The sequence below is a fragment of the Ruegeria atlantica genome, assembly GCF_013032005.1.
Lineage (GTDB): Bacteria > Pseudomonadota > Alphaproteobacteria > Rhodobacterales > Rhodobacteraceae > Ruegeria > Ruegeria atlantica_A.
The window spans coordinates 1-57671 of the sequence record NZ_WQBE01000005.1 but is presented as its reverse complement, the minus strand read 5'-3'; the positions used below and the strand labels follow the sequence as shown (position 1 = coordinate 57671).

The 57671-nt window shown below is 57.7% G+C and carries 51 protein-coding genes and 1 tRNA gene (1 of these 52 running past the window's edge); 31 read left to right on the top strand and 21 right to left on the bottom strand.

Annotation, left to right across the window (positions count from 1 at the left end; translation table 11 throughout):
- From GOX21_RS11135 to GOX21_RS11095, 9 genes are all read right to left on the bottom strand, one after another.
- On the bottom strand, window positions 1-458 hold the beginning of the coding sequence (locus GOX21_RS11135; protein ID WP_170377243.1) for a TRAP transporter large permease. The gene continues 943 nt to the left of window position 1, outside the view; only the first 458 of its 1401 coding nucleotides appear in the window; the start codon lies at window positions 456-458; its stop codon lies off the left edge, out of view.
- A gap of 11 nt (window positions 459-469) precedes the next feature.
- Complete coding sequence (locus GOX21_RS11130) at window positions 470-1102, bottom strand: TRAP transporter small permease subunit (RefSeq protein ID WP_170377242.1); 633 nt, start codon at window positions 1100-1102, stop codon at window positions 470-472.
- 68 nt (window positions 1103-1170) lie between these two features.
- The gene (gene dctP / locus GOX21_RS11125) at window positions 1171-2181 is read right to left on the bottom strand and encodes a TRAP transporter substrate-binding protein DctP (protein WP_170377240.1); all 1011 of its coding nucleotides are present in this window, start codon (window positions 2179-2181) and stop codon (window positions 1171-1173) included.
- 125 nt (window positions 2182-2306) lie between these two features.
- Window positions 2307-3647, bottom strand: coding sequence for a sigma-54-dependent transcriptional regulator (locus GOX21_RS11120; RefSeq protein WP_170377238.1), 1341 nt, complete (start codon window positions 3645-3647; stop codon window positions 2307-2309).
- Window positions 3644-5374 (bottom strand): sensor histidine kinase, encoded by a 1731-nt coding sequence (locus tag GOX21_RS11115; protein WP_170377236.1) that lies wholly within the window; start codon window positions 5372-5374, stop codon window positions 3644-3646. The genes GOX21_RS11120 and GOX21_RS11115 overlap by 4 nt, the downstream gene beginning before the upstream one ends.
- Before the next feature lie 358 nt (window positions 5375-5732).
- Window positions 5733-7250 carry an AMP-binding protein gene (locus tag GOX21_RS11110; RefSeq protein ID WP_254428532.1) on the bottom strand — a complete coding sequence of 506 codons (1518 nt, stop codon included), beginning with the start codon at window positions 7248-7250 and terminating at the stop codon, window positions 5733-5735.
- 426 nt (window positions 7251-7676) lie between these two features.
- Window positions 7677-8072: a hypothetical protein gene (locus GOX21_RS11105; RefSeq protein ID WP_170377232.1), complete on the bottom strand. Its 396-nt coding sequence runs from the start codon at window positions 8070-8072 to the stop codon at window positions 7677-7679.
- 941 nt (window positions 8073-9013) lie between these two features.
- Window positions 9014-9583 (bottom strand): chloramphenicol phosphotransferase CPT family protein, encoded by a 570-nt coding sequence (locus GOX21_RS11100; protein ID WP_170377230.1) that lies wholly within the window; start codon window positions 9581-9583, stop codon window positions 9014-9016.
- 35 nt (window positions 9584-9618) lie between these two features.
- Window positions 9619-10380, bottom strand: coding sequence for a TetR/AcrR family transcriptional regulator (locus GOX21_RS11095; RefSeq protein ID WP_170377229.1), 762 nt, complete (start codon window positions 10378-10380; stop codon window positions 9619-9621).
- 312 nt (window positions 10381-10692) lie between these two features.
- Between GOX21_RS11095 and GOX21_RS11090 the strand changes: the two genes are divergently transcribed.
- From GOX21_RS11090 to GOX21_RS11075, 4 genes are all read left to right on the top strand, one after another.
- Window positions 10693-11940 carry an NAD(P)-dependent alcohol dehydrogenase gene (locus GOX21_RS11090; protein ID WP_170377227.1) on the top strand — a complete coding sequence of 416 codons (1248 nt, stop codon included), beginning with the start codon at window positions 10693-10695 and terminating at the stop codon, window positions 11938-11940.
- 113 nt (window positions 11941-12053) lie between these two features.
- Window positions 12054-12434, top strand: a complete 381-nt coding sequence (locus GOX21_RS11085) for a hypothetical protein (protein ID WP_170377225.1) — start codon at window positions 12054-12056, stop codon at window positions 12432-12434.
- Window positions 12435-12577: 143 nt separating this feature from the next.
- Entirely contained in the window at window positions 12578-13081 is a 504-nt protein-coding gene (locus GOX21_RS11080; RefSeq protein ID WP_170377223.1) for an outer membrane protein, read from the top strand.
- Between the two features lie 81 nt (window positions 13082-13162).
- A complete protein-coding gene (locus GOX21_RS11075; protein ID WP_170350180.1) occupies window positions 13163-13660 on the top strand; it encodes a GNAT family N-acetyltransferase in 498 nt (165 codons plus the stop codon).
- A 271-nt stretch (window positions 13661-13931) separates the two neighbouring features.
- Here the strand turns inward: GOX21_RS11075 and GOX21_RS11070 are convergent, their stop codons facing one another.
- The gene (locus GOX21_RS11070) at window positions 13932-14624 is read right to left on the bottom strand and encodes a Crp/Fnr family transcriptional regulator (protein WP_170350179.1); all 693 of its coding nucleotides are present in this window, start codon (window positions 14622-14624) and stop codon (window positions 13932-13934) included.
- A 178-nt stretch (window positions 14625-14802) separates the two neighbouring features.
- Here GOX21_RS11070 and hemA point away from each other — a divergent pair, with 178 nt between their 5' ends.
- Window positions 14803-16026, top strand: a complete 1224-nt coding sequence (gene hemA, locus GOX21_RS11065; RefSeq protein WP_170377221.1) for a 5-aminolevulinate synthase — start codon at window positions 14803-14805, stop codon at window positions 16024-16026.
- Between the two features lie 56 nt (window positions 16027-16082).
- Here the strand turns inward: hemA and GOX21_RS11060 are convergent, their stop codons facing one another.
- The 7 genes from GOX21_RS11060 to GOX21_RS11030 all read right to left on the bottom strand — a co-directional run bounded on the left by GOX21_RS11060 (window position 16083) and on the right by GOX21_RS11030 (window position 22743).
- Window positions 16083-16331, bottom strand: a complete 249-nt coding sequence (locus GOX21_RS11060; RefSeq protein WP_226688857.1) for a cytochrome C oxidase subunit IV family protein — start codon at window positions 16329-16331, stop codon at window positions 16083-16085.
- A 5-nt stretch (window positions 16332-16336) separates the two neighbouring features.
- Window positions 16337-16885 (bottom strand): cytochrome c oxidase subunit 3, encoded by a 549-nt coding sequence (locus tag GOX21_RS11055; protein WP_170350176.1) that lies wholly within the window; start codon window positions 16883-16885, stop codon window positions 16337-16339.
- Window positions 16882-18804: a nitric oxide reductase activation protein NorD gene (locus GOX21_RS11050; RefSeq protein ID WP_170377219.1), complete on the bottom strand. Its 1923-nt coding sequence runs from the start codon at window positions 18802-18804 to the stop codon at window positions 16882-16884. Before GOX21_RS11050 ends, GOX21_RS11055 begins: the two co-directional genes overlap by 4 nt.
- 9 nt (window positions 18805-18813) lie before the next feature.
- Window positions 18814-19623: a CbbQ/NirQ/NorQ/GpvN family protein gene (locus tag GOX21_RS11045; RefSeq protein ID WP_170377217.1), complete on the bottom strand. Its 810-nt coding sequence runs from the start codon at window positions 19621-19623 to the stop codon at window positions 18814-18816.
- Window positions 19624-19628: 5 nt separating this feature from the next.
- Entirely contained in the window at window positions 19629-20996 is a 1368-nt protein-coding gene (locus tag GOX21_RS11040) for a cbb3-type cytochrome c oxidase subunit I (protein ID WP_170350173.1), read from the bottom strand.
- A gap of 16 nt (window positions 20997-21012) precedes the next feature.
- Window positions 21013-21462: a c-type cytochrome gene (locus tag GOX21_RS11035; RefSeq protein ID WP_170350172.1), complete on the bottom strand. Its 450-nt coding sequence runs from the start codon at window positions 21460-21462 to the stop codon at window positions 21013-21015.
- Window positions 21463-21561: 99 nt separating this feature from the next.
- Window positions 21562-22743 (bottom strand): NnrS family protein, encoded by a 1182-nt coding sequence (locus GOX21_RS11030; protein WP_170377215.1) that lies wholly within the window; start codon window positions 22741-22743, stop codon window positions 21562-21564.
- A gap of 236 nt (window positions 22744-22979) precedes the next feature.
- Between GOX21_RS11030 and GOX21_RS11025 the strand changes: the two genes are divergently transcribed.
- The 20 genes from GOX21_RS11025 to GOX21_RS10930 all read left to right on the top strand — a co-directional run bounded on the left by GOX21_RS11025 (window position 22980) and on the right by GOX21_RS10930 (window position 43371).
- Entirely contained in the window at window positions 22980-24656 is a 1677-nt protein-coding gene (locus GOX21_RS11025) for a cytochrome D1 domain-containing protein (protein ID WP_170377212.1), read from the top strand.
- 123 nt (window positions 24657-24779) lie between these two features.
- Window positions 24780-26564, top strand: coding sequence for a NapC/NirT family cytochrome c (locus GOX21_RS11020; protein ID WP_170377210.1), 1785 nt, complete (start codon window positions 24780-24782; stop codon window positions 26562-26564).
- A gap of 56 nt (window positions 26565-26620) precedes the next feature.
- Complete coding sequence (locus GOX21_RS11015) at window positions 26621-27022, top strand: cupredoxin domain-containing protein (RefSeq protein WP_170377208.1); 402 nt, start codon at window positions 26621-26623, stop codon at window positions 27020-27022.
- Window positions 27023-27210: 188 nt separating this feature from the next.
- A complete protein-coding gene (cobA, locus tag GOX21_RS11010) occupies window positions 27211-27972 on the top strand; it encodes a uroporphyrinogen-III C-methyltransferase (RefSeq protein ID WP_170377206.1) in 762 nt (253 codons plus the stop codon).
- Window positions 27973-28018: 46 nt separating this feature from the next.
- The gene (locus tag GOX21_RS11005) at window positions 28019-28327 is read left to right on the top strand and encodes a c-type cytochrome (RefSeq protein WP_254428531.1); all 309 of its coding nucleotides are present in this window, start codon (window positions 28019-28021) and stop codon (window positions 28325-28327) included.
- Window positions 28324-29469 (top strand): cytochrome D1 domain-containing protein, encoded by a 1146-nt coding sequence (locus GOX21_RS11000; RefSeq protein ID WP_170377203.1) that lies wholly within the window; start codon window positions 28324-28326, stop codon window positions 29467-29469. The genes GOX21_RS11005 and GOX21_RS11000 overlap by 4 nt, the downstream gene beginning before the upstream one ends.
- Before the next feature lie 4 nt (window positions 29470-29473).
- Window positions 29474-30463: a siroheme decarboxylase subunit beta gene (gene ahbB / locus GOX21_RS10995; RefSeq protein WP_170377201.1), complete on the top strand. Its 990-nt coding sequence runs from the start codon at window positions 29474-29476 to the stop codon at window positions 30461-30463.
- On the top strand, window positions 30460-30909 hold the full coding sequence (locus tag GOX21_RS10990; protein ID WP_170377198.1) for an Lrp/AsnC family transcriptional regulator: 450 nt from the start codon (window positions 30460-30462) through the stop codon (window positions 30907-30909). The genes ahbB (GOX21_RS10995) and GOX21_RS10990 overlap by 4 nt, the downstream gene beginning before the upstream one ends.
- On the top strand, window positions 30906-31388 hold the full coding sequence (gene ahbB / locus GOX21_RS10985) for a siroheme decarboxylase subunit beta (RefSeq protein ID WP_170377196.1): 483 nt from the start codon (window positions 30906-30908) through the stop codon (window positions 31386-31388). The genes GOX21_RS10990 and ahbB (GOX21_RS10985) overlap by 4 nt, the downstream gene beginning before the upstream one ends.
- Window positions 31389-31391: 3 nt before the next feature.
- Complete coding sequence (gene nirJ / locus GOX21_RS10980) at window positions 31392-32606, top strand: heme d1 biosynthesis radical SAM protein NirJ (RefSeq protein WP_170359403.1); 1215 nt, start codon at window positions 31392-31394, stop codon at window positions 32604-32606.
- Window positions 32581-34134 (top strand): nitrite reductase, encoded by a 1554-nt coding sequence (locus GOX21_RS10975; RefSeq protein ID WP_170377194.1) that lies wholly within the window; start codon window positions 32581-32583, stop codon window positions 34132-34134. Before nirJ ends, GOX21_RS10975 begins: the two co-directional genes overlap by 26 nt.
- Entirely contained in the window at window positions 34091-34354 is a 264-nt protein-coding gene (locus GOX21_RS10970; protein WP_170350160.1) for a hypothetical protein, read from the top strand. Before GOX21_RS10975 ends, GOX21_RS10970 begins: the two co-directional genes overlap by 44 nt.
- 148 nt (window positions 34355-34502) lie before the next feature.
- Window positions 34503-34907 (top strand): DUF2946 family protein, encoded by a 405-nt coding sequence (locus tag GOX21_RS10965; protein ID WP_254428530.1) that lies wholly within the window; start codon window positions 34503-34505, stop codon window positions 34905-34907.
- Window positions 34908-34951: 44 nt separating this feature from the next.
- Window positions 34952-37075: a NosR/NirI family protein gene (locus tag GOX21_RS10960; RefSeq protein WP_174818876.1), complete on the top strand. Its 2124-nt coding sequence runs from the start codon at window positions 34952-34954 to the stop codon at window positions 37073-37075.
- A 16-nt stretch (window positions 37076-37091) separates the two neighbouring features.
- Window positions 37092-38999, top strand: coding sequence for a TAT-dependent nitrous-oxide reductase (gene nosZ / locus GOX21_RS10955; RefSeq protein WP_170350157.1), 1908 nt, complete (start codon window positions 37092-37094; stop codon window positions 38997-38999).
- Between the two features lie 3 nt (window positions 39000-39002).
- On the top strand, window positions 39003-40259 hold the full coding sequence (locus GOX21_RS10950; RefSeq protein ID WP_170377190.1) for a nitrous oxide reductase family maturation protein NosD: 1257 nt from the start codon (window positions 39003-39005) through the stop codon (window positions 40257-40259).
- A complete protein-coding gene (locus GOX21_RS10945) occupies window positions 40249-41142 on the top strand; it encodes an ABC transporter ATP-binding protein (protein ID WP_170350155.1) in 894 nt (297 codons plus the stop codon). The genes GOX21_RS10950 and GOX21_RS10945 overlap by 11 nt, the downstream gene beginning before the upstream one ends.
- On the top strand, window positions 41139-41960 hold the full coding sequence (locus tag GOX21_RS10940) for an ABC transporter permease (RefSeq protein WP_170350154.1): 822 nt from the start codon (window positions 41139-41141) through the stop codon (window positions 41958-41960). Before GOX21_RS10945 ends, GOX21_RS10940 begins: the two co-directional genes overlap by 4 nt.
- Window positions 41957-42472, top strand: a complete 516-nt coding sequence (locus tag GOX21_RS10935) for a nitrous oxide reductase accessory protein NosL (protein ID WP_170350153.1) — start codon at window positions 41957-41959, stop codon at window positions 42470-42472. The genes GOX21_RS10940 and GOX21_RS10935 overlap by 4 nt, the downstream gene beginning before the upstream one ends.
- Window positions 42469-43371, top strand: coding sequence for an FAD:protein FMN transferase (locus GOX21_RS10930; protein WP_170377188.1), 903 nt, complete (start codon window positions 42469-42471; stop codon window positions 43369-43371). Before GOX21_RS10935 ends, GOX21_RS10930 begins: the two co-directional genes overlap by 4 nt.
- Before the next feature lie 121 nt (window positions 43372-43492).
- Here GOX21_RS10930 and GOX21_RS10925 read toward each other — a convergent pair.
- A tRNA-Ser gene (locus GOX21_RS10925) sits at window positions 43493-43582 on the bottom strand.
- A 474-nt stretch (window positions 43583-44056) separates the two neighbouring features.
- Between GOX21_RS10925 and GOX21_RS10920 the strand changes: the two genes are divergently transcribed.
- Both GOX21_RS10920 and GOX21_RS10915 read left to right on the top strand, forming a co-directional pair.
- Entirely contained in the window at window positions 44057-44929 is an 873-nt protein-coding gene (locus tag GOX21_RS10920; protein WP_170359384.1) for a FecR family protein, read from the top strand.
- A gap of 106 nt (window positions 44930-45035) precedes the next feature.
- A complete protein-coding gene (locus GOX21_RS10915; protein ID WP_170377186.1) occupies window positions 45036-47270 on the top strand; it encodes a CHASE2 domain-containing protein in 2235 nt (744 codons plus the stop codon).
- An 18-nt stretch (window positions 47271-47288) separates the two neighbouring features.
- Here the strand turns inward: GOX21_RS10915 and GOX21_RS10910 are convergent, their stop codons facing one another.
- The 3 genes from GOX21_RS10910 to GOX21_RS10900 form a co-directional block, all read right to left on the bottom strand.
- Entirely contained in the window at window positions 47289-50474 is a 3186-nt protein-coding gene (locus GOX21_RS10910) for an ATP-binding protein (RefSeq protein ID WP_170377184.1), read from the bottom strand.
- 136 nt (window positions 50475-50610) lie between these two features.
- Window positions 50611-51381, bottom strand: coding sequence for a pyridoxine 5'-phosphate synthase (locus GOX21_RS10905; protein ID WP_174818867.1), 771 nt, complete (start codon window positions 51379-51381; stop codon window positions 50611-50613).
- A gap of 9 nt (window positions 51382-51390) precedes the next feature.
- On the bottom strand, window positions 51391-52041 hold the full coding sequence (locus tag GOX21_RS10900; RefSeq protein WP_170377180.1) for a pyridoxamine 5'-phosphate oxidase family protein: 651 nt from the start codon (window positions 52039-52041) through the stop codon (window positions 51391-51393).
- Window positions 52042-52101: 60 nt separating this feature from the next.
- Here GOX21_RS10900 and GOX21_RS10895 point away from each other — a divergent pair, with 60 nt between their 5' ends.
- The 4 genes from GOX21_RS10895 to GOX21_RS10880 all read left to right on the top strand — a co-directional run bounded on the left by GOX21_RS10895 (window position 52102) and on the right by GOX21_RS10880 (window position 57544).
- Entirely contained in the window at window positions 52102-53538 is a 1437-nt protein-coding gene (locus GOX21_RS10895; RefSeq protein WP_170377178.1) for a PLP-dependent aminotransferase family protein, read from the top strand.
- A gap of 140 nt (window positions 53539-53678) precedes the next feature.
- The gene (locus tag GOX21_RS10890; RefSeq protein ID WP_170359372.1) at window positions 53679-55598 is read left to right on the top strand and encodes a DUF3604 domain-containing protein; all 1920 of its coding nucleotides are present in this window, start codon (window positions 53679-53681) and stop codon (window positions 55596-55598) included.
- Window positions 55599-55724: 126 nt separating this feature from the next.
- Window positions 55725-56546 (top strand): peptidyl-prolyl cis-trans isomerase, encoded by an 822-nt coding sequence (locus GOX21_RS10885; protein WP_170377176.1) that lies wholly within the window; start codon window positions 55725-55727, stop codon window positions 56544-56546.
- On the top strand, window positions 56543-57544 hold the full coding sequence (locus GOX21_RS10880; RefSeq protein WP_170377174.1) for a HupE/UreJ family protein: 1002 nt from the start codon (window positions 56543-56545) through the stop codon (window positions 57542-57544). The genes GOX21_RS10885 and GOX21_RS10880 overlap by 4 nt, the downstream gene beginning before the upstream one ends.
- The last annotated feature ends 127 nt before the right edge of the window (window positions 57545-57671 follow it).

The window sequence follows — 57671 nt, the reverse complement described above, 5'->3', positions numbered from 1 at the left end:
CGCTTGTCGTATCCGATCTTCAGCATCTCGGGGATGGCGATACGGGCGAACACAGCGGAAGTCGCGACCGAGGCTCCGGATACCGCAGCAAACCCAGCGGTTGCGAAAACGGTCGAAACCGCCAGCCCACCGGGGACCCAAGCCAGCCAACGCTTTGCGGCTTCGAACAGTGCTTTGGTCAGGCCCGCGTAATAGGCGAGGTAACCAATCAGGATGAAAGTCGGGATAAGGCTCAATGCTTGGCTTGAAATCTTGGAGTGCGGCACCTGCCCCGCTGTTTTGACGGCCACAGTCACAGCCTTGCCGAACCGCGCCGGATCGTACCCAAACTTAGCCCAGAAGATCCAGATCAGACCAACCATGCCAGCTGTCGCGGCGGCGAAGGCCACGCGCATCCCCAGCACCACAAGAACAAGCATACCGCCCGAGACGATCAGACCAATATCAATGGGTTCCATCAGATTAAACCTCAGTTATCGTGGCCCGAGACGTGCTCGGCTTCCATTGCAGCTTGAGTGGCTGCGTCAGCTATCAGCGGGACGGCAATAGGTGCCTGATCAGGGTGCCGGATCGCGCGACCGTAGGCCCAGAGCTGTAAAGAAAGCCTTAGGCAAAGCACGCTAAAGGCAACGGGGGCCAACAGCTTTGCGGGCCACAGCGGGATACCTATGTCGATGGAGCTGTCGCGGCTCCAGAGTGGAGAACCAAAGTCAAAGCTGCGTGCGAAATGCGCCCAGCTCCCCCAGATCAGCAAGACGATCAGCGCAAGAATGACAGCGGTTGTAATGAACTCAACGATATAGAGCGTCCGGCCTCTAAGCGCTCCAACAACCATGTCCATTCGTATGTGGCCGCCATCACGCTGCGCATAAGAAATCCCCATGAAGGCGATTAAAGGCATGGCCTGCTCGATCCAGTCCACGTAACCGGGAAGTGGCGCATTGGCGAAATTCCGACCACCAACGGAAACTACGGCCATGACCATCAGCGAGAAAACCGCAAGACCGCTGATCAGGGCCAGAAAGCTTTCCAGTTTGTAGAGATGTTGATCGAGAATGCTGAGACGGCTGTCGTTGGACAGCACCAGGGATGACCCGGCCATCGTTTTGCTCCGCTGTCAGGGAAAAAGGCACCCGACGCCAGCCTGACCGACGCCGGGTTGTGAGTGGACTAGCTTCCGTTTGCGATCTTCCCAGTCACAAGGTCATAAAGCTCTTGTGCTGGTAGGCCACGCTCGGTGTTTTCTGCAATCCAGGCCTCGGCCGCGGGGGCGGCGGCGGCTTCTTTGAACGCTGCGATTTCTTCATCGCTGAAAGTGACCCGTTCGATGCCGCGTTGATCCAGTTCAGGGCCCCACGCTTCCATCGTTTTGGTCTGGTAGTGGCTCACGTAGTGATCCAGTGCCTCTTCCACCGATCCCAGCAGAGCTTCGCGGTGTTCGTCAGACAGATCTTCCAGTGCCAGCGTGTTCACCACGACAGGGCAGTTGACGGTGCCAGGATTTAGGTTCGTCGTCCACCACGTGCCATTCTCAATAGTGCCGAAGGACATATGCGCGTGTGGCGCAAAGCTGACCGCTTTGACAATGCCGCTGTCCATTGCCTGACGCACTTCGGATGCAGACATCGAGGTCGGAACTGCTCCAACCGTCTCCATCGCCTTGCCGATGCCACCTGTCGCCCGAACGCTCAGACCTTCAAAATCGGTTAGGGATTTGGGTGCTTCACCGACACCAACAAGGTTGTACTGCGGCAGCGGAGACGGCATCAGCAGAGTCGCGTCCCAGCGGGCCAGATCTTCGACAACGGCCGGATGTTGATAAACGGTCATCGACAGGTCGACTTCCTGTTCAAGGGATGTCACGCCCAAAAACGGCAGTTCCAAGACAGTGATCGAAGGGTTCTTATCGCGGTGATAGCCAGCGCAGAACTGTGCCATTTCAAACGCACCAATCGAAATCCCATCGAGGTTTTCTTTGTTCTTCGACAGGCCACCATAGCTGATGTTGAGCGTGAACTCACCGCCCGTCTTTTCGTTCACCAACTCCGCAAGTTTCTCGACGTGTTCGGTAAAGGCGCGACGCTTGCCCCACAGGGAAACGTTCCATTCGACAGCCAGTGCTTCGGATGCAACGGTCAGCGACAAAGCTGCAATGGCCGCCCGGTTAAGATGTTTGCGCATAGTGGCTCCTCCCAGATCACGCAATGTGTTTGGGCAGAGTATTCAGGATGCGTAGCAGCCTGCCTATGAAGGAAAATGCGCGAGGAACTCCTGTTTCCCTGCGGATATCCGCAGAGTGGTTTCGCTTACAACAGCGCCTCTTTATCGAGACCGAGTTTGACGATCTTTTCGTTGAGCGTCCGTCGGCCGATCCCAAGCGCTTCGGCGGCGGCATCCATGCGGCCCTTATGCGCCGTGATGGCTTTGCCGATGAGCTCGCGTTCAAAAGCAGCAACCGCTTCGCGTAGGGTATCCGGCACTTCGTCGAAGTGCTGATCGCTTTGGATGGCCTGCGCCACCGACCCTCCTCCGCGTCGGGCCGCCAAAATGCGCCGTTCGCAGACATGGCGCAATTCACGCACATTGCCGGGCCAGCTATGTGAAAGCAGAGCGGCCAAATCGTCCTGATCGAGTTCTGGCGCGTCTATCTCATAAACCTTTGCGTATTCGTTCAAGAAATGCGTTGCCAAAAGAACCAGATCATCCCGTCTTTGACGTAGCGGAGGTAGAGACAGGACAACAGTATTCAATCGAAACAAAAGGTCCTGACGCAGGCGGCCTTCCTCGGCTGCCACTACAACGTCTTCGTTGGTTGCTGACACGACCCTGAAGCTTACCGGCACCGGCGACACAGCCCCCACCGGCAACACCTGCTGATCTTCGATGACCCTTAGTAGCTTGGCCTGCGCCGCTGGTGGGCACGAGCAGATTTCGTCCAGAAACAAGGTCCCTCCCGACGCCGCCGCAAGCCTTCCGTCGGATTCACCCGCGATGCCGAACATTTCCGCTTCAAACGTATCGGCCGACAATGCAGCGCAATTCAGTGCCAGAAACGGTGCCTCCGGCGAGCGGCCCAAATCATGTAAAGCGTGAGCAACCAGCTCTTTCCCGGTGCCCGTATCTCCCTGCAACAAAACCGCAACCGATGTATCAGCAAGATCAAGTACTTCTTGTCGCAAGTCTGTAATGGCGTCTGTTTGGCCCAGCAGGATGCGGTCAAGGCCTGACAGTTTGAACAGCCGGTCTTTGAGGCGGGCATTGCTTCTTCGCATTCTGTTTTGTTCAGCTGCGTGCCTCAGGACCGTAAGCAATCGCCGTGGTTCATATGGCTTTTCGATGAACCCGTACGCCCCGTCCTGTATGGCCTGAACCGCCATCGGGATGTCACCATGTGCCGAAATCAATACAACCGGAGGCGCCACTTGTCTGTCCAGACTGGCCAGCAATTCAAGCCCCGACATACCCGGCATACGCACATCGGACAGAATGACATCGGGCGACGCGCTGGCCAGATACTCCATCACGAGGGTCGCGCGCGACAGGGCGCTAACAGTCCAGCCGGCGGCTTCGAGCAACTCGAAAAGAGACTGTCTCATTGATTTGTCATCATCGACGACCAGAACTTTAAAGGGTTGCCGCTGGGTCATTCGTTCGTTTCTTTAGTAATTGAGGCCATCGGGAAGGTGACACGAAAAACTGTTCCGCCGCCATCACGATTTCGGGCCGTCATCTTGCCATCGTGATCTTTGACAATGCTGGTGGAAATGGCCAGTCCCAAGCCCATGCCTCTCCCGCTCTCTCTTGTGGTTACAAATGGCTCTTGCAACTCAGCCAGCGTTGCCTCACCCAACCCGTGACCGTTGTCCTGAATTTCCAACACCGCTTCATCATCAGTAGCTATGACAGCGATATGGATTTCAGGTGCATCCACTTCGTCCATCGCGTCAATCGCATTGCGCAAAAGATTAGTGATGACTTGTTCGATCCGCAGTGCACTGCCCCGGATAAAAACCGGACCGGTCGGCGCATCGACTGTGATTTTCACCTTGCCCTGCTCGATGTTTGGCGCAACCAGAGCCAACGCGGCATTGACCGAGGTGCATAAGTCTACGTCGTCGAACGCCTCGCTCTCTGAGCGCGCGAAGAACCGCAATTGGCGCGTGATCCCTTCCATCCTGTCGACCAGACTTCCAATTTTTTGTGGTAGCTTAGACCCACTGGAAGATGAGATCTCTTCTGCCACCAGGTGATTGCGCATCGCAGCGATCGGCTGGCCCAGCTCATGCGTGACCGACGCGGATAGTTGCCCCAGAGCCGCCAGTCGGCTTGCGCGCTCCAATTCCCCTTGGGTGCGTTTGAGGCTCCGCTCGGCTGTCTTGCGGTCGTCGATTTCGATAGCGAGCCTTTCATTTGCCACCCGCAGCTTTGCTTCTTCCTCTTCGGACCGCACTAAGGCCGCGCCTACGCGCCTTGCGCGTTGTATCTGGAAAAAGATAAATGCGAGCCCCGCCAAAAGGACAAAAACTGTTGTTACAAGCCAACTGCGCGCAACGGCTTGATCGTCACTTGCAAAATAGTGAAGCGACCAGCCATGGGGTAAATCCGTAGCTGCAAGATGCAGACGCTTCGTCCCCGCAATTCTGGCCTGATCTCCCGGCAACTCAATCCAGTCCAACGCATCTAAGTCTTGCCCCGGAAACTGCCTGGCATCTCGAATCCGTTCTTGCTGAGGTTCTGACAATGGCGCCAACGCGCGATATTGCCAGCTCGAGTTCGAAGAAAGCAAAACGACGCCGTCTTCATTGGCCAAAAGAACCTGTTCGCCCGAGTTTTTCCAACTATCCTGAAGATTGGAGAAATCGATCTTAATCGCTATGACGCCAGTTGCAGCGCCCTGGTCGTCAAGCACTGCGTTGGCGATGAAGTAGCCTGGCAGACCAGTCGTTGCCCCGATGGCATAGAAGCGGCCCTGTTCACCAGAAATGGCAGTTTGGAAATACGGACGGAAAGCGTAGTTCTGGCCAACAAAGCTCCCAGTGTCGCGGTAGTTCGATGCGGAAATCGTGATCCCGTCTTCGTCCATCAAGTAGATCGCATCCAGCCCCGCCTGCTCCGCAAAATCCTCGAGGCGTCGGTTCAAAGTTCCGGTGCCGTCTCCTTCAGCTGTTCCAATTACAAAGGAATCCTGTGACAGCACATATGTGAGGTGGGAAAATCGTTCGAGTTCGCTGTTTACCGAGCTTTGGTAAAGAGAGAGCCGGCCCTGAGCTTTCGAAAGCTCCTCCGAAACGAAGTACTGGTAAGAAACCAAATAAAGGCCAATGCTGGCGGCAATGGCTATCAAAATACCTACAATATACGAAGCTGATCGCATCGAATGCCCATGAACTGCGACGGCATAGGATCACAGTAGGTATTAGCCGTCCATCCCAAGCGTACTAAACTAACATTTGGATGTTTAGACCAAACAAGAATGACCGAGTATTTAGAGAACGCGAAGCAATGAACGAACATGCCGAAACAACTATTTGCATTCCGCAAGCAGATTCGGCCCAGAGCCGACATCCAACCCTTTGTTTCGATGCTGCGGTCGCAGCCCGCATTGCAGACTTTCGCCGCGAACGCAAAATCCCGTTCAAACCGAACTTACACAACGCGGGATAAACCGTCGTTCTCTGCCTGGTCGAATTGGCATGCAGTTGAACGAAGGATCTTGCCTTCGAGAGGCTTGATCACGCACCGCTGACATTCGCTTGGCGAAGCAGAAATCTCTGAATTTTACCGCTGGGTGTCTTCGGCAGTTCTTTGACGAATTCGATAAGCCGAGGATAGGCGTGAGCAGAAAGGCGCTGTTTGACATAGTCCTTCAACTCCGCGGCCAACGCATCATTACCTTCTGTGCCATCCGCCAGTACGACTACCGCTTTCACTATTTCGGTCCGTTCCTTGTCAGGAACGCCTACGACCGCCGTTTCCGTTACAGAGGGATGTTCGATCAGAGCGCTTTCAACGTCAAACGGTCCGATGCGATAACCCGAAGAGGTGATAACGTCGTCGTTCCGACCAACGAACGTTATACATCCGTGTTCATCCCGCTCCACTGTGTCCCCAGTAAGATAGTATCCGTTCTCGATCGATTTGGTGCCCATGTTTAGGTAGCCGCTAAAGAACAAGAGAGGTGAATCCGCAATGTTGACGGCCAATTGACCTGGCTCATTGAAGTCGGCGATGCTGCCGTCCTCAGCCAGAACCTCAACCCTGTATCCTGGCATCACATAGCCAGCCGATCCCGGGCGTACCGGATGTTCGAGCCCGTGATGATTATTCACCAGCATACCCGTTTCCGTCTGCCCATAATGATCCTTAATCGGCGCATTCAGTTCGGTCTCGAACCAACGGATGACTTCGGGGTTCAGTGGCTCGCCTGCGCTGCTGATGCAACGGATCTGATCGCGCAGCTGTGACGCGCGCTCGGTTCCCGCGGCGATGATTAGTCGAAACGCAGTAGGCGCGCCTGCAAAGTTAGTCACGCCCAATTTCGAAATCACGTCATATGTACTGTCCACTGTGAAAGGCCCTTCGACCAGGGTGGTTGCATGTCCCAATAGTAGCGGGCCGATCAATGCATAGTAGAGTCCATAGGCCCAGCCTGGATCGGCTATATTCCAGAAAACATCTTCATGCTGCAGGCCGATCCCTTCGACCATGTAAGATCGAAAGGCAGCCAGAGCCTTTAGGGGCACGGGCACTCCTTTGGCGGGACCTGTAGTTCCAGATGTCGCCATCATGAACATCAGATCATCGCCGTTCCGCAAAACAGGGACGAACTCAGGCGAATGCGCGGCCATCGCCTGGCGGAAATCAATGTCTCCCGCAATACCCCCTTGTCTCGTTTCCACAATTGTCGCGACAGGCGGACAACTTTCCACTCCGTCGAGCTTGATGCGGTTCGCGGCGTCAGTCACAACCAACTTCGCGCCACTCATGGTCAAACGGTCCTGAATGGCCTTGGGTCCAAAGGCTGTAAACAAAGGCTGATAGGCCGCGCCAGCCAGGAGGGTGCCGAGAACAACTGTCACAAGATCCGGGGTGCGAGGTAGCAGACCTGCCACGATGTCACCGGGTTGGATGCCTTGTTCTTCCAGCAAGTTGGCGAAACGCGCAGCTTCTTCGCGCAACTCTGCAAAATTGCGCGTCTCATGGTGCCCATCCAATGCAACCCAGTTCAAAGCACGGGGATTGCCCTGCAAATGGGCGTCACAACATTCTACGCATGCATTTATCCCGTCGCTGAAGTTGCCAAAAAAGGAAGACTTTGCCAGCTCCAGGTCAAATTTCTCCACCGTTTTGGAGTATTCTGGGGAAGTCTCAGTGTCAGAACTCGATTCCATCAAAACGTATTCCTCCAAGTGCAGCCCTTAATTACCCTGCACTTAAACAAGTCGAGTTTCCACGTTGGAAATTACGCGAACATCAGCGCAACGTGAGTGGTCCATTTGTCCCGAACCAAAGCTCGGTTTGTGTTACATAGCAACCATCGGGGGTTGCGCAGCATCTGCATAGTTTCGGCTTCAGTTTGCGACGCCAACGGCCCATTTCAGACATTCGAGTAAAGCATAATTTGAGATGACCGCTTCCGCCGAGTTGACCTCCGAGTATTGCGAAATATCGGACGGCTACGGCCCTTCGCAGATCAGCGGGAAGGCACCGACTTCTGGTATCGTGAGTGTGCCCACGGTGACGAAATCGTCACCTTCGACGGATGTTATCAATCGAACCGAGGCAACGATCCGGCTATATTCAGGATCGGCGAAGTCGATGACAGTGTGCATATCGACATCGGCCCCCTGCGCCACGATGATTGGTATCGCACCATCAACTTCTGTTAAGCTCCAGTGTTTGCTGTCTGCGTGAATGGTCGCACTCACGACTGCGAGTCCAGGGACAGTTCCCAATCCGACAGCAACAACTGCGCCTGATCCATCAGGGGCTTCGCAATACAACTCAACAGTTGCGAATGCCGAGGTTGCCGAGAAGAAAGCAAACAGCGCCAGCGCAGAAGTCCTGATCATGAAGATTTCCCTTCGTTCGCAATCCGACCTAAAATACATTTTGGGTTCACTGTTCTCAACAAGCGTGTCTCAACACGGGTCAAAGACAAGGAAACACCGGCATCCTCAGACCACTACGTTGCCCCAAATCATTGGCATCGAACGGCTAGAAGTTGATTGAATCCGTTAAGAGTTTGAGCATTGTAGCGGACATTCGACTTCAGCACAGCGACCGAAGCAATAATACCCCAGGCTGCGACGTGGCACGACCCAAAAGAGACGTTGGCCAAGGGCTGTGGTGTTGCAGTGCAGCTTCCCGAAAGCAGACATTTCCAGTTCACATCAAACCAACTTCACCTCGGATGGACCAGCATATCTGCGTTTGCTGCGGCCCACTCGTGCATCGCGCGAAGCAACCCGTCACGCATGAAATACTTGTCGGAGAAGCTCTAGAGCGCGGCAGCCTATGCCACGGCTGGTGCGGATGGAATCTTTGTTCCGGGACTGACGATTGTTTTGGTGAGTGCTGAATTCCCTTTACAAACCGACCGCCGGTCTAGATATACAGACCAACGGTCTGTATTGATGGATTCGGAAAACCACTAAAGCCTGCCCGCCCTCTCGCCTCGTGAGTACTTAAAACAAAAACGCCGGTCGCTCCACGACACCCATTTCGTGGACGCATTAGCTGTACCTGAAATAGAAAGCTTGAAACATGCACTATGATTCCCACCGTGCCCCACGAAGTATTTTGGAGTTCTGCGCCCGTCAGTTGCGTCGAATTTGGCAACACTCAGGAGATGTTCGAAAAAGAAATGGCTCAGTAGGAAGCCCCAACACTACAACGCCATTGTCTGACCACATGCGCCGAGACGTTGGGTTGATTGAGCGAGGGCCGGATGATCGTTCGCATTGGTGGTCATATTGACGTGGTCAGCGATGGGATTGTGTATCTTCGCAACCTACAGGTTCAATTTTGCCTTTATCAACTCTGCGCATGCAATTGGCGAGGCATCTTCTGTATTCACCGATAAGTCATATTTCATCCCATCATGAACACGCTCGAATTGCCATCTGGAAAGCCCGAGCGTCCGGTCGCCTCGCTTTCGTTCCCGTGCCTCCAGCACGTCCAGCGAAGCAAACAAACCAACCATGAAAAAATCATACGGCTTCAGTAAGCTTTGATATTCAGCTACCGCGCTCGCAGACCCGGCTTCCGTGTTTCCAAACAACACCTCGTCAACAATCAAATTATTCCCGGCGCGCGCCATTGCAGCAACTGAACGGCGCATTCCGGAAAGTGCGCGACTGGCTGTTGGCCCGACCCGCGCGCAGGTCACTGCTTTCCCGCCCACCACACGCTTTTCAAAACTCAATCCATCTGGATCACCAGCAAGCCGCTCTGGCAACATTGCCAGGAAGGCATCCATTTCGATGTGAAGGAACGGTAGTGTCGTAATGTTCTGAAGCGCTTTTGCGATAGAACTTTTACCAACGCTCCCTACTCCGTTTAGGAGAATTACTGTCGCCATAGGTCTCGTGACTGAATGATCGCTGCCAAGGTCCGTTATTTGGCTGTGGAAGGGGGTGAAGGCACAGTTTCCATCGTAACATCCACCGCTTCCGGCCATCCAAAATCTGTTGTCCCATCCGGCAGACCCAGAATTCGGTCGAGTGTTAGAAATTGCATATCGATCGCCGCCTGTAAATTGCGTGCGGCTTCATCTGCTATGTCAGTTCCCCGGGCGTCGATGGCGCGCAGCAATGCAAAATCAAAGAAGTTCATAAGGAAGAGTATAAGCTCTGCCGCCGTATCGACATCGGCGACAGTGAACGTTCCTTCGTCACAGCCCTTCTGGATGATTTTGGTCAGGACCGGCATGGCACCAGTTCTGACCCTGCGCTTGAATTGTTCGAGCAGGAACAGGTTTTTGTCCTGGTTCATGATCTTGAACATCTCGACCTGGCCTGGGTAGTCATGCTCGCGCAGGTAGTTTGCCCTTAGATGGGTGAAGTTACGCAACAGATCGAGTGCCGAAGATTTCTCGTCAGAAGCAACAACAGACATTTGCGCGAACACGCCTTCTGCCATGCCATCCAATACCCCGAACAAAAGCTCATCCTTGGATTTGAAGTGGTGATAAAAGCCACCTTTCGAAACACCGGCCAGATCCAGCACATCCTGAATGGTCGTATCTTCGAAACCTTTCGAAAAGAACAACATTTGCGCACACCCCAGTAACTGCGCGCGCCGCGCCTCTGGCTGCATATTCTTCCGCTTCGTAGGTTTCATACATTTCCCCCTTGCAAACCGACCGACGGTCTGCAATTACAGACCTGCGGTCGGTTTATATCCCGACTCATCTGGCAGGACAACGAAATTCACCTGCCGCCCCGAATTAAATGATGCGCTGATGCAGCCCAAGACCGCAAGCTACAACGCTTCGCGCGCCCAGTTGAGTTGTGCCTACTACACAGGATCGAATGCCATGAATGCTCTTGTCTGCAGGGATATTTCAATATCCGAGTTACGCCAAACATCTCGGCTGGCTGGTATCCAGGATTTGCTTGAACTTCTGGTCAGGCTTTCCCTCGACTGGGACGAAGCTAGGCGATCTTTGTCTCAAACAAGTCCGCAGACTTGGCTCGTAAATCCGTTCTCCCTCAATTGATCCAAACCTCTCAGGAGAGAAACATGTTGGACAATGTAAGAGCGCTTTCCACGGTTTACCGCGCAGCCAAAAGCATGACGGCAATCGCTTTGACAGAGTTGCCTGAGCCTGGGAATGTCGCGGAAGCATTGCAATTGGTGAACGTGCCCGTGCCAAGACCTTCGCGCCACCAAGTCGCGATTCAGCTGTTCGCTTCATCACTGCATGTCGATGAAATTTATGCGGCTCAGGGCACCGCTCTTGGTCGTTTCTTCGGGCCTAAACGCGCTTCGGCAAATTCCCCCTACGTCATGGGGACTTTGGTGTCAGGGGTCGTTGTCGCAACTGGTCAGGACGCAACCCGGTTCAATGTTGGAGACGAAGTGATCGTCGTACCCAACGAGCTTGGCGAAAACGGGTCTTGGGCAACATACAGATGCGTTTCGCACGACTATCTGATGCTCAAACCCCCGGCCTTGTCTCATGTCGAGGCGGCAGCCGCGACACTATCAGGTTGTGTTGCGTGGGGTGCGATTAACACCGCACGCATCGAAAAAGGTGACCATTGCCTCGTTGTTGGGGCATCGGGTGCCGTCGGATCCATGATGGTTCAGTTTCTCAAATCAAAGGGCGCTATCGTGACCGGGGTTTGCAGCGGCGCGAATGCCGATCTGGTGCGCACGTTGGGTGCAGATCACACGATCGACTACAACGTCACCAGTTTTGGTTCGCAGGGCAAAAACACCTACGACAGGGTCTTTGATCTGGTAGGCGGTCGGGACATCGAGGCCGCAGCGTACCGAATACTGAAACGCAAAGGCCGGTTCGTCACGATTGTTGGCCCCATACGCCACATTGGTGAACGCAAGTTATCCAGGGGCGAGTTTCTTCTGGGTGTCGGCCACGTTACTTGCCGCAGTATCGCGACACGGCTCCGCGGTCCTCGGTATCGTTTTTGTGCCTCCTTGCCACGGAACAACGCCTACGCGGCAATGCTGAGCATCGCAAAGCACAACATACGCTCTCCAATTGAAGCCGAGATTCCATTCGATTTGCCGCAAATACGGGCCGCAATCAGAACTCTGATGTCCCATCGGACAAGAGGTCGGATCGTCATCAACTTTTTGACCAACGAAAAATCAAGCCGGCCGGAAACCAGTTCCAGACCTGAGGTGCACCTCAAGCAATCACTGTTCCGGCACAAAACGAAATTCAATCAAGACACGGTAATAATATGAAAAACCTCTGGAAATTTCCGGGATCGGGAAATCCTAATTCTTCGGAATCCCCTCGCAACGAAAGCACTCCAGCTCAATGCACAGCGAACTGTGTTTGGCCCGTGCGGTCAATAGTGGTCGCGTTTACCCTTGGCGTCGCGCTGAGCGGGTGTGCAGCAAACATGGCCGCAAAAGGCAGTGATGGTCCAGACCTGAGCGTTGTCAGCCAGGAGGCCACCCGGATGGATGTCGAACGGCAGTTGGGGTCGCCTGAGCAGCTACAGCAACAAGCCAATGGTGATTGGGTGGCCGTCTATGACGTCGAACCCCGGACAAAGCCAAACCTTGCTCGGGCGGCAGGCCACGGAACGCTGGACCTCTTTACCTTCGGGCTCTGGGAGGTTGTCGGTGGGCCTTTGGAAGTGGCCCATGCGCGGCGGGTTCTCGTCACTGCACGATATGACGACGCGGGAAAACTGCTGCAACTGACCAGCAAGCCCAAACCCATCCTTTGATCTGAGGGTGGGTCACCGCCGACCTGCAACAGGCCGGTGTTACATCCAACACCCCGACGAACAGCAAGCCATCCCCGTTGAACCATAGTGCAGGTTCAGCGGGCAGATACCCCTGTCCACACAAACAAGAAAACGGACTAAAAATGAAGACTATAACATTGATCACACTGGCCGCTATGGCTCCCACAATGTGTTTGGCAGACGAAAGCTGGACCGGCTTCAATGCTGGTTTGCAGCTATCCACGGTTGATGTTTCCCAAGACGAAAACGACAACGGAAACGCAGCGTTGGGCCTCCACGCCGGATATCTTCATAATTTTGACGGCTATGTAGTTGGCGGTGAACTGACTTATGATGCGGGCGCTGAGCTTGGGTCTGACAACAAAACCAAAAAGGTCGATACGATACGCCTGAAGTTCAAAGGCGGACACGTATTTGGCCGGACGTATCTGTACGGCGTCATTGGATATGCGAACATCGATGGCGGTTCCATCAGTGAAGATGGCTACTCTGCTGGCGTTGGCGTTACGTATCGCGCAACGGACAGAGTTCTGGTCGGCCTTGAGTACCTGCGAGACACATATGACACGTCAGCTGACGACATCACAGCTGACTCTGTCGCGCTTCGGGTGTCTTACAAGTTCTGACAGAAGGCGTGTGAGAGCCTGACACAAGCGGGGGACAGTCAATTGCCCCCCACTCATAATTCAATTCCCGGGAGCCACCAGGTGACTGAAATACCAACGCTTGAGACTGAACGACTGCTACTTCGACCACCAATAATGGCAGACTGGCCCGACTATCTTGCGCTGATGACATCAGAGCGCTCAAAGTTCATGGGAGGCCCGGTCTCTGACCGCATGACCTGGGGGATTTTCTGTCATGACATAGCTCAGTGGACCCTCATGGGGCACGGGGCACTGATGATGGAAGACCGTGTTTCAGGAGCGTGCCTTGGGCAGGTTAGCATCAACTCCGGACCGCTTTTCCCCGAACCCGAATTGGGCTGGTTTGTCTATGCTGATGCCGAAGGAAAAGGCTATGCGTTTGAAGCTGCGCGAACGCTGCGAGATTGGGCCTGTACATGGAACGTAACCCAGTCGCTCGTCAGTTATATCGATCCGAACAACTTCCGCTCCTGCCGCCTTGCTGAGCGGCTTGGAGGAATTTTGGATTCAAATGCCGAGCGAAATGACCCCAATGATCTCGTCTACAGGTACCATTGAGCTGCGCAAACAACTCCCCGGACCATTCGAGCGAGGGTCACCTTCATCAGTCGCCCGATCAGACCGTCATCCCCAACATCCTTTGCTTTTTGATTGTCCGGGTATCAAGGGGCGCAACGCAGCCCTGTCTTCTTTTATCTGTTGGAAATACCGGATCACGGGCCGGGTTGTCGCAACCCATGCGCGGCAATACGGGGGTACAAAACCTCAGTCAGACAAGGACCAGCATCCTCAGCCCCCCGCGGAAAACCCAAAACGCCCGTCGGGCTGATCATTTGTCCGACGGATCACTTTCAGCATAATCCCGCAGGCGCTCGATATCAGAGATTACGGCGTGGTTGCGGTTGATTTGCACACCAACCGTTTTTAACCGCGAAAACGCCCGGCTAAGGCTTTCCGGCTTCATCCCTAGACGCCCGGCGATCAGCATTTTGTCATAAGGTAGCTCTACGTCGCAGCCATCGGGTTTGGCGTCACACAGGTTCAGAAGAAACTCTGCTACCCGCTGCGCACCCGTCTGCGCCTTGAGCTGCTCCAGCTGTGCAACCAGCGAATGCAGATGCGTGAACGTGGACGCCAGAATGGAAACGCCGATCTCGGGGTCTTCTTTCATCAACGACAACAGCAAAGGGCTTGGGATATGCATCACGTCGCAGGCCGAAACGGCCTCGGCAGAAACGGGGTAAGGGACGTTTCGCAGCGCGACGGCCTCACCAAAACTTTCGCCGCGGGTAAAGACGCTGACCACTGCCTCGGCCCCCGTTGGGGACATGCGGAACAACTTGACCCAACCGGCAAGAACTACGTGGACGGCCTTGGCCTCTTCTTCCTGTAGAAAGATCGTTTCGCCCCGATCATAGCTACGCCAAATTGCGTGGCTCAGCAGTGTGTCGACATGCTGGTCCGGCAAACTCTTGAGCAAAAGCGATTGCCGCGCGATCGCTTTTTGTGCTTCGTGTGCCACGGAGTTTCCCCTTTTCCCTGGTCGATCGTCCGACCGGTACGTCCTTTTTAGCAAGGCTATGCCAAAGCTCTGCCCGGCGCGCCAGCCTTTTCCTGCTTCAACTTGACTATTGTCATGTCTTAGGCGTCACCATGCGCATAAATTCGGCCCAAAGCCAGCAATCCGGGGAGCCAGTATAATGGACTACGAGCGATTTTTCACCCAGAGCCTGGACGATCTGCGGGACGAAGGAAACTATCGTGTTTTTATCGACTTGCAACGCCGCTGCGGATCATTCCCAAACGCACGTCAAACCGACGGATCAGTGCAGCGCGATGTGCGGATCTGGTGTTCAAACGACTATCTGGGCATGGGGCAGCATCCGGCGGTGACCGGGGCGATGCATGACGCGCTGGACCGGTGCGGCGCTGGTGCTGGCGGCACCCGGAACATCTCGGGCACCACACACGATCACGTCCTGCTTGAGGCCGAACTGGCCGATCTGCACGGCAAAGAGGCAGCGCTTCTGTTCACCTCTGGCTATGTTTCGAACTGGGCGGCCCTTGGCACCCTTGCTGCGAAAATCCCCGGCCTTATCGTTTTCTCGGACGCGCTGAACCACGCCTCGATGATCGAAGGCATCCGTCATTCGCGCGCGCAAAAGGTGATCTGGAAGCACAACGACCTTGAAGACCTCGAGGCGAAGCTGGCTGCTGCCGATCCTGACGCCCCCAAGATGATCGCCTTTGAATCCGTCTATTCGATGGACGGAGATATCGCGCCGATCCAAGAGATTTGCGATCTGGCCGACAAATACGGCGCGATGACCTATCTGGATGAGGTTCATGCCGTCGGTCTTTACGGCCCGCGCGGTGGCGGCATTGCCGAACGCGAAGGTCTGATGGATCGACTGACCGTGATCGAGGGCACGTTGGGCAAAGCCTTTGGTGTGGTTGGTGGCTATATCGCGGCCTCAGCCGCACTTTGTGATTTTGTGCGCAGCTTTGCCAGCGGGTTTATCTTTACCACCGCCTTGCCCCCGTCGATTGCGGCGGGCGCTGCGGCCTCGATCCGGCACCTGAAACAGTCGAATACCGAACGCGATCAGCAGAAGTCCCGCGTGGCGCAGGTGCGTGCCCGGTTGGATGCAGAAGGCATTCCGCATCTGCCCAACCCCAGCCACATCATCCCGGTGATGGTGGGTGATCCGGTGAAATGCAAATTCATCTCGGACACGCTGCTTGAAGAATTCGGTATCTACATCCAGCCGATCAACTACCCCACTGTCCCCAAAGGAACCGAGCGTCTGCGGATCACCCCTTCTCCGGTGCATACGGACGAAGATATCGAACATCTGGTCGGCGCGCTGTCAGCCCTATGGCAACGCTGCCAGATCGCGCGGATGCCGATGGCTGCCCAGTAAACAAAGCGCTCCTTGCTTGAAAAACTGCCGCCCAGATCGGGCGGCTTTTTTCTGCTTCAAACGAGGTAGAGGGCAAAGATCAGCACCGAAAACCCGGTTAGAACCATGGTGAATCCGCGCAACCAGGCTGGGCTTCTAGCAAGGTCCAGATACTGCGCAAGGATTACGCGCGTCTTGATCAGTGCAAGCAACAGAATGCCACCCCCCATGACCGCAGCCGGCACCGGCAACAAGGTCAATACCGCTGAGCCGACACTTAGCCCCAAAAGGGCAAGCCAGGCCCGTGTCAGAGTGTTGTCCCCCATCGCCCTCATCCCAACAGATAGATCACCGGAAAAAGCATGATCCAGACCAGGTCGACCATGTGCCAGAACTGCGCGCCCGCCTCGATATTGCGTGCGTCATCCCGCCAGGACACCAGTAACAGAATGCCGACCCCGGCCAGAACATGGGCCGCGTGAAAACCAGTCAGAAGGTAGTAGAACAGGAAGAAGGGATGCGTTTCATAATTGATCCCCTGCGCCATTTTATCCGCGTATTCCGTGCCTTTGATGATCAGGAAAACAACGCCCAGAAGGGCCGCGCCGATCAAGGCCATGCGCGCCGCCGCGCGCCGCGCGACCTGTCGCCAGTGCAGCGCCTGTGCGGCCAGATACCCCGATGTGACCAGAACCGCTGTGTTAAACGCCGCTCCAGTGCGATGCAGATGTGACTGCGCCTCGGCAAAACCCGCCGGGTCGGTCAGACGCACGCCCATAAAGGCGATCATCCCAGCGCCGAACACCAGCAGTTCCGAGACGATCAGAACCCACATCAGCAACTCGCCCGGAAGCTCGTCGATCAGAGAAGCATCGCTCATGCGCCGACCAGTTGGCGATAGATTTGCGGCAAAGCCATCGTCAGGCGGTGCGGGTCTGGGATCACCGCAAAACCGCCTTGCCCGAACATACGCGGGAACCAACTTTTGCCGGTTTTGTCGATGGTGACACCAAAGACCGATTGCCCGGCGCGACGCGCTTCGCGGACGGCCATGCACGTATCTTCGATACCATGGCGACCCTCATAGTGATCCAGGTCGTTCGGCTTGCCATCGGTGATCACCAGCAGCAGCCGGCGCTTGCGCGATTGATCCGCCAAATCGGCCGAGCAATGCCGGATTGCCGCCCCAAGCCGTGTGTAATGCCCCGGGCGCAGTGACGCGATTCGCTGTTCGACCGTTCCGCCCATTGGCTCATCAAACCGCTTGCAGCGCTGCACATAGACACGCTGACGTTTCAGAGAACTGAAGGCGTGGATCGCAAAGTCATCCCCACAAGCATTCAACCCCCACGCCAACGCGGCCAGCGCCTCGCGTTCAATATCGATCACGGCGCGGCCTGTGACTGCGCTTTCGGTGGATCGGCTGACATCCAGCAGGATCGAGACCGCCAGATCGCGAGCTTCGGGACGGGATTGCTGCCAGATGCGCTCGTTGGCTTCCCCACAAGCCCGACGTTCAGTCTCGGCACGCACGGCGGCTTCGATATCCAACTGGTCGCCGTCCAGATGGCCGCGTGTCATAACCCGACCGGGGCGCAGCGCCTCGAACTGGCGCTTCACCGCGCGGATGCGGCGGGCAGTGGCCGGGTCCTTGCCAAACTCGGCTGCGTCTTCGCGGATATCGGCATCCGACAACAGGACATTCACGTGGTCTGGCAAGTACTGACCGGTGCGCACGTCCCATTCGGGATAAAGGATACGGCCCGACAGACGCTCGCGATTCACATCCTCGGGCGCCAGATCCAGGTGCAGCTTCAGCTTGGTGGGCGGTGCCTTCGAGATTTGGCCCAGCCCGATCTCTTCCTGATCGTCGGCCGCCTTTTTGGCATTGTCGGGATCGTCATCATCGACCCGGCGGTTCAGGTTCAGAAACTCGGCCCAACTGAGGATCGCCTCGAATTTGTGCAGGATCAGGCTGTCTTTCCGTTCGGCCTGATCAGATTTACGGCGGCGGGCGCGGTGAGTTTTCTCTCCCGACTCTTCGGGCGGGCCTTCAGTATCGGGGTTTTCCACCTCATTATGTTCTGAAAAGCCAACGGCGCGCAGTTCGGGCCACAGGGGGACCGGGCGAAAACGCTGATACCCGCGCGGGGCAGACAGGCTGTCATCCAGCTCCAGCAGCTGTTCCGCCTTGGCAGACAGCGATACCGGATCACCCAGCATATGGCGAACCAGTTCTTCCAGCGCGGCTTCGACCGGCGGCAGGTTAGGGATATCACGTTGGTGCAGCAGACCCTTGCACAGTTCGGTATAAAGGGGGCGCAAGCCGGGGGCGTTTTCCAGCGTGGCCTCGACCATCTGTCGCGCAGCGATCAGCGCATGCAGGTCGGCCCGCAGGGGGTCATCCTCATCAATTCGGGTGTCGGCATGGGCTGCAACGGCTGCCAGCCAGACATATAGCGCGCCGTTAGCTTCGCGCGCCGGGAAAACGGCCAGACGGTCCGGCAGGCGCAATACCTCGCCATCGAACGAAGCACGCGGCATCAACTCGGCCTCGGTTCCCAAGCGGCGACGCCAGCTTAACCGGTGGCGTGAAATTTCGGGTGAGACCGGGCGTAATTCAACGCCCGGACTACCCCCAAGCCCTCGGAAGAGGACTGCCAGCCGCCCCGCGACCTCAGAAAGGTCGACCGCGGCTCCAACATGCACCTCAGGTGCATCGAGGCGGCTGGCAAGGGTGTGCCACAGTTTCCCGATCGTTTCTTCGGGTTCCCATGGCTCAAAATCGATCTTGACCATTGGCCGGCCTCACCCAAAGACAGCCGTGACAAGATCGAGGAGCCCGCGTTTGATATCCTCGTCATCAGTCAGAGGTTCGATCATTGCGGCAAGAATGGCGCGGTCCGTCGACATACCCTGTGCGATCAGCGTCGCAGCATAAACAACCAGTCGGGTAGAAACGCCTTCCTCAAGATCCTGACCCTTGAGCCCCCGCAGTTTGTTCGCCAACCGGATCAGCGGTTTGCAGCGCTCAAGCGCCAGGCCACTTTCCTGGGCGACAACCTCGGCCTCCATCACAGGCGACGGAAAGTCGAATTCCAGCGAGATAAACCTTTGCCGGGTCGAAGGTTTCAGGGTTTTCAGGATATTCTGGTAGCCGGGATTGTAGGATGCCACCAGCATGAAGCCGGGCGCGGCTTCGAGTTCTTCGCCGGTGCGATCAATCGGCAGGATGCGCCGGTCGTCAGTCAAAGGGTGCAGCACGACGGTCACGTCCTTGCGGGCCTCGACCACCTCATCCAGGTAACAGATTGCGCCTTCGCGCACTGCGCGGGTCAGCGGGCCATCGACCCAGACGGTTTCTCCGCCTTTCAGCAAATAGCGGCCAATCAGGTCGGCAGCGGCCAGATCATCATGGCAGGCGACAGTATAAAGCGGGCGGCCAAGCTGCGCGGCCATATGGGCCACAAAGCGGGTCTTGCCGCAACCTGTCGGCCCTTTCAGCAGAACCGGCAGATCGTTGTTATAGGCGGCGGTGAACACATCGCATTCATCGCCCTGGGGCAGGTAGAAGGGGGCGTTTGCCGCCCCCGTTCCCATTTGTATGGAGCCATCCATTTGCATTACTCCGCAGGGGTTTCGGCCGCGCCGGGTTCGATGACCTCTTTCCGGGGCACCCAGATCGAGTAGACGAACAGCAGCGCACCAAGGACCACGACTACACCAGACCCAAAGCGCATCCAGTAGAAGATCGCGATCTGATCCTGCACGTCCATGAAGTAGTCACCGATCACACGTTGCATGTGCGTCTGCACGGTTCCGCCGAAGGTCAGCACGAAGGTCATGAAGACCATACCGCTGGTCATCAGCCAGAACGAACCCATGTTCAGCACCTGATTATACGGATCACGGTTTTTCAGGATCGGCATGGCATAGGTGAAGATCGCCAGGTTGAGGCAGACATAGGCGCCGTAAAAGGCCAGGTGACCGTGGGCCGCGGTAATCTGCGTGCCGTGGGTGTAATAGTTCACCCCGTGCAGCGTATGCAGGAAACCCCAGACACCGGCACCAAAGAAGGCCAGCGTGGCACAGCCCAGCGACCACAGCAACGCGGCCTTGTTGGGGTGGTCCCGGCGGCCCTTCCAGACCATGACGAAGGCAAAGGCCATCATCGCAAAGAACGGGATCACCTCAAGGCTCGAGAAGATCGAACCGATCCACTGCCAATACGCTGGTGTACCGATCCAGTAGTAGTGGTGACCTGTCCCAAGGATGCCCGAGAACAGCGCTGCAGCGACGATGACATACAGCCATTTCTCAACCACCTCGCGGTCAACACCGGTCAACTTCAGCATCAGGTAGGCCAGGATCGAGGCCATGATCAGTTCCCACACACCTTCGACCCACAAGTGAACAACATACCACCAGTATTGCTTGTCCAAGGCCAGGTTGCCGGGGTTGTAGAAGGCAAACAGGAACAACAGCGCCAGACCCCACAAACCCAACAAGAGGATGTTGGTGATCGCGGTCTTTTTGCCCTTCAGAACGGTCATCGACACGTTGTAAAGGAAGATCAGCGCGGCCACGACAATGCCGGCCTTGACCCATTTGGGTTGCTCAAGGAACTCGCGCCCCTCTTTGCCCAGCAGCCAGTTTCCTTCGAACAGGTTGAAGGTATAGGTCAGCACCACACCCAACGTCCCCACAACCAGAATGATCAGTTGTAGATAGGCCAGCTTGGGTGAATGGATTTCACGTTCAGCCTCTTCCGGGATCAGGAAGTAGGCCGCGCCGAAGAAGCCCAGGATCAGCCAGACGATCAGCGCATTGGTGTGCAGCATCCGCACGATGTTGAACGGCAAAAGCTCGCTCAGGAAATTTGGTGATACATAGATCAGGCCAGCCAGAAGGCCACCCAGAACCTGTATCACGAACAGGGCCATGGCCACCGCAAAGTAGGCGTAGGCGATTTTTTGGGATTCGTATTTCATTGCTCCGTTCCCTTTCTCAGCCAGCCTCGTTGGGCGGCCAGTCCTGAGCGTCGATATTGTCCGTCCAGATCAGGAAGTTGGTCAGGTCGCGAATTTCTTCGTCGCTGAGGTTGAAATTGGGCATCTGCCGACGACCGGGAATGCCGGTCGGTTGTGCCTCCATCCAGCCCTTGAGGGACTCAAAGGCTGATTCCGGGTCGTCCAGCACACCCCAACGTGTCATCACGTTGCCGACTTCGGGGGCGAAATAGGCCCCTTCACCCAAGATCGTGTGACAGTTGATGCACGCGTGTTTTTCCCAGACGTGCTTGCCCCGAACCACACTTTCATCGAGTTTTGCCGAATTCTCGGAATTCACGATGTACCAGTGGGAATGGGCCGACAGGGCCAGAAATATTAGGATAAAGAACAGGGACCCGCCATAGAATATGTTGCGAGCCATGCTCTTGGTCATGACTTCTCGCATTGCGCTCTCCTTTGCGCAGTTTAGCTTGTCTAGCCAGAATGGCGGCTGGGCCGTAGGAGGGCCTTAACGAAAGTCAAGGCTGGCGGAAGTAAATGAAAATCATCCCTCCCGGCCCGTACGAGGACCCGTCAGCGCAGGCCACATGGCGATCAGGTAAAGCGCAAAGGCACAGACCCACAGGCCGTCCGACAACAGCATCGCCACCATATAGCCTGCGTTCAGCTCGGCCCCGATCCAGCGTGACAGGGCAGCAACCGCCATCAGACCATAGGCTACGACCATCGGGGCGGGCGCGATTAGTGCACGGCCGCTGTGACCCAGCGCGGCGCGGCTCATGACTGCCAGGGTCATACCGCCCACACACCCTATGCCCAATACGTGCAGGGCGGCGATTTCATTGCCCAGACCCAGCACTGCCAGCCCCCACAAGATCAACCCCATCGCCAACATGCCTAGACCCAAATGCAGCGCCAGCAGAATTGGCTGCCGGGCGGCCCAGCGGCTGCGCCAATTGGCCATGCGCAGTATCTGAACCACCCCAAGGGCAAGCGCCAAAACCCCGGCCAACGGCCCTGCACCGAGCACCAGAACACCCAGCGGCAAGATCAGGGCCAGAACCATGCCTGCCTTGTCGAACAAGGCGACCGAAACCGGCCAGTCCGCCTCTGGGACCCCAGCGCGTTTCATGGCATTGCGGGTAAAGGCCGGAGTAATCCGACCACCCAAAATGGCGATCATCGCACACAACGCCAACAATCCCGCGCGCAGCCCAGTTTGCAGAGTGCCTTCAGTGACCCCAATCCATTGCAGATGTGTCATCATGTCCGCGACCCAGATCAAGCTCAGCAACAGCAGGAAAATCATGTTCTGCGGCTTGGGACGGCGGATCAGCTGCGTAGCTATTTTGGCCCCCAGAACCGGCACAAAGGCCAGGTCGACCACCGCAACCAGAACTGGCGGCAATACACCTGAAAACCACATGGCCATCCGACCGGCCAACCACAGCCCGGCAGCCAGAGTGATAAAGTGCGCCCGCGCCTCGGGGGCGCCGGTCCAGTTCGGTACTGCGGTCAGAAAGAACCCGCCCAGCGCGGCCGTCGCATAGCCGAAAATCATCTCATGCGCGTGCCACATCGGCGGCGTCATACCGTAATCCGGCGCCATGTAAGGCACTGTCAGCCACAGCCCCCAGACCACGCCGACAAACAGGCCGTAGAGACCGGCAGACAGAAAGAAAACACGAAATCCTTCACCAAGAATGCGGGCGATGATTGTGGGCATGGCTGCTCTCCTCAACCGTTTTTTTCAGCCCTAGCAGCCAACCCGCGCAACGGACTTAACAAAAATCAATCCTCACGAAAAACATGCCTCTAAAACACAGATTTTATGACGGTTTTTTCGCCATTTTTTCCTGCTGAACCCTTGAAATGGGCCCCTGGCGTTGACTTTCGTCAAGGAGCCGTCGGGCGCGATGTCTCACCCTTGGACCTGCCTCACCACGCAAATGGAGAGTGATCATGTCACTTGGAATCAGCTACAACAAAACTGGCCGCGCCTTTGGGGTCGGTTTGGCGATGCTGCTGGGCAGCGTCGCTGCGCCAACCTTCGCCGAAGAGCCAACCCTTAGCGAGGAAGCCTTTGAATCCTCCAAACAACTTTATTTCGAGCAATGCGCAGGCTGTCACGGCGTTCTACGTAAAGGTGCCACCGGTAAAAGTCTTGAACCGATGGTCAAAACCAAAAACGACGATGGCACCGTAACCGAATCCGGCACCCTAAAACTAGGTCAGGAACGGCTTGAAAAGATCATCGCCTGGGGTACTGAAGGCGGGATGAACAACTTCTCGGACATCATGACCGAGCAGGAAATAAAGGACATGGCGACCTACATCATGATGGAGCCGCCAAAGCCGCCTGAAATGTCACTTGAACAGATGATGGCGACCCGTAAGGTCTATGTCGAAGAAGCCGATTATCCAACCGAGCCGCTGCATGGCCGTAATTGGGAAAACTTCTTTGTTGTCATCGAACGCGATGTGGGCAAGGTGGCCGTGATCGACGGCGACACGAAAGAGGTTCTGACACACATCCCGACCGGCTATGCCGTTCACGTTCTGAAAGCATCTGAACACCACGCACTGGAAGAGCCAGAACAGCCCGGGCGTTTCTGGTACACCATGGGCCGTGACGGCAAGATGACTAAGATCGACCTCTGGCAGACGCCAGACAAGATGTTGGTTTCCGAGGTCAAGATTGCCTATGACGCCCGCGACGTTGCCGTTTCTGGTGACGGCAAATACGTCATCGGTGGGGGCTATTGGCCGCCGCATTTCGCAATCGTCGACGCCCAGACCATGGAACCGGTCAAGGTCGTATCAACCCGCGGTGTGAACGTGGACGGGGATTACGTGGAAGAGGCCCGTGTGGCCGCAATTTACACAACTCCGAACGAACCCACCTGGATCGTTGCCGTGAAGGAATTGGGGCAGTTGTGGCAGGTCGATTATACCGATCTGGACAACCTGCGGATCGACAAGATCGACAGCGCCAAGTTCTTGCATGACGGGTTCTTTGATCCGACAGGCCGATACTTCCAGATCGCCGCGAACGCGTCGAACAAGATGGTGGTTGTCGATACCGAAACCCACAAGCTGGAAGCGATGATCGACACAGCCGCGTTGCCGCACCCCGGCCCGGGTGCCAACTGGGTCGACCCCAATTGCGGCCCGGTTGCTGGTACGACACACCTTGGCGTGGGTACCGTGACCGTCTGGGGTAACGATCCCGAAAACCGCCCGGATGATGCCTGGAAGATCTGCTACGAAGTGGAAACCGACGGCCCCGGCCTGTTTGTCCGTACGCACCCGAATTCGGACTACATCTGGGCTGACCAGACCAAACACCCGGAACCTGAAGTTCAGCAATCGGTGCAGGTCATCTCGAAAGAGACCGGCGAGATCGTGAAAACCATCCAGATCACCGAAGACGAAGGCAGCGCCGCTGTTCACTTCGAATTCAACGCGGATGGTACCGAGGTCTGGGTTTCCAAGTGGAACCTGTCGGACTCGAAAGAACCTAACGGTCAGATCGTGATCTTCGACGCCAAGACGCTGGAAGAAATCGGCCGCATCGAAGGGCTTTATGCTCCGACCGGCAAGTTCAATGTCTACAACCGTTCGAACCACGTCACCTGACGAGTTCGCAACCAAAACCGGAAAGGGCGGGCCCCTCGCCCGCCCTTTCCTCGTTTGACCAAACAGCCAAATCCACCGGCCTGCCACCCAAGGCCAGATAAGAAAGCCAAACGGAGCCCGGATATGACTTCCGAACCGGAAAAAAAGAAACCAATTTGGCGCCGGTATTTCCTGTGGGGAATGCCCGTGGCCGGAATAGCCGTGGCCTTTGTCGCGGGCATCGTCTTTTGGGGCGGGTTCAACACCGCCATGGAAGCCACCAACACAAAGGAATTCTGTGTCTCGTGCCACGAGATGCGTGATTTCGTCTATGAGGAATACACCGGCACGATCCATGACGTGAACCGGTCTGGCGTGGGCGCGGTCTGTTCCGACTGCCACGTTCCCAAGGACTGGACCCACAAGATGATCCGCAAGATCAAGGCGTCCAAAGAGCTGTATGGCAAGCTGGTCGGCACCATCAACACCCGAGAAAAGTTTGAAGCCAAGCGCGTACATCTGGCGATGAATGAATGGGAGCGGATGAAATCCACGGACTCACGTGAATGCCGCAACTGCCACGATTTTGAATCGATGATGCCCGAGTTCCAGAAACCGCGCGCACGTCAGCAGCACCTGAATGCGATGGAGATCGGCCAGACCTGTATCGATTGCCACAAGGGGATCGCCCACTCGGACGCCCGTGATCGGGCCGATGAGGACTATCTGGAAAAGCTTGAGGCACCCAACCCGGCCTTCATTCGTGAAATCCCGCAGGAATACCTAACCAGCCTTGCGAAGATCGAAGCCAAGGAAGCTGCCGAAGCCGAGGCTGAAAAAGCAGCCAAAACCGCCCAGCAAGAGGCCGTTCAGGCACAGATCGCGGCCGCCGTAGACGCAGCCGTCGCCGAAGAACGCGCCAAGGCAAACGGCGAAGAAGCCGCAGCACCGGCAGGCGGCGGCAGTGATGTTGGCAGCAGCGTTGACTGGAATGCCGTTGCAAGCGCCGATCTGAAACTGTTCTACCCCGGGCAAGCCTCTTTTGAGTGGGTGCAGAACGGCAAGTTCCACGGCGGGGCCCGTCCCCTGACCAAGGGCGGCGATCAATGCTCGACCTGTCACGCCAAAGAACTGGATACGATCGGCAACAAGATCGTTGCGGGCGGTGATCTGGAACCAACCCCGATCCCCGGCAAACGTGGTGTGATCGATGCGACCGTGCAGGCCGCGCATGATGACGAGAACCTTTATATTCGCATGCAATGGCCGGATGCAGGCCATAACCCTGCCCCCTTCGTCGATGGCGGCAAGATGGACCCCGACAACCAGATCAAGGTCGCAATGATGATCACCGGTACCGGGATCGAGTTGGGCGATCAGGTAGGCTGCTGGGCCTCGTGCCACGCAGACAACAGCTATATGCCATTTGATCCGGGCGCTGACGCGATTGCGGCCAATGGGGATATCGCAAGCCGCCTGAGCACTCAGGACACAGTGACCAAATACATCAGCGAAAGCCGGACCGAGGTCGAAGTCAAAGGTCGCCGCGGCAAAGCATTGGGTGGCTGGGACAAGCTGGAGGCCGAAGCGCAGATCCAGCAATACCTGGACGATGGCACTTATCTGGACCTGATGCGTGTCTATGCTGATGGCAGCGCCTCCAACGGTTATCTGTTGGAACAGCGCGTGGTCAATGACGGGGAAATTGCCGCCTCGGCCAATCTGTCCGGTGGCGTGTGGACCGTCGTCTTCTCGCGGCCACTGAACTCGGGTGCGCCCGGCGACGTGCCGCTGGAACCGGGTCAGACCTATACGGTGGGCTTTGCCATTCATGATGACTTTGCCGCCGCGCGGTTCCACCACGTTACGCTGAACACCAGCCTGGCGCTGGACGACGACAGCGCCAACATCAACGTGGTCAAACAATAACGGATAGGGGCCGGAAAACCCGGCCCCCGCCCTTTTTTGGTAAGGAGAGATGGATCATGAAACCCCACTGCCTTCTTCCTGCGCTTCTACTTCTCGCCCCACCCGTCTTGGCGGATGAAACCGCCGAGATTTGCGCCGAGGCTGAGCAACGCTATGTCGACTTGTTCGGGCAACCTTCGTCAGCCGTCGAAGACGCCGAAGTGGTGCTGATGTACAAATACAATTTCTGCCCCGGTCAGTTGACCGTGAAAGCAGGAACGACAGTGCGCTGGATGAACGTGGACAAACGCACCAGTCACAGTGTGCTGCTGAAAGACGGCAGCGAACCCGAAAGCGACCGTTTGTTCCCCGAGGAATCCGTTGATCTGACATTCCTTGCTCCAGGCCCGCAGGAATACCTGTGCGGGCCGCATTGGGAAACGCAGAACATGATCGGAATGATCACCGTAGAACCCTGAGCCGAGGCAAAAAATACAGGCAAGCCAAAGGAGCGCGGGCGCAAATCCCGCGCTCCTTAACTTTAGTCAAGGAAGCCGCGAGCAGAATCCGCCAACCTGTTCTCATGACACGCCCGGTTCGCCCAGCAACGTCCCTTTTCGCAGGCAAACCCGGGCTCGGAAGACATTCAGACCAAGCGAGTTTGCACATGAGCGGTAAGGTTTTTCTGATTGGCGCCGGCCCCGGCGACCCCGAACTCATGACCCTGCGTGCCTTGCGCATGCTGCAAGAGGCCGACGTGGTCGTCTATGACCGGCTGGTTTCGGACGACATCCTTGCCCTGCATGCCGAAAAGGCGCGGCTGATTCCGGTCGGCAAGGCCCCCAAATGCCATACCGTACCGCAAGATCGCATCAATGAGATTCTGTTGGAAGAGGCCCACGCCGGTCACACCGTTGCACGGCTGAAAGGCGGCGACCCGATGATCTTTGGCCGTGGCTCGGAAGAAGCGGCGTATCTTGTGGCCCATGGCGTCACGGTCGAGTACGCACCCGGCATCACGGCCGCGCAGGGGGCATCCTGTTCGACCGGCGTGCCGCTGACCCATCGCGGGCTGGCAACCTCGGTCCAATATGTCACTGGCCACCGGCAGGAAGACAAGGTGCTGGACCTGGATTGGAAGCGGTTGGCCGATCCCGACTCGACGTTGGTGGTCTACATGGGCGTAGCCAACATTGGCCAAATCGCCATGGGGCTGATGACCGAGAACCTGCCCGGATCGACCCCCGTGCTGGCTGTCAGCAAAGCCACCACACGGTCCGAACGTCGCATCGTGTCCCGGTTGGACAGGCTGGCCACCGACGTGCGCAGCGCTGCACTTGAGGCACCCACTTTGTTCATCATCGGACAGGTGGTTTCGCTGTATGCCGAACGTTCGGTGGTCGAATTGATGGAACATGCGCATGGCTAGGCTAGGTCACCGGACTGTTGCGCCTGGCAGGCAGAGCAGCCAACCGTTGACTTCGGTTCTGCTGGCCGGCGCGGTTGTGATTGCCACCTCGGCATTTGCCGCCGACACCTTGAACCCCGACGCCCTGAGACGGCTTGTCCATCAGGATTGCGGGTCGTGCCATGGGCTGTCGCTGAAGGGTGGCCTTGGTCCCGATCTTCGGTCCCAAACGCTGCAACACTATGATCCGGACGTGTTGACCGGCGTCATTCTCGATGGGATTCCCGACACGGCAATGCCCCCCTGGCGCCCCCTTATTACCGAGGAAGAGGCCGAATGGATCGCCCGTTACCTGCTGCAACAGGAGGCACAATGAAACAGCTTATTCTTGGCCTTGCCGCCACCCTGATAATGACCTCGGCGCATGCTGAACCAACCGCCACTGGTGATCTTGGTCTTGTGATCGAACGCGCCAAGGGTTCGGTCCTGTTGGTAGATCAATCCGACCGGGCCGCGCTGGCGCGGATCGAAGGGCTGGGCGATCTGTCCCATGCCTCGCTGGTCTATTCGCCCGACGAACGCTTTGCTTATGTGTTCGGGCGCGATGGCGGGCTGACTAAAGTCGATATCGTCACCCGACAGATCGTGAACCGCGTCGTACAGGCCGGTAACGCAATTGGTGGCGCAATTTCAGACGACGGACAGCTAGTCGCCGTGTCGAACTACGAACCCGGCGGCGTCCGTGTGTTCGACGCCAATACGCTTGAGTTGGTCGCAGATATCCCCACGGGTAGCAAAACAATCGGTCTGGTCGACGCGCCGGGCCGCAGGTTCGTCTTCACCATGTGGGACTCTGGCGAAACCTGGATTGCCGATTTCGCGACTGGCACGCCCGAGATCACCAAGATCCCCGATATGGGCAAAAACCCCTATGACGCGCTGATCACCGCCAATGGCCGCACCTATATCACTGGCCTGTTCGGCGAGGATGGGCTGACCGCGCTGGATCTCTGGGCCGAGGCCCCGGAACCGATCCGCGTCCTACCGGATTACGGGCGCGGGCAGGAAGAAATGCCTGTCTACAAGATGCCCCACCTGGAAGGTTGGGCGCTGACAGGCCGCGAATTCGTTCTACCCGCCGTGGGCCATCACGAGGTTCTTTGGATCGATGCCGACACTTTGACCGAAACCGGACGCACACAGACCCACGGTCAGCCGGTCTTTGCCATGGCCCGGCCCGACGGGCGGCAGGTCTGGGTGAATTTCGCCCATCCGCTGAACGATACGATTCAAGTGATCGACAGCGTCACCAAGGACGTCATCCACGAATTCAAACCCGGTCCGGCGGTGTTGCATATGGAATTCACCCCGCGTGGGCACGAGGTCTGGATCAGCGTGCGCGATGCCAACAAGGTCATGGTTTATGACACGCAAACCTTTGAAAAGCTGCGCGAGATTGAAGCGGACAGCCCATCAGGCATCTTCTTTACGGCACGTGCGCACAGAACGGGGCTTTGAGACGATGGATCACATCACTGACCCGATCGACTGTCGCTTGCTGGACGAGTTTCAGCGCGATTTTCCCATAACCGACCATCCGTTTGAGGTACTTGGCGCAGCGTTGGGTCTGGACGAGGCCGAGGTCATCGATCGCCTGACCCGGATGCGCGCAACCGGTCGGATCACGCGGGTGGGTGCGACGATTGCACCGGGGGCAGTATCGGCCAGCACCCTGGCCGCCGTTGCCGCCCCCGAGGAACAGTTGGAAGAAATCGCCGCCCTGATCGACTCAGAACCCGGAGTGAACCACAATTACCAGCGCGAGGATACGTGGAACCTGTGGTTCGTTGCCACCGGGCCGGACCGGGAGCATGTGAACGATACCCTTGCCCGGATCGCCCGACGTACCGGGCTGCGGGTACTGGACCTGCGGCTGGTACGCCCATTCAATGTCGATCTTGGTTTTCGAATGTCGGGCAATTCCCGCAATGTGCCCGGCCCCCGCAAGGTGGATCGCTCGGCCATGCGGGACGGCGACCGCGCCCTGCTACAGGCGCTCAGTTCCGGCCTAGAACTGGTCGCGGAACCCTATACCGCGCTGGCCCGATCAATGAACCGATCCACGCCCGAGGTTCTGGCGCGGATCAAGGCGCTGCACGATGCCGGCATCATCTCGCGCCTCGGTGTCATCGTACGTCACCGGGCGCTGGGTTGGTCGGCCAATGCGATGGTGGTTTGGGACATGCCCGCCAGTCAGATCGACACCGCCGGCCCGGCGCTGGCCGCACATCCCGGCGTGACCCTGTGCTATGAACGTAACCCGGTCGAGGACGTCTGGCCTTACCGCCTGTATTCCATGATTCACGCCCGCTCGCGCAGCGAGGCGCAAGAAGTTCTGTCCGGCGCCGTTGCCCTGCCGGAACTGGCCGGTGCGCGCCACAAAGTTTTGTTTTCGACCCGCTGTTTCAAACAGACCGGCGCATTGATCCAACCGAAAGAGGCCGCCGCATGAGACTGGACGAAACCGACCGTGCAATCCTAAACCGAATGCAGGACGACCTGCCGTTGATCCCTCATCCCTATGCCGCGATTGCCACCGAACTTGGCATTCCGGAAAGCGAATTGCTGCACCGCCTCAGCCGCATGAAAGAGGAACGCATCATCACCCGCTTCGGTCCGTTTTTCGACGCGGCCGCCATGGGGGGTGCGTTCTGTCTGTGCGCCATGGCGGTGCCGGTCGAAAATTTCGAAACCGTCCTGACCAAAGTCAATGCGCACGCGGAGGTTGCCCATAATTATGAACGTACGCACCGGCTGAACATGTGGTTCGTACTGGCCACCGAAACGCCCGAGGGGATCGAGGCCACCGCTGATGCGATCGAACGGGAAACGGGGATCGAGGTTCTCCGTTTCCCCAAATTGCAGGAATTCTTCATCGGCTTCCGGGTAGCGGCATGATCGACGCAAAAGACAGAGAGATTATCGAGGCGCTGCAAGGCGGCCTGCCCCTGATGCCCGCGCCTTATGCGCGGGTGGCCGAGCGTCTTGGCATGGACGAAGACGCGTTGCTGTTCCGCCTGGCCGAACTGAAATCGCGCGGCGTTATCCGTCGCATTGCCGCTGCTCCTAATCACTACAAACTGGGCATGACCTCGAACGGCATGACCGTGTGGGATGTGCAAAACGACCGTGTGACTGAACTGGGCACCCAGATCGGCGCGCTGCCCTTTGTCACCCACTGCTATGAACGCCCCCGCGCCCTGCCCGACTGGCCTTACAATTTGTTTGCCATGGTTCACGGCGCGGACCGTGACGAGGTCGAAGAAAAGCGCGCCGAGATCACCGCAATTCTCGGCGATGCCTGTCGGGCCAAAGACATCCTCTATTCCACGCGCATTCTGAAAAAGACCGGGCTGCGCCTGAAAGCGAAAGGCTGAAACATGTTCCGCCTGACCGAATACATGCACCAACTCGTCACCCCGACCCCGGTGCGAAAACGCCGCCCCGGACCGGTGAAACCGGTGGTGATCTGGAACCTGACGCGGCGCTGCAATCTGAAATGCCGCCATTGCTACACCGTCTCGGCGGATGTTGCGTTCCCCGGTGAGCTCAGCCACGAGCAAGCCATGGTAACCCTTGAGGATCTGGGCCAATTTCGCGTCCCGGCCCTGATCCTCTCGGGTGGGGAACCGCTGGACCGGTTTGATTTCTTCGACATTGCCAAACGCGCCCGCGATCTGGTGCCGATGCTGGCGCTGTCGACCAACGGTACGCGAATTTACGACGAAACCGCTGATATGATTGCCGATGTGGGATTCAACTATGTCGGCATTTCCCTAGACGGGATCGGGGCCACAAATGACTGGTTCCGCGGCGTTGAAGGCGCCTTTGCCGACGCTTTGCGCGGTGTGCGCGAGTGTAAGAAACGTGGGATCAAAGTGGGCCTGCGATTTTGCCTGACAGAAGGCACTCAGCATCACCTGCCCGACCTGCTGCAACTGTGCGATGACGAAGGGGTCGACAAGTTCTACCTGTCGCATCTGGTCTATGCTGGGCGCGGCGACAAGAACCGGGGCGAAGATGCTGAACACCTGCGCACCCGTAACGGGCTGGACTTGCTGCTGGAGCGCGCGTGGGAGGCCGCCTCGGGCGGGCGCCCGCTGGACATCGTGACCGGCAATAATGATGCAGATGCGGGGTATTTCCTGAACTGGGTGCGCACGCATTTCGATGCCGACAAGGCCGCTCATGTGCGCGAACATCTCGCCGCGTGGGGCGGGAATTCCAGCGGGTTGGGCGTGGCCAATATCGACAATCTGGGGCGCGTGCATCCCGATACGTATTGGTCCGACTACACGGTCGGCAACGTGAAGACCAAACCGTTCTCAGAGCTGTGGGCCAGCGAGGACCAGATGCTCTCTATGCTGCGCACCCGACCACGTCCGCTGAAAGGGCGCTGCGGGGCCTGCCAACTAAAGGACGTCTGTGGCGGCAATACTCGTATCCGGGCTTTGCAGGTGACCGGCGATCCCTGGGCCGAAGATCCGGCCTGCTATCTTTCCAATCAAGAAATCGGCGTGGATGACGCGGGCGAACGCCTCAAGGTCACGCCGTTCCGGGGGAAACGTCATGATCCGGCACATCAGTTCTTTTGACGCGCTGAAAATAGGCACGCTCTGCTCGCTGCTGCTGGCTGGTTCAGCATGGGCCGACGCCCCGTCGGACTATGCCGAACACTGCGCCTCGTGCCATGGCGAGAACCGTTTGGGCGGTGTTGGCCCGGCCCTGATCCCCGAGACGCTGAAACGCATGCGCGGCCCGCGTGTAGCCGCCGTGATTGCCGAGGGGCGTACAGCCACCCAGATGCCCGCCTTTTCGCATGAACTTGACGCCTTGCAGATCGAAGAGCTGGCGGGTTGGCTGAAATCCCCGCTGGAAACCAACCCCGAATGGGGCGAGGCCGAGATCATGGCTAGCCGTACGCTGGACGCAGAATACAGCCCGGTCGATGCTCCCGTCTGGAACAGCGACCCGATGAACATCACGCTGGCCGTCGAAACCGGCGATCACCACGTCAGCGTGTTGGACGGTGATACGTTTGAAGTATTGGATCGGTTCGAAACCCCGTTCGCAGTCCACGGAGGCCCGAAGTTCAGCCCCGACGGGCGCTATGTCTTCATCATGTCGCGCGATGGTTGGGTTCAGAAATACGATATCTGGGCTCTGAAACAGGTGGGCCGCGTGCGCGCGGGGCTGAACAGCCGCAACATCGCCATGTCAGGTGATGGAAAATGGGTGGCCGTCGCCAATTACCTGCCCAACAGCCTGACCCTGCTGTCGACCAGCGACCTTTCGGTCGCCAAGGTCATCGAGATCAAAAGCAAAAAGGGCAATCCCAGCCGCGTTTCAGCCGTTTATCAAGCCCCGCCACGCGAAAGCTTTGTGCTGGCCCTGAAAGACGTTCCCGAGATTTGGGAGGTCTTCTATGGCGACAACCCGCCTCAGTTCGGACTGGGTCACGATTTCCGTATCGAAGGGCAGTTCAAGAACCCAAATCCCTTCCCGGTCCGCAAGATCACCACGCCTGACTATCTGGACGATTTCTTTTTCGACCAAAGCTATGAATACGTCATGGGTGCCTCGCGCGACGGCAAGGGCGGGCAGGTTATTGATCTGGTCATCGGTCAGAAAGTGGCTGATCTAGACCTGCCGGGTATGCCGCATCTGGGATCAGGCATCACGTGGCGGTACGGCGATACAACCGTGATGGCCACGCCGCACCTGACCGACGGCACCGTGTCTGTGATCGACATGCAGACATGGAAAACGGTCAAACGGATCAAGACCGAAGGGCCGGGTTTCTTCATGCGGAGTCATGAGAATTCTCCTTACGTCTGGGCCGATGTGTTCTTTGGGCCCAACAAGGATGCGATGCACGTAATCGATAAGCAAAGCCTTGAAATCGTAAAGACTTTACGCCCAGCGCCGGGCAAAACCGTGGCCCATGTCGAATTCACCAAGGATGGGCGCCATGCACTGGTATCGATCTGGGAAGATGATGGTGCCGTGATCGTCTATGACGCGCAAACTCTGGAAGAGGTTCGCCGCTTGCCCATGCGCAAACCTTCGGGGAAATATAATGTCTGGAACAAAATCACCTTCTCGGAAGGTACCAGCCACTGAGGGCAAATGGCCGGTCTGGAAACTGGCCATCCTGCTCTACCCCGCCACGGCACTGACCGTGGCCATCAACCTGTTTCTGGCGGGTCTGGTTGCCAATGGCATGGGGCTTGGCGTGATCGCACCAGTAAGCGCAATCCTGTGGTCGATCCCGCTGGGCTTGCCCGCATCCTGGCTGGCCGGGCGCTGGTTGCGCGGGTTGATGGATGAAGCCGACGATTAGTCACAAATTTCGGATACCTGACCTAAGTCAAGTATCCGTCTGAGAGAATCCCGTAGGACAAAGGAAAGAACGCCGAGTTGGATTCTCCATGTCTGCCCCAGTCCCACTGCACACACTGTCTGTCCGCGCTTTACGCGCGGCGTGCGCCATGGCAGGCACCCTTCTTTTGCTGTTGCAACTGCTTAGTCCGGCGCTGGCGAGTCCCGGACAAAGCATGTGGGTTGAGATCTGCTCGGAGGCAGGCGCGGTCTGGGTTCAAGTGGACCTCGAAGAAGGGACCGAAGACCCAACCGCGCCCTGCCCGAAATGCGCCGACTGTGCCTTGTGTGCCGTCACCGCTGCGGCACCCCTGCCAAACCTGCCGGAACTGAAGTCGGACGGGATTGTTCAGGTCGCTCGCTGCGATGACCGCAATCTGGTCAATTGCTACCAAGTTAGGCGGTTATGGCCCGAAACCAGAGGCCCCCCGCACGCGCCCCAAGAAACATCCGAACGCGCCCCGCGCGCGTCCATGGCGTCAATCCAAGTAACCGGAGGTGCGCCGTGGTCGTAAGTCGCGCAACCCATATCCTGCTGGCCTTTGTCCTGTCCTGTCTGATGGCGATCAGCGCCCATGCCGACAGCCTTGCCAGCTTCCTACCCGAGATTGAGCCCTCTGACCTTGCCCCCGGTGGCGATGCCTTTGGCCCGGTGCGCGATGACGTGCCTGTTGCTCCTGTTCTGAAGGGGGGCGAAACCGTCGCCTGGGCTTTCCTGACTTCGGATTTCGTGGGCACCACCGGCTATTCGGGCAAACCCATCCATGTGGTTGCCGCAATAAACGCTGATGCCGTGCTGACCGGTGTGCAACTGGTCAAACACTCGGAACCCATCGTGCTGATCGGCATTCCCAATTCGCGCATGGTCGAGCTGACCGAAGGCTACACCGGTCTGGACCTGAAACACGAGGCCGCAACGGGTGGTGAGGGGCATGACCTCGACATCATCTCGGGTGCCACCGTGACCATCATGGTGATCGACGACAGCCTTGTGCGCGGCGGTATCAAAGTGGCCCGCGCGCTGGGTTTAGGTGGGCTGTCGCCATTACAGGCCGATGGGCCGAAACGCGAAGTCGATATGGCTAAGAACGCCATCTATGACTGGACCACCCTGTCGGGTGACGGCTCGATCCGGCGGCTGACGCTGGATGTCGGTCAGGTCAACGCCGCTTTTGAAGCTACCGGAGATCAGCGCGCCATCAAACGCCCGGAACCGGGCGAACCGGATGACACGTTTATCGATATGCATATGGCGTTGGTCTCGGTTCCCTCGATCGGGAAATCCCTGCTGGGTGAAGCCGAGTATCAAAACCTGGTCGAGTGGCTGGACGACGGCGAACAGGCCATTCTGGTACTGGGGCGCGGGGCTTACAGCTTCAAAGGCTCAGGCTATGTGCGCGGTGGGATCTTCGACCGGATTCAGCTGATCCAAGGCGACAATTCGGTCCGGTTCTTTGACAAGCAACAAGAGCGCCTAGGCAAGGTTGCGGCCGCTGATGCGCCCAGCTTCACCGAACTTGATATCTTTAAAATCCCAGCCGAGGCGGAGTTTGATCCCGCCGAGCCGTTCCGCCTGCAACTGCTGGTACAGCGGGCCGTGGGCGCAGTTGAGAAAACCTTCCTGACTTTCGATCTGGGCTACAAACTGCCCGAGCAGTACTTGCTGCCAGTGGCCGCCCCAACCGTTGTTGACGACGCCACCGGCGAGGCCGCTGCCAAAGCCGCCCTGTGGAAGCGTATCTGGAAGGACCGCACAGTCGAAATTGGCGTCCTTGGCGTCATGCTGCTGGTCCTGACGGCGACGTTCTTCTTCCAGTTCCACGTGACGATGAACGCGAGGGTCTTCTATTGGTTCCGCATCGGCTACCTGACCATGACCCTGTTCTTCATCGGCTGGTACGCCAATGCGCAGCTGAGTGTGGTGAACCTGATGGCACTGGCTGGTAGCCTGCGGACCGGGTTCAGCTGGGACGCCTTCCTGCTGGATCCGCTGGTCTTCATCCAATGGTTTGCGGTCGCCGCCGCGCTGCTGTTCTGGGGGCGTGGGGCCTATTGCGGCTGGCTGTGCCCGTTTGGCGCTTTGCAGGAGTTGACCAATAAGATCGCGCGGGCATTGCGCATCCCGCAATGGACCCTGCCATGGGGCCTGAACGAACGGCTTTGGCCCGCGAAATACATGATCTTCCTGGGTCTTTTCGGCCTCAGCTTCGTCTCGATCCCGCTGGCCGAAACATATGCCGAGATTGAGCCCTTCAAGACCGCGATCATTCTGAAATTCATGCGCGACTGGCCGTTTGTGGTCTTTGCGCTGACCTTATTGGGGATTGGGCTGTTCATCGAACGGTTCTACTGCCGCTACCTCTGCCCGCTGGGCGGAGCGCTGGCGATCCCTGCCCGTATCCGCATGTTTGACTGGCTGCGCCGCTACAAGGAATGCGGCACCCCCTGTCAAACCTGCGCCAACGAATGCCCCGTTCAGGCCATCCACCCCACCGGTGAGATCAATCCGAACGAGTGCGTCACCTGCCTGCATTGTCAGGTGCTCTACCAGTCCGAGGACAAATGTCCCGTCGTTATCCGCCAACTGAAACGGCGGGCCAAGACAGGGTCGGTCGACCTCAAGACCCCCCTCGGACAGCCACCGGCGAACCATCCGAACGCCAAACCGCAATCCGTTTCCTAAAAAAGGAGGAACGAACATGTCGGAACATGACAACAAGCTGAACATCACACGCCGCGGGATGCTAGGTGCAACCGCAACTGGCGCGGTGCTGGCCGGGACCGGTCTGGGCTCGACCCTGATGACCGCGAAACAAGCCAGCGCTGCGGCCAACGCCAACCTGCAGCCTGGTGAGCTAGACGAATACTACGGTTTCTGGTCCTCGGGTCAGACCGGCGAGCTGCGCATCCTGGGCTTCCCGTCCATGCGCGAGCTGATGCGCGTGCCAGTGTTCAACCGCTGCTCGGCCACCGGCTGGGGTCAGACCAATGAATCGTTGAAAATCATGACCGACGGCCTGCTGCCTGAAACCAAAGAGTTTCTCGCCAAGCGTGGCATGAAAACCTATGACAACGGCGACCTGCACCACCCGCATATGTCGTTCACCGATGGCACCTACGATGGCCGCTACCTGTTCATGAACGACAAGGCCAACACCCGTGTCGCTCGTGTGCGCTGTGACGTCATGAAATGCGACAAGATCACCGAGATCCCGAACGCCAAGGCGATCCACGGTCTGCGACCGCAGAAATTCCCGCGCACCGGTTATGTCTTTGCCAATGGTGAAGATGAAACTCCGCTGGTCAATGATGGCAGCGTGCTGGACGATCCGTCGCAATACGTGAACATCTTTACCGCGCTGGACGGCGACACCATGGAAGTGGCATGGCAGGTGATGGTGTCGGGCAACCTCGACAACACCGACTGCGACTATCAGGGCAAATACGCCTATTCGACCTCCTACAACTCGGAAATGGGTATGAACCTGGCCGAGATGACCGAGAACGAGCTGGACCACGTGGTTGTTTTCAACATCGCAGAAATCGAGGCGGGTATCGAAGCCGGTGACTATCAGGAGCTGAAAGGAGTCAAGGTTCTGGACGGCCGTAAGGGTCAGAACAAGAAGTACACCCGTTACATTCCGATCCCGAACTCGCCGCATGGCATCAACACCGCGCCCGACGGCAAGCACGTCTGCATCAACGGTAAGCTGTCGCCGACCGTGTCGATCATGGACGTCACCAAACTGGACGCCTTGTTCGAAAGTGATGCCGACCCGCGGTCCTGCATCGTGGGTGAGCCGCAACTGGGTCTTGGCCCGCTTCACACCGCCTATGACGGCCAGGGCAACGCGTTCACCACGCTGTTCCTGGACAGCCAGATCGTGAAGTGGAACATCGAAAAGGCAATCGAGGCTTACGGCGGTGCCGATGTGGATCCGATCATCTCGAAGGTCGACGTGCACTATCAGCCGGGCCACAACTCGACCTCCATGGGTGAAACCAAGGATGCCGACGGAAAGTGGCTGATTTCGATGAACAAGTTCTCGAAAGACCGCTTCCTGAACGTGGGTCCGCTGAAGCCCGAGAACGAGCAGTTGATCGACATCTCGTCCAACGAGATGAAAGTGGTTCACGACGGTCCGACCTTTGCCGAGCCGCATGACTCGATCATCGTTCGCAGCGACATCGTCAACCCGGTAAACGTCTGGGACCGCGCCGATGTTACATGGGAAGACGCCCGCAAACAGGCCGAGGCCGATGGCATTGATCTGGAAGAAGGCGCCGAAGAACCCATCCGGGACGGCAACAAGGTGCGGGTCTACATGACATCGCAGGCTCCAACCTTCAGCCTTGAGAAGTTCACCGTCAAACAGGGAGACGAGGTGACGGTCTACATCACCAACCTGGATGACGTTGACGACGTGACCCACGGCTTCTGCCTGGGCAACTACGGCATCGCAATGGAAGTTGCACCGCTGGCAACTGCCTCGGTCACCTTCACAGCCGACCGTCCGGGCGTACACTGGTTCTATTGCCAGTGGTTCTGCCACGCACTGCACATGGAAATGCGCGGTCGGATGTTGGTCGAACCGCAGGGAGCATAACCCATGCGTTGGCCTCTGCTCATACCGCTCCTGCTTGGCTCGCCCCTATGGGCGGCGGACTGGGATGTGCCCAATCGGGCGGGGGCCATCAATGGAATACTGGCGCAGGCGGCGGATGGCGACACCCTCCGCCTGAGCCCCGGTGTTTACACCGAAACGCTTGTGCTGGACCGGCCCGTCACCATCGATGGGCTGGGACAAGCCACCATTGACGGCCAGGGCGCGGGAAGCGTCATCACCGTGACCGGACCGGGCGTGACCGTTCGTGGACTGACGGTGATCGGCTCGGGCTCAAGCCATGACGGGATCGACAGCGGCATCCAACTGACCAAAACGGCCAAAGCGCCGGTGGTCGAAGACAATGTGTTGTTGGGCAACCTTTATGGCGTCGACATTCACGGTGCCAAGGACAGCATCGTGCGTGGCAACCGGATCGAAGGTCGGCAGGACCGGCGGATGAATGACCGCGGCAATGGCGTCTACGTCTGGAACGCGCCGGGTGCGCGAGTTGAAGACAACGACATCCGGTACGGGCGCGACGGGATCTTTGTGAACTCGTCGAAAAAGAACACCTTCACAGGCAACCTGTTCCGCGACCTGCGGTTCGCCGTGCATTACATGTATGCGGACAATTCGGTCGTCAGCGACAATGTCTCGATCGGTAATGATCTCGGCTACGCGGTTATGTTCACCACAAACGTGACTGTGGCCAACAATGTCTCGATCGGTGACCGCGAACATGGCGTCATGCTGAACTACGCCAACAAGAGCGTCATCACAGGCAACGTGGTAAAAGGTGCCAAGGAAAAGTGCACCTTCCTGTATAATTCCAACAAGAACGAATTCACCGACAACTGGTTCCAGGGATGCGGCATCGGCATCCACTTTACCGCTGGCAGCGAACGCAACCGCATCGTTGGCAACTCTTTCATCGGGAACCGGACACAGGTGAAATACGTCTCGACCAAATGGGTCGAGTGGTCCGAAGACGGGCGCGGCAACTACTGGTCCGATTTCGCCGCATATGATGTGGATGGCAACGGCATCGCCGATGCCCCCTATCGCCCCAACGACTCGATGGACCATGTGCTGTGGACCCAACCCTCAGCCAAACTGCTGCTCGGCTCCCCCGCCGTGCAGCTGGTGCGCTGGTCGCAATCTGCCTTCCCGGCCCTGTTGCCGGGCGGCGTGATGGACAGCAACCCATTGATGCAAGCCCCTGAACCCCCAGCTATGAAAAAGGTGCCTCATGACGGATAAGGCCCTAGTTATCGACCATGTCAGCAAGGACCGCGGAAAAACTCGCGTTCTTGACGATATCAACCTGTCTCTTGCCCCCGGACAGCGCGTGGCGCTGCTGGGCCATAACGGCGCGGGCAAGTCGACCCTGATCAAATCCATCCTCGGCCTGACGCCGATCCATGGCGGAGCCATTCGGATCGGAGACGCCACCCCCGGCAGCGAACAAGCGCGGCGCGAGACCGCGTATCTACCCGAGGCGGTGTCGTTTCATCCCGCTTTAACCGGACGGGAACAGCTAACACTGTTTGCGAAATTGTCGGGAACCAAAGCTGATGTACCCGGCCTGCTGAACCGTGTCGGTCTCAGCGATGCGCTGGATCGCCGGATCGGAACGTATTCCAAAGGGATGCGGCAACGTCTGGGCTTGGCTCAAGTTCTGTTGGGTCAGCCGAAAGTGGCGCTGCTGGATGAGCCCACCTCGGGGCTAGACCCCATTTCGCGGCAAGACCTTTACGCCATCATTGACGAGTTGGCAGCGAAAGGTACCGCTGTCCTGATCGCATCCCACGCCCTGACCGAAGTTGAGGCGCGCACCGACCGCATCGCCATCATGCGCAAAGGCCGGATGGTGGCTGATGATACGTTGACTAACCTGTCGGCCCTAGCTGGTCTACCGATCCGCCTGCGCGTGCGCGCCAGCACCAACCCCGAAGCGCTGGCCGCGGCATTGGGTGGCGACCGGATCAATGGCGCATCCGTTGAGTTGCTGTGTTCCCCAGATGACAAAATGGAGGCCCTGCGCCGGATCGCTGGAATGGGCGATGCCGTGGCGGATGTGGAAATGACCCCACCCAAGCTGGAAGACCTTTATCGCCACTACGCTCAGGAGGAGATGCAATGACCCGCTTCCTCGCCATTACCCGAACGGAGATGCTGATCCTGCGCCGCAACCGCTGGCTGCTGGTGGCCACCCTGATCATGGTGCTGTTCGCCTTGGCGCTAACCTTTGCAGGCAGCGCGCCTACCGGTACGCTGGGCGTCGATATGCTGACCGTCTCGGTTGCCTCGATGACTACGTTGTCAGTATATCTTGCCCCCTTACTGGCGTTGATGATCGCTTTTGATGCCATCGCAGGTGACGTGGACCGGGGCAGCTTATCGCTGCTGCTATCCTATCCGGCGGGGCGTGGAGAAATCCTGTTGGGCAAATTCACCGCCCATCTGGCCGCACTTGCCTTTGCCATGACCGTCGGCTTTGGCACCGCTGGTGCAGTGGCCGCATGGTTCGGCGGCGCGGGGCCAGAAAGCCTGATGGCATTGCTACGCCTAATCCTCACATCCATCCTGCTGGGCGCCGTGTTTCTGGCGCTGGGTTACCTGCTGTCTGCCCTGGCTAGGGGCGCCACGGCAGCAGCAGGTTTGTCGGCCGGGCTCTGGCTGGTCTTTGTCGTCCTTTATGATCTGGGCTTGTTGGGAGCCGTCGTCATGGACAAGGGCGGCACCTTCACCCAATCCGTCTTTCCGTGGGTGATGGTAGCCAACCCGGCCGACGCATTCCGTTTGTGGAACATCGCCGCGACCGAAGGCGTTGCGATGGCGTCCGGCATGACCGGGGCCGCGCAGGCACTGCCCGTCTGGGCCGCTCCTGCCTCCCTGCTGATCTGGCCGGTATTGGGCTTTATCCTCGCCCGCGCCGCGTTTCGGAGGGTCGAGCCATGAAACGTCTTGCTTTGATCGCGTTTGTCGCGCTGGCGGCCTGCAAGGAAGAGATCGCCGAGGCCCCTGATCCAGTGGACCTGACCCCCGATGCGCTAAGCTTTTTCTGCCAGATGAACATCGCTGAACATGGTGGCCCCAAAGGTCAGATCCATCTGGAAGGCTACCCTACACCTCTGTTCTTCGCCCAAGTGCGCGACATGGTGGCCTACCTAAAAAGCCCCGAGCGTGATGCACCCATTGCAGCGGTCTATGTCAGCGATATGGGCGCCGCGCCCAACTGGCAACAGCCAGGTGTTTCCAACTGGATCGCCGCCGAGGGCGCAACCTTTGTGGTCGGAGCCAATGTTGCGGGCGGCATGGGCGCGCGCGAGGTGGTGCCCTTTGCAGACCCCGCTGCCGCTGAAACCTTTATTGGCCAGTACGGTGGCAACCTGCTGCCTCTGTCCGGCATCCCCGACACCGAGGTTCTGGGCCCCGTTGATCTGGACCTGAAACTGGAGACCCCCTCATGACTGCCCTCTCCCGCCGCCGGTTTCTAACCATGTCCGCCGCTTGTGCCGCCTTTCCCGCGGGTGCCAAGTCTGCCCCTACGGCCCACTGGCACGGGGTCGCGCTTGGGGCCTCGGCCAGCTTGCGACTTGAGGGGCTGACGGACACACAGGCCGCGCCAATCATCACCGCGGTCGAAGCCGAAGTGAACCGGCTTGAGAACATCTTCAGCCTGTACCGACCGCAATCCGAACTCAGCCGCCTGAACCGCGACGGGCAACTGCCAGCCCCAGCCCCCGAACTGCTGAACGTCCTCAGCCTGTGTTCGGCCTTGCACGAGGCCACAGATGGAGTTTTTGATCCTTCAATTCAACCGTTCTGGTCCGCGCTGGCCAACGGGGCCACCGCGCAAGAGGTCCATTCCGCCCGAAAATCCATTGGATGGTCTCGCGTTTTAATCGGGTCCGACATGATCTGCCTGCCCCAACCCGGTGTTTCAGCACTGACGCTGAACGGTATCGCACAAGGCGCCATTACCGACCGCATCGCGGCTTTGCTGGCCTCGCACGGTCTACGCGATGTATTGGTAAATATGGGGGAAATCGCCGCCCTTGGCCATCGCCAAGACGGGCAAGCCTGGCAAGTCGGACTGGCCGGACCCGGCAGAGAAGTTCTCAAATCCATCGAATTAAGCGATCGTGCTGTTGCAACCTCGGACGCAGGCAACCTCATGCTGACCGATGATCAAGGCCACATCCTGAACCCGCAAGACGAGGTAGCAACGAACCACATAGTATCGGTCTCAGCCCCCAGCGCAGCCATCGCCGACGGGCTGTCCACGGCCTTGTGCGCGTTGCCTGAAACGCGCGTTGACGCCGCGATCAGGTCATTCCCCGAGGCGCGCAAAGAAATGTACATCTGAAAAAACTTCGGTGGTCATCCTAGTAAGCGAGGCCATTGGCTTTCCAAAAAGCCAAACCATCAAGTGCCCACAACGGCTTACAACATAAGCCGTTGTTCCGACCGCATCTAAAAATGGTAGGTGGCGGAGACGAAGGGATTCGAACCCTCGAGACCCTTCCGGGCCTACTCCCTTAGCAGGGGAGCGCCTTCGACCACTCGGCCACGTCTCCGCTGGCGGGTATATCCTTGCCTGTCACCCGGATACAAGGCGATTTTCTATGCCTTGCTCACTTTTCTCAAATTCGTCGCAAACGCACACGCAATCAGCGAAATTTCGGCGCTCTTAAGGACGGATTTAAGCACTCGCAATTGCGCGAAGGAATTCTTCAAACTACTCAATATGACGCGCTCTGAACTGAAAACTTGCCAAATACACGGGCTATAAGGCATATTTGTATAGATTTATTAGCGTATAATTCAAAAATACGAATTTATTGAGGGGCAAACCGAGCGGTGGGCGCGATGCGCTCAGTACCTATCTGTGGGGGAAGGACGTTAGGTTGGCTTGGTTGAAATCGTTACTCGTTATTTGTTGTGTTTTGCTTCTGCCTTCGCAGGCCTTAGCCAACATAGGAAAAGTCATCGGCGTCGAACAAGGCGCTGAATTAACGCGCGCAGGGAAATCGCAGCCGTTGCGCACAGGGATGGAAGTTGCATCTGGCGATTCCATATCCACCGACGGCAGCGGTCTGGTTCAGTTGGTTTTCGTCGATGAAACCAAGATCGCGATTGGCCCGAATGCTCGGATGACACTGGATGTGACAATGCTGCGCGGCAACAAAAAGGCCAAGAACTTCGCGGTTCAGGCCCTTGGCGGCAGCTTTCGCTTTATCTCTGGCAAAAGCAAAAAGCGCGCCTACTCGATTCAAACGCCCACTGCGACCATGGCCGTACGCGGAACGACTTTTGACATATGGGTCGCGCCCGGCGCGCAAAGCGCCATGCTGATTTTACAGGGCCGAGTAGAAATGTGTGGTCAGAACGGCATTTGCCAAGAGACCGGGCGCAAATGCAACCTTCTCGCCACCACACAGAGTGGACGTATCGGGCGCTCTGTCGATCAGGAAAGTTACGAACAAGCGGTGAAAGAAGGGTTCCCCTTTGTTCAGTCACAAGAGCAATTGCTGATTCCATTGCAAACAGATGTGACGGGCTGCGGCAGGGACGCCGTGCCACCTCTGCCGCAACGATCAGAGGTCCCTGCATCCGGCCCTGACTGGGGGCCGCGTGAAGTGCAAAGCGCTGGGGCCTCCGGGTCGTCCCCGTCAAACAGCGTCGGCGTCGGCAGCGGCAATGGCGGCAGCGTCGGCAGCAGCACTGGCAGCAGCAACGGCAGTGGCGGTAATGTCGGAAACGGTAGCGGCAGTGGCGATGGCAGTGGCGGCTCGATCGGCGGCGGTTCCGGCAGCGGCGGGCCAGGCAGCGGTGGCACGATTGGTGGTGGCGGAACAGGGGGATTTGGCGGCGGCAGCGGCAGTGGCACCACTGGCGGTAACGGCGGCAATAGCGGCGGTTGAGCAAACACAGGCCCCGCTGCATGACATCAGATCAGTCGTTGTCGCAGAAAAATGCGCACATCCCGTTCATGTCCGTCCGGGCTGACCACGATATTCGGAGGCAAACGTGACCGGGAAGCCCAAAGAAAGAACAGGGCGGCGGCGGGCCTTCCAGCTGGTCGGGCTGGGCCTGATCCTTTTCGGGTGTTTTATCCGGGTTCTCGATCCGTATCCGGTGCGGATGACACGGCTGATCTATTTCGACATTCTGCAACGCATCTCACCCCGCGAATACAACCCTGATCTGCCTGTCCGCGTGGTGGATATCGACGAACAGTCGCTTGCAAACTGGGGGCAATGGCCCTGGCCCCGAACCCTTTTGGCACAGATGGTCCAGAACCTGGGCGAATATGGGGCCGCCGCTATCGCCTTTGACATTTTGTTCGTCGAACCTGACAGGTTCTCGCCTGCGCGGTTGCTGGAAGAACCCTCGCTCTCTGGGGTGCTGTCAGTTGAGCGCCACGCCGAGAAGCTGGACCATGACGTGCTGTTCGGAATGGAGATCGCCAATTGGCCGGTTGTATTGGGCGCGGCAGCCCGGCAATCCAGCGACGGCAGGCACGTCACGCCGATGGCCGGGATCATCGAAATAGGGGAATCGCCGACTTCGGGACTGGTTACCGTTCCTTATTGGACCCCACCAGCCTCACCGCTGGATCGAGCGGCAGCAGGTATTGGAGGGGTCAATGTCTCACCCCTTGGCGGTATGGGCATCGTGCGCCGTGTACCGGTCTTGTGGGGCGGGCCGGATGGTGCGCTGCCGGGGCTGGGGGTTGAGGCGCTAAGGGTTGCCATAGACGAACCCGTCATCATTGCCGAAGGCATGCCGGATGAGGCCGGTATCATGCTGGCGGTCGAGATTGGTCAATTCCGCCTGCCAACCACCGAAAACGGCGAGGTCTGGGTCAGGTACAGGCGCGATAACCCGGACCTGTATCTGTCAGCTGATGATATCATGCAGCCACAGGACAATCCCGATCTGCGCGCCGAAATCGAAGGGCGGATCATTCTGGTCGGCACGTCGGCCGCCGGATTGTTTGACATGCACCAGACACCTTTGGGTGAATCTGTTCCGGGCGTGTCGATCCATGCGCAAATTCTTGAACAGGTCCTGACCGACGAAATGCTAAGCCGCTCGGATGTGACGTCGGCGCTCGAACTGCTGTCTTTCGTCATTCTTGGCGTAGTGGTCACGGCCGTCATGGCGCGGTTCGGGGCGGTTGCGTCATTTGTTGCAGGTGGCGTGGCGGCGGCGGTTGTCCTTGGCATCAGTTGGCTGGCATTCCAGCACCAACTGGTTCTGTTCGACGTTACCTTTCCGCTAATGGGGGGCATGGCAAATTTCGGCCTGCTGGCGGGCTATCTGTTCATCTCGACCGAGCGCGAAAAACGTGTGATCCGACAGATTTTTTCCCACTATGTCGCGCCCGAGATTCTGGATGAAATTGAGGTGTCGGGGCATCAGCTTCAACTGGGCGGTGAGACACAAGAGATCACCGTCATGTTCTCGGATATCCGGGGCTTTACACCTTTGTCCGAGTCGGTTTCGGCCACCGATCTCGTCACCTTGCTGAATCAACTGTTTTCTCAGATCGGCGACCAGATATTGCTGGAACGGGGCACCATAGACAAATTCATCGGCGATGCGGTAATGGCGTTTTGGAACGCCCCCCTGCCGGTCGAAGATCACCCATGCCGTGCCGCAAAGGCGGCGCTGTTGATGCGACGGGCGCTGGTAGAGTTCAACGCCTCGGACGTCATGCAGGGGCGGCCGCCGATTGCGCTGGCGACCGGTTGCGCCACGGGTCGGGCCTGCGTCGGTAATATCGGGTCAAAGCGCAGGTTCAACTATACCGTCATCGGGGATGTAGTGAACGTCGCCGCGCGGATCGAACAAAGCTGCCGCCATGTGGACTATGACATCGTTGTCTCAAGTTCGGTGTATGAGAAAACGCGGCACGAAATGGCGATGCTTGAGGCCGGGTATGTCGACCTTAAGGGACGAACTGACCTGGAACCCGTTTTCGTGCTGGTTGGCAATCAAGACGTACTGGAAACCCCTGAATTTCAGAAATTGGAAACAACCCACCAAAGGCTGATCGCGGCCATTCGGGACCGGCACCCTCAGGACCGGATTGAACGAATATGCGAGGATTGCATCGAACAAGCCCACCATATCGAACCCGGGTTGATGAAGTTCTATTACGCGCTGTCCGGCAGGGCCGCCGATTTCCGGTCGGATTTCCAATCCAATCAGTTGATCTTCAGCCACCAAAGGCGCGCCCGAAAACCATCAGCCTGAGCAATTCGAATGGAGAGGCTATGCCATTTCCGCCAGCGCCGTATCAATGCGTGTCAGCATCGGAGATCGCCCTGCAGACTCGACGATGACGCGGGCCCGGCTTAGATGCTCGATAGCCTGCGCCTTGTTTTTTTTCGCCTTGTACAGCAGCCCCATGATCATATCGCAGCGCGCGATATAGTGGCCATTTTGGTCGAACTGAGGGTTCTTGCGCACCTGCTCGACCATCGCGATCAGACGGTTTTTTCCAAACAGCATAACCCAAAAAATCGAACGGAAATTTCGAAATAGAACCCCCAGCGAACCGCCGCCTTCACCTGTTAGGATGGCCAGATACATCTCGCACAGAAACAGACGGGCCCAGTCAGCGGATACCTGGGTGCCCTCGTCGGTACGTTTTTGAATGGCGCATTCAATCTGGCGCAACCCGTCCGTGATCCGACCGTTCAGCGCATAGGCCACCCCCAGCATCGCCGCGGGCCCGAAGGTGAACAGCGTACACCCCTTGTCGTTGCAGGCCTTGATGTGGTTTTGGACCACCTCAGTCGCCCCTGGCATTTCCAGCGGCACCATGGCTCCTACTCTGGCTGCTTCGGCTATGGCCAACTCAAATTCGACCTTTGACGCTTTGCGCGCCTTCTCAGCCATTTCAAGCGCCAGTTCGTGATCATCGGTGACCATCGCGATCAGTGCCTTCATGGCGGTTCCATAGCCCAGCGAGCGCGGGTCGTTTTTGGCTTTTCCCAAGGCGATCATCCGATCAGATGCGGCATGCGCCCGCGCCACCCGCCCCCGGGTCAGTTCGTTCCACCCAACAGTGGCCTGATAAAAATTGTGGATATAGGCGTCGTCGATCTGTTCCAGCACAGCCTCGACTTCGCGTTTTCGCGCCTCGAAACGGTCATTGTCGATCGGCGCGTGATAGATTGAGACCGAAAGCTCATTCACCATGGCATACGCCTTGGAGGCCGGATCATTCAGACGACCGGCCATGTCTGTCAGCTCCTGCTGAACCCAATGCGCCTCGTGATACTTGCCGTTGCAGACCAGACAAGAGACATAGTGGTGCAGGAACAGCGCGTGATCCGAACTGTCTCCCGCCTTTTGCAGGATCGGTCGTACCGTCCCGGCCAGTTCGATAATCTTTTTGACCCGCAGTGAGATATTGGAACACAGCGCGAAACTGGCCATGAACCCGGCGAATTCTGCATCTGTGGCGCAACTTGGGTCGCTTTGATACAGCTCAAGAGCGTCCACAAAATACCGGTTGGCTTCATCCAGTGAACAAACGCCAAGGCATTTGTCACCAGCCATCGCACTGTAGTGAAACGCCTGATCTGCCCGATCCGTCTGTCCATAGTGAAATGCCAGCACCTCGGCGGCCTCGTGCAACCGGTTGGCGTTGCGCATCACCAACGCCTCGGCAATGGCAAGATGCAGGTCAGACCGGCGGGACAGAACCAGACTTTGGTAAACCGAATCCCGCAGCAGCACATGTTTGAAGATGTAATCCGACGAGTTCGGCTCGCGGTACAGCACATCCTGCGCTTGCAGCCGTTGTAGGGTGGCGCCGGTTGACTTGGTCGTCTCGGTGATCTGGGACAAAAGACCAGGATCAAAACGCCGACCAATCACGGCTGCAGCCTGCAGCAAGGCGCGATCTTCGGGATCAAGTCGTTCAATTCTGGCTGTCAAAAGACTGCGCATGGTGACGGGCAACCCGCTGTCGCTGATATCCGCTTCGATATGAGCGCGGCCATTTACGACGCGCAAAACTCCCTGATCCAGCAGAAAGCCCAAGATTTCTTCGCCAAACAGTGGATTGCCCCCAGCACGGTCCGCCAGCTGTTCGGCCAACCCATCGGGCAGAGCGTCCACCCCAAGACGGTTTTGCGCTAGAGCGGCAAGGTCTTCGACCCTCAGCGGGCGTAGCGCCACGGTCATCACCCCGGCCATGTTTTGCCAACTGGGTGTGTATTCGGGTCGCCGTGTCTGGATGATCAGCAGGTTCGACAGGCCCGGAGCCTCGATCATTTTCGCCAGCAAGTCCTTTGACGCGCTGTCGATCCAATGGCCATCTTCGATCAGCAAAACAACCTGGCCCCGCGCGCATTTCAGACGTAGCAGTTCGGTCAGCAACTCGCGAATACGCAGACCGATCAGAACACCGTCGAGACCGTCCAGAGCCCCCTCGGGCGGTGTGAGCCCCAGAAAATTCATCATTAACCCAAGGTTCTGTTGCGTGAACAGCCCAGATTTTTTTAACCCGGCCTCAAGCTTGGCCCGAACCCGCAGCGGGTTGTCGGCATCGGTGATGAGAAATGAATTTCGCGTGATTTCCAGAAACGGCAGAAACGGAACCTGCTGGCCATCGGCAAAGCAGTTCCCCGTCAGGACCGACACCTCGTCCGCAGGTAGGCGATGAAGAAACTCGAAAACCAGTCGCGTTTTGCCCAACCCCGGCTCGGCAACCAGGTCAATCACGGACCGGGTGTCTTTCGCCCGCTCCAGCGCGGTGGAGATCATGCTTAGTTCATCTGTTCGGCCAACATAGCCGCTCAACCCTTGCGCCACTGATGCGTCGAACCGGGTTGCGTCGGGGTGAACGGCCTGCAACTGCCACAGCTTTTGCGGCGCGGACAAACCCTTGATCTGATGTTCGCCGAAAAAGCCAAGCTCGGTCACCCATTCGACCAGCCCCCGTGTGGTGTCGCAGATCAGGCTTCCACCCGACGGGGCAAGATTTTCAAGCCGCGCGGCCAGATTCACTGTGCTGCCCACAGCAGTCGTCGGGCCGCTCTCGCCCTGAACAGCCGCCATCAGAACCGTACCGGAACTGATCCCCACACGCACCTTCGGGCGCACGCCGAAACGCGCTTCGATATCCGCGGCGGACGCTTCGAATGCCGCATGGATCGCCATAGCGGCCCGGCAGGCCCGCAGTGCCGTATCTTCGGTCGCTTCGGGAATGCCGAACAGCGCCATTATGCTGTCGCCAGCAAAATCGCGCACCGTTCCACCGTGGGCCTCGACCGCCCGAACCAGCGTATCGTAGGTCAGCCGAACAAAGCCCAACGCCTGTTCTTCCCCAAGCGATGTAACAATCGCAGTATAGCCGACCATATCGGCAAACAGCACCGTGACCTGACGCCGTTGCTCGCTATCTGTTTGTTCCCGCTTAGGTTTATCCGCAATCTTCCCCATACCTGCAAAGGTGTACTACAGCCAATCCAGGCTCGCCAGTATTTGCAGATGAATTGCCGCAAAGGCTTATTTAAATAGCAGTGAAAATGTCACGCCCAAAGCCGGGTGCGATCATAGTCTGCGACACCTGTCTGTTTCAGACAGTTTCCGCCCACAGATCATCTGCCTGAGGGATGCTGCAGACCTCAAGATACCGACGAACCGTCTCAGTCATTCCAAAGTTCAGAGCATCGCAAAACAACGCGTGCCCGATGGACACTTCGGCAATCGACGGGATCCGAGCGATCAGTTTGCGCGTGCCACTGACCGTCAGATCGTGGCCCGCATTGACCTTGAGCCCTTGCGCCGCAGCCGCGGTCGCTGCAGCGGCCAGACGGTCAAGTTCCTGCGTCTCGGCCACTGGGTCGTCATAAGATCCGCCGAACGGGCCGGTGTAAAGTTCAACCCGATCTGTTCCGGTCATCGCCGCATGCGGCATGTGCGCTGCCTCGGGGTCGCAGAACAGGGATACGCGATGACCGTTCGCCTGTAACCCGGCAACCACATCCGCTAGCATCGCGCCCTGCGCCGGGAAATCCCAACCATGATCACTTGTCGCCTGACCCGGATCATCCGGCACCAAAGTCACTTGATCCGCGCGCGCCTGCTGAACCAGCGACAGAAACCGTTCATCTGGATAGCCTTCGACATTCAATTCCCGGTCTGGAAATTCCGCGTCAAGCATAGAGCGTAGCCCGCGCACATCATCGGGCCGGGTGTGGCGCTCATCCGGGCGGGGGTGCACCGTCACGCCCGCCGCGCCCGCGTTCAAGGCGATCCTTGCCAAACTTATCAAATCCGGCCAGGGGTGCTCACGCCTGTTGCGCAGCAGGGCGGCAACATTCAGATTTACCGAAAGGTCCGACATCACCCTGCCCTACAGCCGAAAGGATTGCACATGTTCGGGCGTCGGCACGCCATCGACGTTTCGGGGATCAGGAATAGGATCACCAACCGACGTGTGAACGGGAATGACCCCGGCCCAGATGGGCAGATCATAATCCTCTTCCTCGTCATTTGGACCGCCCGTGCGGACCTTGGCGCTACCTTCCGATATATCCATGCCCAGCACCATTGTTGCCTTCAGATCCTGCGCGTGATCGGGCCGCAGGCTTTCATATCGCCCCGGGAACAGGCCGTTCACGAACCTGCCTAGCTTGTCCAGCTTTTCTGCCGGGTCTTCAACCTTGACCGCGGTGCCAAACAACGTGACCGACCGCGAGTTAACGGAATGATGCATACCGGACCGAGCCAGGACAAACCCGTCAAGAATTGCGACTGACAGACAAACCTGCGCATCGCGAGAATTGCGCAGCGCACGACTGGCCGAGGACCCGTGCCAATAGATGCGATTGCCCTCTCGCCATTGCAACGTCGGAGTGACAAAGGGCTTGCCATTAATCACATAACCCACGCTGCACATGGGTTGCGCGTCCAGAATACTGTTGATGGTGGCACGGTCGAAATGCCCCCGCTCATGGGATCGACGCAGGCGGGATCTGTCGGTGATGTTCAAAGTCTCTTTCATGGTCATAGCCCGGGTTTGATCTTGCTATGACTGTAGTGCCCGGGTATTGGATGTTTTCAAATGTCCAATTTTAAAACTTTTCCTAAGGCCAATTTGAATCGAGATCTTTTTGCGATCTCGTTGGATGCATCGCTGAAGACCTCGCTTCAGGCGCAACTGCTTGAGGCACTGCGCGGTCTCATATCTACGTCCCCTGACCTGGTCGGGACGCGGCTGCCAGCCAGCCGCACACTGGCATCCGAGTTGTCGATATCCAGAACAACGGTTCAGGCGGTTTATGACCAGATGATCAGCGAAGGATATCTGGTCACCCGGCAAGGCAGCGGCACATTTTTGGCCAGCGAGATCACCCACCTGTCGCAACCGCAGCCCATCCTCCGCCCGGCGGGTCCAAAAACCCAGAAATGGCTGCCCTTTCAAACCGGTCTGCCGGATCAATCCCTGCTGCCGCACAAACAATGGGCCCGCCACCTTGAACGCGCATGGCGCAACCCAACGCCCGAGCTTTTGGCGCGAGCGGACCCTTTGGGTTGGTATCCGCTGCGTACGGCCATCTCGGACCACCTTGCCGCGTGGCGACATCTGTCCTGCGATCCGGGGCAGATTGTGATCACTTCAGGTGCGCGCGAAGCCTTCGAGGTGATATTCTACGGGCTGCTTGGTGCGGGCAAACAGGTTGCGATCGAAGACCCATGCTGGCCGAAACTGCGCGCGATCCTGACGGATACCGGCAACGGAGCCTGCCCCGTGCGTATCGATCAGGACGGGCTGGATGTGACACGCCTTCCAGACAAGGCCCATGCCACTATCGTCACGCCTTCGCGGCATTATCCAACAGGGGTCAGCCTGCCCTTGCCCCGCCGGGTCGCCTTGTTGGATTGGGCCAGACAGACCGGTGCGGTGGTGATCGAGGACGACTACGACAGCGAATTCCGCTATCGGGGGCAACCTCTGCCATCGCTTTCGGGGTTGGATGGCCTCAATAACACGATCTACCTTGGCAGCTTTTCAAAACTCGTCAGCCCGGCACTGAGGATCGGGTATCTGGTTGTGCCCAAACGCATGCTGAAAAGCACGCGGACCTATCTTGATCGTGTGGGGCCACGCGCCTCGCTGATCCCGCAACCCGCCTTGGCGACATTCATGAACAGCGGTGAATTCGCTATGCATTTACGACGCATGCGACGCGTTTATGCGCGACGTCAGAGCCATCTGCTCAGCGCGCTCGCCCCCGCCTGTGACTTACTGGAGCTTCAGCCGGACTCGTCGGGCATGCATCTTTGCGTTGCACTTCAAGCGGCACTTGCAGACAGAATGTCCGACATTGAAATCAGCCAGCGGGCCGGGGAAAACGGACTGCGCATCAGCGCACTGTCTGACCAATGTGTGTTGCCGCAAAAGATGCAGGGCTTACTGCTGGGGTACGCGGCGTTTGACGAAGATACACTTTCGGACGCGGCGGCTCAGTTGGTTTCTCTTATACAGCTGCCACTTTGAAGCAAGCCATGCTGCCTACTGGATAATGGTCAAAAAGTTTTTCACACGTGAAGCACACAACATGATATCGTCAAATAAGAATATATATTCTCGGTATTTCACAAGCTGAATCCGCGAACTCTGTGAATGGGGAGGTTCACATGCTTCGACTGTCTGTCTGCTTACTTACTTTGGTCTCTGTCCCGGCAAGCGCGATTGCCGATGCCGTTCCCACCAAGGAAGCCGCCGAGGGAACCTTTGCCGAGCGTCCCTTTTCACCCTACGCCAACCGTACTTTCCCCGAGCGCCCGCTTTGGGGCGACACGCATTTGCATACGGGGCTGTCACTAGATGCGGGCGCATTCGGCAACACGCTGCTGCCTGACGACGCATGGCGATTTGCTAAAGGCGAGCAGGTGATTTCCTCCACCGGACAACCAGTCAGACTGGCCAGACCGCTGGATTGGATGGTGCTGACCGATCATACCGACCTGATGGGTTTTGCCCCTGACTTACAAGCTGGCAAACCAGGCGTGATCTCAGACCCGAAGGGCCTGGAATGGTACGAAGGATACAAGGCCGGTGGCGAAGAAGCTGGTAAAGCAGCCTTCGATATCATCACAAATTTTTCTCAGATGACGTTGCCGGAGATTTTGCTGGAGTCCTACAGCCCGGGGGCCGATGCTTTTGCGTTCACCTGGGAACATATCGTCCTGGCCGCGGAACGGCACAACGATCCCGGTCAATTCACCGCGTTTATCGGTTTCGAATGGACCTCGGTGCCCAAGGGCTTCAACCTGCACCGGAATGTTATGTTGCGCGACGGACCAATCCGCGCGTTGCAGGTTGTTCCGCCGGTAACACAGCCACCCTACGGCAACACCGATCCCAAGGCGCTTTACTCTTGGCTGGAGGATTACGAAGCCAAAACCGGCGGCCGGGCGGTGGCTTTCGCCCATAACGGCAACCTATCGAACGGCTGGATGTTCCCAACCGAAGACACGTATCACGGTGGCCAGGTTGACGAAGAATACGTCCAGAACCGCGCAAGGTGGGAGCCTCACTACGAGGTCACGCAAATCAAAGGAGACGGCGAGGCCCACCCGTATCTCAGCCCGGATGATCCCTTTGCCGACTATGAGAACTGGGATATTGGCAACCTCGATATCACCGAATTGAAAACTGAGGACATGCTGGCGGGCGAGTATGCGCGCGAAGCCCTCAAGCGCGGCCTGATGCTTGAAGAAAAGTTCGGCGTGAACCCCTATAAATTCGGCATGGGCGGCGCGACTGACAGCCATACTTCGCTGGCAACCGCCGAAGAAGACAACTTTTTTGGCAAATCTGTAAGTGTGGAACCGTCGCCCACCCGGATACAACATCCCTTTATTGCCAATGAGCTGGGCGAGATACCGGGCGATCTGCTGGTCGCTTCGGGCTACACTGCCGTTTGGGCCACCGACAACACACGCTCAGCCATTTTCGATGCGTTCAAGCGCCGCGAAACCTATGCGACCACCGGCCCTCGGATCGGTTTGCGTTTCTTTGGAGGCTGGGCGTTTGACGAGGGCGACCTTGAGACGCGCTTTCTGGCGGATGTCGGTTACACGAAAGGCGTACCCATGGGTGGTGACCTGCGCCCGCGCGAAGGGGATGGCGCACCGAACTTCCTAATTGGTGCCTTGCGCGACCCGATCGGTGCAAATCTGGATCGGGTTCAGGTCGTCAAAGGATGGCTGGATGCAGACGGGGCGATGCAGGAAAAGGTTTATAATGTCGCCTGGTCTGATGATCGGTCACAGGATGCAGATGGCAACCTACCCGAGGTTGGTAATACTGTGGATGTGGAAACCGCGAGCTGGAGCAATACCATCGGCGCGTCCGAGTTGATCACTGTTTGGTCCGACCCGGATTTCGACCCGAATGAACGGGCCTTTTATTACGTCAGGGTTCTGGAAATCCCCACCCCGCGTTGGTTGCTATACGACAAGTTGCGGTTTGGCATTGATCTGCCGGAAGACGCACAACTGATCCATCAGGAACGCGCCTATTCCTCACCGATTTGGTACACTCCGGGGTGAATGGCCTTTTTCGAATAACCACCACTGCGTTGGAATATAAGCGTAATTATTCTGCAGTCTGTTTGACTTATCAAAGGACCCGCCACTACTATTAAGGCGGGTCTGAAAGCGTCTTCGGAACTAAGCATGCATATTTTGAAAGAACCCCTGCTCCACTTTATTCTGATCGGAGCCGCCATCTTTGGCTGGTTTGCCATAGTGGGCCCAAAGGACGAAAGCGCTGAACGGGGTGATGCAATTGTTATCGACGACGCTGATGTCACGCTTTTGGTCACCCGCTTTGAAACAACCTGGAAACGCCCGCCCAATGACGTAGAGTTGCAGGTGCTGATCGACGCCCTGGTGCGCGAGGAAATCCTGGTGCGCGAGGCGCGCAACCTGGGGTTGGATCGCGGGGATCAGGTAATCCGGGCACGGTTGGCACAAAAGATGGATTTCCTGTCGGATGCAATCGCCGCCTCGGTAGACCCCGAAGATGCTGTGCTTGAAGCTTATGTCGCGGCAAACCCGGCACGTTTTACTAAACCTTGGCAGAAGGCATTCGATCAGGTGTATCTGGGCGATCAGCCGGTACCCGAGGATGTGGACACCGCGCTTACCGCACTAACAGCGGGCAGGGAATGGTCAGAGTTTGGTGTACGATCCCTGATGCCTCGATCAATGCCGCTGTCGCCCCCCGGCGCCGTCGATGCCGCATTTGGCCCGGGGTTTTCGGCTGCGCTGGTCCCTTTAGAACCGGGCGTCTGGGCTGGGCCGATTCAATCGGGATATGGGATGCATCTGGTCCGTGTTACCGAAACGCGCCCCGAATATCTGCCGCCACTTACGGACATTCGCGATGCGGTTCTGATAGCATGGCGTCGGGACACGGCCGAGGAACTGGCGCAGGCGCAATACGAAACCCTTGCCGCGCAGTACCGGGTTGAAACACCGGGGTCCGGTGAATGAGGGCCCTGTTTTGCTTGATAATAGCGATCTGGTTGGCCTGCACCCCAAAGACCGGCAATGCACACGCGCTTGACCCCGGATATCTGGACCTTCGCCAATTGACGCCAGGCACCTGGCAAGTGATGTGGCGCATACCGGATGTGAACGGCCAACCCATGAGGATTGACGCGATCCTGCCCGGAGCTTGCACCCCATCGCACGGTCCACCGCCGATCTTCGACTCGGTTGCTTGGGTGTCCTCTTGGGTTGCAGAATGCGGGGCTGAGATCGAAGGACAAACAGTCACAATCCGGGGCCTCGAACGACAAAACAACGATGTCCTTCTGCGCGTTCAGCCACTGGAATCTGCGATTGCCACCCTCCGGTTCACACCTGAAGTGCCGGCCCTGACTTTGCCAATAGATCCGACCACATGGTCCGTTTTCATCAGCTATTTCTGGCTTGGCTTCGAGCATATCCTGGAAGGGTGGGACCACCTTCTGTTTGTTTTCGCCTTGTTCATTCTGGTGCGTGATCCTTGGCGGCTGGTCGGCGCAGTGACAGCCTTTACAGTCGCGCATTCGATCACGCTGGCATTGGCAACGCTGGGGGTGCTGCACGTTCCTGCCGCCCCGGTCGAAGCGGTGATTGCCCTGTCGATCGTTTTCCTGGCCCTGGAAATTCTCAAACACAAAGAAGGGCAGATCAGACTGTCCGAGCAATACCCATGGATTGTCTGCTTTTGTTTTGGCCTGCTACACGGGCTGGGTTTCGCCGGTGCCCTGTCCGAGATCGGCCTGCCCTCTCAGGATATCCCAGCTGCACTTCTGGCCTTTAACCTTGGGGTCGAGGCCGGACAACTTACCTTTATTGCGGGCCTGTCAGTAGGAATGTTTCTGTGGCGTCAGGTGGCGCGCTTTAATCCACTACGACTGAGCGGGGTTACCCGACCAATCACTGGCTATATCATCGGCAGCGTGTCGGTCTATTGGCTGGTCGAGCGTGTCAGTGGGTTTTAGGCTTTTGGTCCCAGAGGCTGAGGTCTATTTGGTTTTCCGGCATTGAAGCTTTGTTTTGGATGAGGTTATTGCCTCTCACCCCAATGTTTTATGGTTCTGACGGGTTGAGTGTGTTAAGCGATTGATC

What these genes read in the sequence shown, in the direction of transcription:
- GOX21_RS11130 (WP_170377242.1), bottom strand. Translation starts at nt 1,102, where the DNA reads ATGGCCGGGTCATCCCTGGTGCTGTCCAACGACAGCCGTCTCAGCATT.
- dctP (WP_170377240.1), bottom strand. Translation starts at nt 2,181, where the DNA reads ATGCGCAAACATCTTAACCGGGCGGCCATTGCAGCTTTGTCGCTGACC.
- GOX21_RS11120 (WP_170377238.1), bottom strand. Translation starts at nt 3,647, where the DNA reads ATGACCCAGCGGCAACCCTTTAAAGTTCTGGTCGTCGATGATGACAAA.
- GOX21_RS11115 (WP_170377236.1), bottom strand. Translation starts at nt 5,374, where the DNA reads ATGCGATCAGCTTCGTATATTGTAGGTATTTTGATAGCCATTGCCGCC.
- GOX21_RS11105 (WP_170377232.1), bottom strand. Translation starts at nt 8,072, where the DNA reads ATGATCAGGACTTCTGCGCTGGCGCTGTTTGCTTTCTTCTCGGCAACC.
- GOX21_RS11100 (WP_170377230.1), bottom strand. Translation starts at nt 9,583, where the DNA reads ATGGCGACAGTAATTCTCCTAAACGGAGTAGGGAGCGTTGGTAAAAGT.
- GOX21_RS11080 (WP_170377223.1), top strand. Translation starts at nt 12,578, where the DNA reads ATGAAGACTATAACATTGATCACACTGGCCGCTATGGCTCCCACAATG.
- hemA (WP_170377221.1), top strand. Translation starts at nt 14,803, where the DNA reads ATGGACTACGAGCGATTTTTCACCCAGAGCCTGGACGATCTGCGGGAC.
- GOX21_RS11060 (WP_226688857.1), bottom strand. Translation starts at nt 16,331, where the DNA reads ATGGGGGACAACACTCTGACACGGGCCTGGCTTGCCCTTTTGGGGCTA.
- GOX21_RS11055 (WP_170350176.1), bottom strand. Translation starts at nt 16,885, where the DNA reads ATGAGCGATGCTTCTCTGATCGACGAGCTTCCGGGCGAGTTGCTGATG.
- GOX21_RS11050 (WP_170377219.1), bottom strand. Translation starts at nt 18,804, where the DNA reads ATGGTCAAGATCGATTTTGAGCCATGGGAACCCGAAGAAACGATCGGG.
- GOX21_RS11045 (WP_170377217.1), bottom strand. Translation starts at nt 19,623, where the DNA reads ATGGATGGCTCCATACAAATGGGAACGGGGGCGGCAAACGCCCCCTTC.
- GOX21_RS11040 (WP_170350173.1), bottom strand. Translation starts at nt 20,996, where the DNA reads ATGAAATACGAATCCCAAAAAATCGCCTACGCCTACTTTGCGGTGGCC.
- GOX21_RS11035 (WP_170350172.1), bottom strand. Translation starts at nt 21,462, where the DNA reads ATGCGAGAAGTCATGACCAAGAGCATGGCTCGCAACATATTCTATGGC.
- GOX21_RS11030 (WP_170377215.1), bottom strand. Translation starts at nt 22,743, where the DNA reads ATGCCCACAATCATCGCCCGCATTCTTGGTGAAGGATTTCGTGTTTTC.
- GOX21_RS11025 (WP_170377212.1), top strand. Translation starts at nt 22,980, where the DNA reads ATGTCACTTGGAATCAGCTACAACAAAACTGGCCGCGCCTTTGGGGTC.
- GOX21_RS11020 (WP_170377210.1), top strand. Translation starts at nt 24,780, where the DNA reads ATGACTTCCGAACCGGAAAAAAAGAAACCAATTTGGCGCCGGTATTTC.
- GOX21_RS11015 (WP_170377208.1), top strand. Translation starts at nt 26,621, where the DNA reads ATGAAACCCCACTGCCTTCTTCCTGCGCTTCTACTTCTCGCCCCACCC.
- cobA (WP_170377206.1), top strand. Translation starts at nt 27,211, where the DNA reads ATGAGCGGTAAGGTTTTTCTGATTGGCGCCGGCCCCGGCGACCCCGAA.
- GOX21_RS11000 (WP_170377203.1), top strand. Translation starts at nt 28,324, where the DNA reads ATGAAACAGCTTATTCTTGGCCTTGCCGCCACCCTGATAATGACCTCG.
- ahbB (WP_170377201.1), top strand. Translation starts at nt 29,474, where the DNA reads ATGGATCACATCACTGACCCGATCGACTGTCGCTTGCTGGACGAGTTT.
- GOX21_RS10990 (WP_170377198.1), top strand. Translation starts at nt 30,460, where the DNA reads ATGAGACTGGACGAAACCGACCGTGCAATCCTAAACCGAATGCAGGAC.
- ahbB (WP_170377196.1), top strand. Translation starts at nt 30,906, where the DNA reads ATGATCGACGCAAAAGACAGAGAGATTATCGAGGCGCTGCAAGGCGGC.
- nirJ (WP_170359403.1), top strand. Translation starts at nt 31,392, where the DNA reads ATGTTCCGCCTGACCGAATACATGCACCAACTCGTCACCCCGACCCCG.
- GOX21_RS10975 (WP_170377194.1), top strand. Translation starts at nt 32,581, where the DNA reads ATGATCCGGCACATCAGTTCTTTTGACGCGCTGAAAATAGGCACGCTC.
- GOX21_RS10970 (WP_170350160.1), top strand. Translation starts at nt 34,091, where the DNA reads ATGTCTGGAACAAAATCACCTTCTCGGAAGGTACCAGCCACTGAGGGC.
- GOX21_RS10965 (WP_254428530.1), top strand. Translation starts at nt 34,503, where the DNA reads ATGGCAGGCACCCTTCTTTTGCTGTTGCAACTGCTTAGTCCGGCGCTG.
- GOX21_RS10960 (WP_174818876.1), top strand. Translation starts at nt 34,952, where the DNA reads ATGGCGATCAGCGCCCATGCCGACAGCCTTGCCAGCTTCCTACCCGAG.
- nosZ (WP_170350157.1), top strand. Translation starts at nt 37,092, where the DNA reads ATGTCGGAACATGACAACAAGCTGAACATCACACGCCGCGGGATGCTA.
- GOX21_RS10950 (WP_170377190.1), top strand. Translation starts at nt 39,003, where the DNA reads ATGCGTTGGCCTCTGCTCATACCGCTCCTGCTTGGCTCGCCCCTATGG.
- GOX21_RS10945 (WP_170350155.1), top strand. Translation starts at nt 40,249, where the DNA reads ATGACGGATAAGGCCCTAGTTATCGACCATGTCAGCAAGGACCGCGGA.
- GOX21_RS10940 (WP_170350154.1), top strand. Translation starts at nt 41,139, where the DNA reads ATGACCCGCTTCCTCGCCATTACCCGAACGGAGATGCTGATCCTGCGC.
- GOX21_RS10935 (WP_170350153.1), top strand. Translation starts at nt 41,957, where the DNA reads ATGAAACGTCTTGCTTTGATCGCGTTTGTCGCGCTGGCGGCCTGCAAG.
- GOX21_RS10930 (WP_170377188.1), top strand. Translation starts at nt 42,469, where the DNA reads ATGACTGCCCTCTCCCGCCGCCGGTTTCTAACCATGTCCGCCGCTTGT.
- GOX21_RS10920 (WP_170359384.1), top strand. Translation starts at nt 44,057, where the DNA reads ATGGAAGTTGCATCTGGCGATTCCATATCCACCGACGGCAGCGGTCTG.
- GOX21_RS10910 (WP_170377184.1), bottom strand. Translation starts at nt 50,474, where the DNA reads ATGGGGAAGATTGCGGATAAACCTAAGCGGGAACAAACAGATAGCGAG.
- GOX21_RS10905 (WP_174818867.1), bottom strand. Translation starts at nt 51,381, where the DNA reads ATGTCGGACCTTTCGGTAAATCTGAATGTTGCCGCCCTGCTGCGCAAC.
- GOX21_RS10900 (WP_170377180.1), bottom strand. Translation starts at nt 52,041, where the DNA reads ATGAAAGAGACTTTGAACATCACCGACAGATCCCGCCTGCGTCGATCC.
- GOX21_RS10895 (WP_170377178.1), top strand. Translation starts at nt 52,102, where the DNA reads ATGTCCAATTTTAAAACTTTTCCTAAGGCCAATTTGAATCGAGATCTT.
- GOX21_RS10890 (WP_170359372.1), top strand. Translation starts at nt 53,679, where the DNA reads ATGCTTCGACTGTCTGTCTGCTTACTTACTTTGGTCTCTGTCCCGGCA.
- GOX21_RS10885 (WP_170377176.1), top strand. Translation starts at nt 55,725, where the DNA reads ATGCATATTTTGAAAGAACCCCTGCTCCACTTTATTCTGATCGGAGCC.
- GOX21_RS10880 (WP_170377174.1), top strand. Translation starts at nt 56,543, where the DNA reads ATGAGGGCCCTGTTTTGCTTGATAATAGCGATCTGGTTGGCCTGCACC.